The 45326-nt window shown below is 46.4% G+C and carries 38 protein-coding genes and 1 tRNA gene; 17 read left to right on the top strand and 22 right to left on the bottom strand.

Annotated features, from left to right (window positions below):
• Nucleotides 1-345: hypothetical protein (locus ABDZ76_RS16245; RefSeq protein WP_343807930.1), on the top strand; the 345-nt coding region annotated here is incomplete at its 5' end.
• A 282-nt stretch (nucleotides 346-627) separates the two neighbouring features.
• Here the strand turns inward: ABDZ76_RS16245 and ABDZ76_RS16240 are convergent.
• Together ABDZ76_RS16240 and ABDZ76_RS16235 are read right to left on the bottom strand one after the other, a co-directional pair.
• Complete coding sequence (locus tag ABDZ76_RS16240) at nucleotides 628-3813, bottom strand: autotransporter family protein (protein ID WP_343807927.1); 3186 nt, start codon at nucleotides 3811-3813, stop codon at nucleotides 628-630.
• A gap of 302 nt (nucleotides 3814-4115) precedes the next feature.
• A complete protein-coding gene (locus ABDZ76_RS16235) occupies nucleotides 4116-5090 on the bottom strand; it encodes an SRPBCC family protein (RefSeq protein WP_343807924.1) in 975 nt (324 codons plus the stop codon).
• Between the two features lie 211 nt (nucleotides 5091-5301).
• Here ABDZ76_RS16235 and ABDZ76_RS16230 point away from each other — a divergent pair, with 211 nt between their 5' ends.
• A complete protein-coding gene (locus ABDZ76_RS16230; protein ID WP_343807921.1) occupies nucleotides 5302-6000 on the top strand; it encodes an OmpW/AlkL family protein in 699 nt (232 codons plus the stop codon).
• A gap of 478 nt (nucleotides 6001-6478) precedes the next feature.
• On the opposite strand, the gene ABDZ76_RS16225 is transcribed toward ABDZ76_RS16230, so the two are convergent.
• Nucleotides 6479-9535 (bottom strand): autotransporter family protein, encoded by a 3057-nt coding sequence (locus ABDZ76_RS16225; RefSeq protein WP_343807918.1) that lies wholly within the window; start codon nucleotides 9533-9535, stop codon nucleotides 6479-6481.
• 415 nt (nucleotides 9536-9950) lie between these two features.
• The gene (locus tag ABDZ76_RS16220) at nucleotides 9951-10898 is read right to left on the bottom strand and encodes a helix-turn-helix domain-containing protein (RefSeq protein ID WP_343807915.1); all 948 of its coding nucleotides are present in this window, start codon (nucleotides 10896-10898) and stop codon (nucleotides 9951-9953) included.
• A 565-nt stretch (nucleotides 10899-11463) separates the two neighbouring features.
• Here ABDZ76_RS16220 and ABDZ76_RS16215 point away from each other — a divergent pair.
• Both ABDZ76_RS16215 and ABDZ76_RS16210 read left to right on the top strand, forming a co-directional pair.
• Nucleotides 11464-12525: a GGDEF domain-containing protein gene (locus tag ABDZ76_RS16215; RefSeq protein ID WP_343807912.1), complete on the top strand. Its 1062-nt coding sequence runs from the start codon at nucleotides 11464-11466 to the stop codon at nucleotides 12523-12525.
• 135 nt (nucleotides 12526-12660) lie between these two features.
• Entirely contained in the window at nucleotides 12661-12966 is a 306-nt protein-coding gene (locus ABDZ76_RS16210; RefSeq protein WP_343807909.1) for a hypothetical protein, read from the top strand.
• 501 nt (nucleotides 12967-13467) lie between these two features.
• Here the strand turns inward: ABDZ76_RS16210 and ABDZ76_RS16205 are convergent.
• Both ABDZ76_RS16205 and ABDZ76_RS16200 read right to left on the bottom strand, forming a co-directional pair.
• Nucleotides 13468-14364 (bottom strand): dihydrodipicolinate synthase family protein, encoded by an 897-nt coding sequence (locus ABDZ76_RS16205; RefSeq protein ID WP_343807906.1) that lies wholly within the window; start codon nucleotides 14362-14364, stop codon nucleotides 13468-13470.
• Nucleotides 14365-14443: 79 nt separating this feature from the next.
• The gene (locus ABDZ76_RS16200) at nucleotides 14444-14998 is read right to left on the bottom strand and encodes a GNAT family N-acetyltransferase (RefSeq protein ID WP_343807903.1); all 555 of its coding nucleotides are present in this window, start codon (nucleotides 14996-14998) and stop codon (nucleotides 14444-14446) included.
• A 143-nt stretch (nucleotides 14999-15141) separates the two neighbouring features.
• On the opposite strand from ABDZ76_RS16200, the gene ABDZ76_RS16195 reads away from it, so the two are divergent.
• Nucleotides 15142-15501 carry a VOC family protein gene (locus ABDZ76_RS16195; protein ID WP_343807900.1) on the top strand — a complete coding sequence of 120 codons (360 nt, stop codon included), beginning with the start codon at nucleotides 15142-15144 and terminating at the stop codon, nucleotides 15499-15501.
• 7 nt (nucleotides 15502-15508) lie between these two features.
• Nucleotides 15509-15991, top strand: coding sequence for a GNAT family N-acetyltransferase (locus tag ABDZ76_RS16190; protein ID WP_343807896.1), 483 nt, complete (start codon nucleotides 15509-15511; stop codon nucleotides 15989-15991).
• 50 nt (nucleotides 15992-16041) lie between these two features.
• On the opposite strand, the gene ABDZ76_RS16185 is transcribed toward ABDZ76_RS16190, so the two are convergent.
• Complete coding sequence (locus ABDZ76_RS16185) at nucleotides 16042-17361, bottom strand: MFS transporter (protein WP_343807893.1); 1320 nt, start codon at nucleotides 17359-17361, stop codon at nucleotides 16042-16044.
• A 23-nt stretch (nucleotides 17362-17384) separates the two neighbouring features.
• Nucleotides 17385-18212, bottom strand: coding sequence for a carbon-nitrogen hydrolase family protein (locus ABDZ76_RS16180; protein WP_343807890.1), 828 nt, complete (start codon nucleotides 18210-18212; stop codon nucleotides 17385-17387).
• Between the two features lie 100 nt (nucleotides 18213-18312).
• Here ABDZ76_RS16180 and ABDZ76_RS16175 point away from each other — a divergent pair, with 100 nt between their 5' ends.
• The 4 genes from ABDZ76_RS16175 (at nucleotide 18313) to ABDZ76_RS16160 (ending at nucleotide 20242) form a co-directional block, all read left to right on the top strand.
• The gene (locus ABDZ76_RS16175; protein WP_343807887.1) at nucleotides 18313-19218 is read left to right on the top strand and encodes a LysR substrate-binding domain-containing protein; all 906 of its coding nucleotides are present in this window, start codon (nucleotides 18313-18315) and stop codon (nucleotides 19216-19218) included.
• Nucleotides 19219-19238: 20 nt separating this feature from the next.
• On the top strand, nucleotides 19239-19460 hold the full coding sequence (locus ABDZ76_RS16170) for a DUF6500 family protein (RefSeq protein WP_343807884.1): 222 nt from the start codon (nucleotides 19239-19241) through the stop codon (nucleotides 19458-19460).
• A 40-nt stretch (nucleotides 19461-19500) separates the two neighbouring features.
• On the top strand, nucleotides 19501-19863 hold the full coding sequence (locus ABDZ76_RS16165; RefSeq protein ID WP_343807881.1) for a hypothetical protein: 363 nt from the start codon (nucleotides 19501-19503) through the stop codon (nucleotides 19861-19863).
• A gap of 82 nt (nucleotides 19864-19945) precedes the next feature.
• Nucleotides 19946-20242, top strand: coding sequence for a TFIIB-type zinc ribbon-containing protein (locus tag ABDZ76_RS16160; protein ID WP_343807878.1), 297 nt, complete (start codon nucleotides 19946-19948; stop codon nucleotides 20240-20242).
• A gap of 77 nt (nucleotides 20243-20319) precedes the next feature.
• Here the strand turns inward: ABDZ76_RS16160 and ABDZ76_RS16155 are convergent, their stop codons facing one another.
• Entirely contained in the window at nucleotides 20320-21150 is an 831-nt protein-coding gene (locus ABDZ76_RS16155) for a VOC family protein (RefSeq protein WP_343807938.1), read from the bottom strand.
• Between the two features lie 270 nt (nucleotides 21151-21420).
• Nucleotides 21421-22824, bottom strand: a complete 1404-nt coding sequence (locus tag ABDZ76_RS16150) for an MFS transporter (RefSeq protein ID WP_343807875.1) — start codon at nucleotides 22822-22824, stop codon at nucleotides 21421-21423.
• A 304-nt stretch (nucleotides 22825-23128) separates the two neighbouring features.
• Here ABDZ76_RS16150 and ABDZ76_RS16145 point away from each other — a divergent pair, with 304 nt between their 5' ends.
• Nucleotides 23129-23728, top strand: coding sequence for a TetR/AcrR family transcriptional regulator (locus tag ABDZ76_RS16145; RefSeq protein ID WP_343807872.1), 600 nt, complete (start codon nucleotides 23129-23131; stop codon nucleotides 23726-23728).
• Nucleotides 23729-23832: 104 nt separating this feature from the next.
• A complete protein-coding gene (locus tag ABDZ76_RS16140) occupies nucleotides 23833-24171 on the top strand; it encodes a YnfA family protein (RefSeq protein WP_343807869.1) in 339 nt (112 codons plus the stop codon).
• A 56-nt stretch (nucleotides 24172-24227) separates the two neighbouring features.
• Here ABDZ76_RS16140 and ABDZ76_RS16135 read toward each other — a convergent pair whose 3' ends face one another.
• Together ABDZ76_RS16135 and ABDZ76_RS16130 are read right to left on the bottom strand one after the other, a co-directional pair.
• Nucleotides 24228-24920: an outer membrane protein gene (locus ABDZ76_RS16135; RefSeq protein WP_343807866.1), complete on the bottom strand. Its 693-nt coding sequence runs from the start codon at nucleotides 24918-24920 to the stop codon at nucleotides 24228-24230.
• A gap of 264 nt (nucleotides 24921-25184) precedes the next feature.
• Complete coding sequence (locus tag ABDZ76_RS16130; RefSeq protein ID WP_343807863.1) at nucleotides 25185-26669, bottom strand: inorganic phosphate transporter; 1485 nt, start codon at nucleotides 26667-26669, stop codon at nucleotides 25185-25187.
• 563 nt (nucleotides 26670-27232) lie between these two features.
• Here ABDZ76_RS16130 and ABDZ76_RS16125 point away from each other — a divergent pair.
• Nucleotides 27233-30442 carry an autotransporter outer membrane beta-barrel domain-containing protein gene (locus ABDZ76_RS16125; RefSeq protein ID WP_343807860.1) on the top strand — a complete coding sequence of 1070 codons (3210 nt, stop codon included), beginning with the start codon at nucleotides 27233-27235 and terminating at the stop codon, nucleotides 30440-30442.
• A 134-nt stretch (nucleotides 30443-30576) separates the two neighbouring features.
• Here ABDZ76_RS16125 and ABDZ76_RS16120 read toward each other — a convergent pair.
• The 9 genes from ABDZ76_RS16120 to ABDZ76_RS16080 all read right to left on the bottom strand — a co-directional run bounded on the left by ABDZ76_RS16120 (nucleotide 30577) and on the right by ABDZ76_RS16080 (nucleotide 40650).
• Nucleotides 30577-30662 (bottom strand) — tRNA-Leu (locus tag ABDZ76_RS16120).
• A 196-nt stretch (nucleotides 30663-30858) separates the two neighbouring features.
• Entirely contained in the window at nucleotides 30859-33318 is a 2460-nt protein-coding gene (gene clpA, locus ABDZ76_RS16115; RefSeq protein ID WP_343807857.1) for an ATP-dependent Clp protease ATP-binding subunit ClpA, read from the bottom strand.
• A gap of 6 nt (nucleotides 33319-33324) precedes the next feature.
• Nucleotides 33325-33657 carry an ATP-dependent Clp protease adapter ClpS gene (gene clpS / locus ABDZ76_RS16110; RefSeq protein ID WP_343807935.1) on the bottom strand — a complete coding sequence of 111 codons (333 nt, stop codon included), beginning with the start codon at nucleotides 33655-33657 and terminating at the stop codon, nucleotides 33325-33327.
• A gap of 252 nt (nucleotides 33658-33909) precedes the next feature.
• The gene (locus tag ABDZ76_RS16105) at nucleotides 33910-34302 is read right to left on the bottom strand and encodes an SUF system Fe-S cluster assembly protein (protein WP_184223158.1); all 393 of its coding nucleotides are present in this window, start codon (nucleotides 34300-34302) and stop codon (nucleotides 33910-33912) included.
• Between the two features lie 5 nt (nucleotides 34303-34307).
• Nucleotides 34308-35552 (bottom strand): cysteine desulfurase, encoded by a 1245-nt coding sequence (locus tag ABDZ76_RS16100; protein WP_343807854.1) that lies wholly within the window; start codon nucleotides 35550-35552, stop codon nucleotides 34308-34310.
• Between the two features lie 62 nt (nucleotides 35553-35614).
• Complete coding sequence (gene sufD, locus ABDZ76_RS16095; protein WP_343807851.1) at nucleotides 35615-36886, bottom strand: Fe-S cluster assembly protein SufD; 1272 nt, start codon at nucleotides 36884-36886, stop codon at nucleotides 35615-35617.
• Between the two features lie 14 nt (nucleotides 36887-36900).
• The gene (sufC, locus tag ABDZ76_RS16090) at nucleotides 36901-37656 is read right to left on the bottom strand and encodes a Fe-S cluster assembly ATPase SufC (RefSeq protein WP_184223164.1); all 756 of its coding nucleotides are present in this window, start codon (nucleotides 37654-37656) and stop codon (nucleotides 36901-36903) included.
• 100 nt (nucleotides 37657-37756) lie between these two features.
• Nucleotides 37757-39280 (bottom strand): Fe-S cluster assembly protein SufB, encoded by a 1524-nt coding sequence (gene sufB / locus ABDZ76_RS16085; RefSeq protein WP_343807846.1) that lies wholly within the window; start codon nucleotides 39278-39280, stop codon nucleotides 37757-37759.
• Between the two features lie 188 nt (nucleotides 39281-39468).
• On the bottom strand, nucleotides 39469-40650 hold the full coding sequence (locus ABDZ76_RS16080) for a cysteine desulfurase family protein (RefSeq protein ID WP_343807843.1): 1182 nt from the start codon (nucleotides 40648-40650) through the stop codon (nucleotides 39469-39471).
• A 207-nt stretch (nucleotides 40651-40857) separates the two neighbouring features.
• Between ABDZ76_RS16080 and ABDZ76_RS16075 the strand changes: the two genes are divergently transcribed.
• The 3 genes from ABDZ76_RS16075 to tyrS all read left to right on the top strand — a co-directional run bounded on the left by ABDZ76_RS16075 (nucleotide 40858) and on the right by tyrS (nucleotide 43651).
• Nucleotides 40858-41532: an alpha/beta hydrolase gene (locus ABDZ76_RS16075; protein ID WP_184223170.1), complete on the top strand. Its 675-nt coding sequence runs from the start codon at nucleotides 40858-40860 to the stop codon at nucleotides 41530-41532.
• Between the two features lie 133 nt (nucleotides 41533-41665).
• Nucleotides 41666-42211, top strand: coding sequence for an acyltransferase (locus ABDZ76_RS16070; RefSeq protein WP_343807838.1), 546 nt, complete (start codon nucleotides 41666-41668; stop codon nucleotides 42209-42211).
• Nucleotides 42212-42397: 186 nt separating this feature from the next.
• On the top strand, nucleotides 42398-43651 hold the full coding sequence (tyrS, locus tag ABDZ76_RS16065) for a tyrosine--tRNA ligase (protein ID WP_343807835.1): 1254 nt from the start codon (nucleotides 42398-42400) through the stop codon (nucleotides 43649-43651).
• A gap of 72 nt (nucleotides 43652-43723) precedes the next feature.
• Here the strand turns inward: tyrS and ABDZ76_RS16060 are convergent, their stop codons facing one another.
• Nucleotides 43724-43918, bottom strand: coding sequence for a hypothetical protein (locus ABDZ76_RS16060; RefSeq protein WP_343807832.1), 195 nt, complete (start codon nucleotides 43916-43918; stop codon nucleotides 43724-43726).
• Between the two features lie 487 nt (nucleotides 43919-44405).
• Here ABDZ76_RS16060 and ABDZ76_RS16055 point away from each other — a divergent pair, with 487 nt between their 5' ends.
• Nucleotides 44406-44780 (top strand): hypothetical protein, encoded by a 375-nt coding sequence (locus ABDZ76_RS16055; protein WP_343807829.1) that lies wholly within the window; start codon nucleotides 44406-44408, stop codon nucleotides 44778-44780.
• Nucleotides 44781-45326: the final 546 nt, after the last annotated feature.

Genomic DNA, 45326 nt, shown 5'->3' with positions numbered 1-45326 from the left:
GCTTCCTGCTCTTTAATCATCCCGATTATCTGTTCGTCTGAAAACCGTGAGCGTTTCATTGTCCATCTCCTACCAAGGATTGAACTCTACCAAAATCTGGAGGAGTTTGCGGGGCTCACGTCAATCCCGATTATCTGTTCGTCTGAAAACCGTGAGCGTTTCATTGTCCATCTCCTACCAAGGATTGAACTCTACCAAAATCTGGAGGAGTTTGCGGGGCTCACGTCAGGTTCACTCGTTGAAGACATCAGAAATGCCTTGGACGCAATCAGTCCCACAGAAACTCCCGTAAAGGATAGTGTACCCGACAATAACATATTGATTTTAAAAGAGAGTTCGAGGTAGGGGAACTTTTACCCCAGTCGAGTGCGATACCTGGCTGCGCTACGCTCCGTACCTATGAAAACCATAGAATATAAAGAGTTTTTAAGCAAGATCATCAATCGAGAAAAGAACAATCAGACACAAAAGAAAGCTACGACACTTGTGAGCTCATAATACCCTTGAGACAACTATACTATAAACTAAAATGATCACATACAAATTCTCTGTCTGGAATATGATAATAAAACGAAATAAAAAAAGCCGCCCTTTTGAGGCGGCTTTGATAGGTAGTCGTTTCTAAACTTACCACTTAACTCTCAAACCAACGGTACCTTGATAGTTGTAACTATCACCAAAGTTCTTAAAGCTGGTATTGATCGAGCCTTCACCATAAATGGAGTATTTATCATCATTCCAATTGTATGAGCCACCAAAACCGATGCCCCCCCAGAAGCGTTCACTCTTATTAATGAAGTCAACCGTCGAAACCCGAACTTTAGTGCCGTCCAAGAACTCATTGTAGAGATTGGCAATACCGTAAACCATGCTTCGATTGGTAAGACCCTGCGCATTTTGCCATGAGTTCTGATAATCAACGCTCAGCCCCAAACGTGCACGCAAACTATCTCCCTTTTCGCGAGAAACATCAGCTTTAAACACATCCCTAAAACTATCAAAATCTACATTTGAATATTGTAGCTGCGCTTGTGGTGTAACCGACCATTGATCATCAAGCGTTATACGCTGACCAGTCTCAAGCGAGAGCGCGTAACCAAAGCCATTGTTACCATCTTTCAGCATGCGCTTGGCAGCAGATGAATATAGATCGCTTTTATACCAAGCCAGTTGCCCCTGACCATCGACATAAAAACCATGATCACCATACCAGGTTAATGTACCACCCAAACCATAGCCATCAGTTTTGATATCACCGTCACCATGCTTAGAGCCAATATTCACTTTACCATGGCTATAATGCGCTGTCAGTCCGCCGATTAATTTACCATTCTCAGTTTCGTTCAAAAGCCCGTCTATACCAGCCTGCATTTTGAATGTATTATAATCATAGGTAGCATCTGAAGTAGACGTATTCGGCTGCATTTTATTATGAGTGCCTTCAACACGTCCCCAAACTCCACTCCCTTGCGTAAAGCTCCCTGTCTCTGCAGGTGGCGCATAAGCGTCAACAGCATCTGCACCCTGCGCAAGCACCTTGTTACCAGCATTATCCCAGTAGCGGTTACCTACACGCTGTTGCATGGTCGGCAAAGTATTCAGCCCAAGCAAAAACTGCGGATATACCTCATAAATCGAAGCGCCAGGATTATATTTTGGCTCCGGTTTTTCTGGATCAACGCTCGGATCTTCTTTTTTCAAAGACGAATGAAGATACCAGCTGCCTTTATCGGAAGTTGAATTGTTTTGATGCAAAACATAGGCATAAGCTCCGGCGACAACGGCCTCTTCGCCCTTATGGTTGTAATCGCCTTTTAAATTAAACTTGCCCTCAGATTGCCCCGCAACATCAATAATTTTAATGCCGGTTTTTGTCTGAGCGCCTGTACCGCCAACATTGTTAACTTTAACAATTGTTTCGCCAGCGCTATCGCCACCGATCATCAGTATATCTGTCTCAGAGTTGTCATCACCAAGGACTGTGTTCAGTTCAAGTAAACCGCCAGCACCTTGATAATTGTTTACTGTAAATTTCGTACCAGCTACATCATCATTCTTCTTAGAAAGCGATAATAAGCCTGCATTTAACAAACTACCCTCAATACTGGATGTACCACTAGCATAAATCGCGCCATTTTTATTAATGTGAGCCGCTTCGCCATTCGCGTCCATCAGGATGTGAGCATTGTTGAACCATAAAGCGCCGTGGTTGATTTGAGCCGTTTCAAACCCACCATCAATTTGCTTTCCATTCAGCTCCCACGTGCTTTCACCTTCTTTAATAAAATTTTGAAAGCCAACGATACCTTGCTCGTGCGCTTCATCACCCACACGAGCCATATCAATCTTCGAATTTTCATCCCCATGAAGTACTAGATAATTAAAAATATTCTCATCAGCAAAAGTAGAGGCTTGCTTATTCATCGCCCAACCATTGCGCAATATTAGTGTGCTACCAAAATCACCATCTATAGATAGACTATCGCCAACCGATCTTATCTCACTTGAAAGATCAACCGTAGCCCTATAGCCACCTGATACATATACACCAACACGATTAGAGCTGACATTACCATTAACAATAACAGTATTAGTTATACTCTCTTCAGCATCGCCATTAGAAACAAGAACCGAGTAAATACCATAAGAATGCCCGTGAACATGCCCATTTGTTTGAATGTAAGTAGCTCTTGATGCTGTCTCATCAGCATAATTTATATTATTTATTACACCAATTCCAAAGCCACCCAACGGTGTGAAATCCCATTGAACACCACCGTTTCCAATTAGATTGGAGTTTTTTATATCTATGAAATCGCCCGTAATACCCCATAAAGCATCGTCTTCATATATATAAGAAGGAGACACCATAGCATCAACCATGAAGCCAGAAGGGGAAACCATCCGGCTTCCAGTCATATCCCAATAATATGTATTTTGACCTATAACACTATCGTGGGTAACGATACGAACCACACCGCTGGCTTCCACACCAATCCCATGATTATAGCCATAAATATAATCGTGCGCCTCTATATTTACGCTACCACTATAATCAAGAGCTGGATTATTAATAACAGAAATCCCCTGCCCACTCTCGGAGATAATCTTACCATAAGTTGTAATATTAGTATTGGAGTTTTTAGAGTTTAGATCAACGAGAATACCAGCATAATGAGAGTTAACATCCCCTCGTATCATCAAATCTACATCACTATCATCATTCTTGACATTTGCGTAAATACCATAACCACCATTTATGTTACCCTTGAATTCTGCTTTTACTTTGCCAATGCCGTTATTGCGAATGCGAACTGCTGAATAATCTTTTTGTTCAGCATAACCACCTTGAGTGATATCGCTGTCAGATAGGATATTGATGTCGCCCGCGCCCGTATTTTCTAAAAGCAATCCGTAATCTTTACCGTAAATGGCTTTTCCTTTATCTACAACATGAATGCCTTGCGTAGATTTAAGATCAAAAGCTGCACCAGCGCCGACATTTGCCTCATAGCTACCGGCTAAATCCAAGTGTACAGCCGGAATACCATTTATAATGGTTGAGGTTGTATCACTTCCAGTACAGAGCCAATTCTCAACGTTAGCTGTATCTTGCACACAAGCTGCCAATGATGGATTAGCAGCAATTACTGTCAATAAAGATACTGCGGTAAGGAAGTGATATTTTCCGGCCATGTCGCACCATTTCTCCAAAAAATCCAAGCCCCCTAGAGTAATAAAGTTTAGGGGAAGTATTGGAATACTGAAAAATACCTTACCCTCTATAATTGAAAATGCATTAATAAATTGCACGCAAAGAACCCTATTAAACAATTATAAAAAAATATTAATCAAATATAAAAACATATTTATTATTTAAAATCTGAATTTTTATTGAGAGAAAATGTAGAATTTAAAATATTAATCTATAGTCCGGCAAGAAAAACAAATTTAAATAATTCTGCTATCCGCCTAGCATTCATTCGCGCCTCGTTAAAAAGGCAACAAAAAATCGGGAAAACACGACCAAGTAGAAAATTTTCTCTTGCCGTTATTTTATCAAATATAAAACCAAATATATGTTTTTCGTTACTACTTTAATATGTAGTGCATATTCACACTTGAGCAGCTTTTTCAGAGCGCTCTTTAATCACGTTAAGCACGATTGTGTGAAAATCGTTGAGGAATATCTGTCCCCACCAGTCACAATAGATATTGATCGGAGTTGCAATACGATACTGGGTTTTTAATGTTAAACGCGTACGGTTTTCATCAATTGGATCCAGTAAATATTCGCCATAGTCCAAGCCTAAATAATCACTATTTACACTGATATGTGCTTCTACTGCCTTCGGAATTGATGTTTCACTAAAATGAAAATTCCAACGCAAATAGCGATTTTCCTGCCACTCAGTGATCACTTCTTCAAATTTGATACCTTTGCCCCATTTAAGATGACGCACAGCACCGACTCCAGTGCCTGTTATCCGCGCATCTTCCGGCTTTGGCACACCGACAACACTATGACTAAAAGTCATGCCTAACTCGTCAAGGCGAATGTCCGGAATTTCCAAGGTATTATTCCAGATCACATGCGCAGGTGCATTAATTTCAATAATGGTCGTAATGGAATTGAAATGATCCTGATATTCCATCTGGTTTTCCAGTGGAAGTGCCAGAAATGGCAACACGATCACAAACGTAACACTACGCTTTGCCTGATAGTTGCGTAATAACCGCATGGTGACATAAACACCAAGCGCAGTTCCGGCAAAAAGGAATGGTGCAGCCATTGCCACACAAATACCAGCCTCACCAAACACAACCACCGAAAGCAGAATGAAACCAAGCATGCTCAGCATGGCCACTTTCATATGATGTCGAATGCTTCCCGTCCCCTGCGGATCAAGCAAAATGACAAGCAAGCTTGTAATAGCCATCGGCATAAGGATCAGGCCCGTGATGAAGGCCATCGCATTGCCTTCACTGATTAGCCAGATAAGTACGTACAGAATCACCGCATATAGCGTGGTCGCTACAATACTAAGCCAGAAACGATCAGACGAAGGTGCATTATGATGTTCAGACATAATGCTTCTTAGACCAGCTAGATCAAACAGAGCAACCACAAAGGGACTTTAGTTGCCCTTTAACCCGCATGTTATAGTGTTAGTTTTATCACACATCATTGCTCATAAATCATAAGATTACAGTTTGCAGGGCTCGTTTGATCATAATCAATGGAAGCTCAATTCCTCAGTGTCAGTTTGTCAGCACGCTTGGCTACTAAGGAAATCAAACATGGCAACTTCATTAACAACACGCCGCATCACCGCTCTTCTCACCACTTCATTGGTTACAGTTTTTGCAGCTAATTCTGCATTGGCAGCCGATGCAATTATTGCACCTGAAGCGCCTCAGGCTTTTGAGCCGGCTCCAACAACACTCTCACCATGGCAGATCCGCGTGCGTGCATTGGGCGTCATCCCGCATAATTCAGGCTATGTTGACCAAATCCACAATTCAGGCTTGAAATATTCGAATACTGTCGTGCCTGAACTTGATATTTCTTATTATTTTACTGAAAACTTTGCTGCCGAACTCATCCTTGGCACCACTTACTCCAAAATTAGCGGTAAACGCGCGATAGACGGTCTGGATGTAGGCAAGGTCTGGATGCTGCCACCCACCTTAACCATGCAATATCATTTCACCAATTTTGGAGCTTTCAAGCCTTATGTAGGCGCTGGTGTGAACTATACCTTCTTCTATAATCAGAAAGAACATAGCGCTGATTACCTGAAAGTTAAAAATACATTTGGTGGTGCACTCCAGATCGGTTTTGACTATATGATCGACGATCATTGGGGCTTTAACTTTGATGTTAAAAAACTCTATTTACGTCCTAAGTTCGATGTCACTGTTGCTGGACAAGAAATGACCGGTAAAGCCAAACTTGATCCATGGCTGATCGGTACAGGTATTACATACCGTTTCTAATATAAGAAAATAAAATTTTGATGCGATAGAAAAAACTATCGGGCGAGATGTTAATTTTAAAAATACATCTTGCCGCCACGACTTAACGTGGCCATCAATAATTTTAATTATAGATTTTTAAAATTATTATTTATCATTAGAGGCCGATATTACACATTCATAAGCGAATATTTACTTTGCTTAAAATTTACACGCATCAGAATTTTCATCACTATTCGTTATGTGGTAAACTATGAAACAGTATACGGGTTTTAATCACCATCATCGTGGTTTGCGTCGCTGCTATTGCATATTCCATTATCAATCGAATGGTGTAACAAATCACCTGTAACCTGACTTCGTGCAAAGAATGGGGTCAGGTAACATCGCTAACCTTCACGGAAATAAAAGCACATCTCCTCCGCTCATTACTGAGCGAAGGAGAAGACTTCTGCATCCCCGGCGGGGGCGCTGCTGGATGCAGAAATAAGTGTAAAACTTACCACTGCACCTTCAGACCCAAGCGACCGCTAAAGCTGTCACTCTTGATGCCGTTATGACCAAGGCTGCGATTATAATCACCACTTGCGAAAAGCGAGACTTTTTCAGACAGCTGACCCGAAAGACCTAAGCCGATCTGCCCCCATGTTCCACCCAGATCGCTCTCCAGTGTCACACGGTTTTGTCCCTGCAAATTAGCAAAACTAGTTTTTGCTGATCCGCCCACTGTGTGCCAGACATTCATCCGCATCCAAGCAGAATATTGGCTACCGCTCTCGCCTTGCCATTCATAACTCAGTTTGGCGCCGACACGACCATAGACTGTATCCGTATCGTGGAAGTAAATACGGCCGTATTTATCCGATGTATTATCCAGTGAAACATGCTGATAAATAAGTTGAGCTTGCGGCTCGACTGCCCATCCATCATTAAAGGCATGACGGTAACCACCCTCCAAGGAGGAATTGAAACCCCAGCCAGATGTTTGCATGCCTACATTTTGCACTGAGCGACTATGCACTCGATCATAACGGGTAGCTTGTAAAACCACATCACTATACCAGCCGGATTGATCGATATGTGTCCAGTAACCACCAAAGCTATAACCATTCATGGTCAGCTTACCGGCATTACCACCATAAACACGATCAACCTCCGCTTCAGCGCGGCCAATACCGGCAAAAAGACCAGCAACATCAACACTGCCATCAGATGTTTCATTTAAATAGAGATCAATACCTGCCTGAAAACCGCCCAGCTTATAATCATAAGATGCGCCGTCGCGATAAAAATTTCTCAACTGGGTTTCCGGCTTGGAAGCTGATGAACCTGCGCTGCCATCCTCCCCAAAGGCGCGGAACCAAAATGCAGGTGCATTTGTGCTCAACCGATCGCGTCTGTCATTGTACGTTCCAAGCATTGCCAAGCCAAAGCGATTGGCTAAAACAGGTGCAACCATATTAAGCGGCACTTCTACACGATAGTCAGGTAAATCCGGATCCGGTTCTGGTTCGGGTTTCGGATCTGGATCCGGCTTAGGGTCTGGATCCGGTTCTGGCTCAGGTAATGGATTATAAACAGAGCGCAGATACCAATGACCGTCAAAATTACCTGCGCGGTCTCCGGCATAAAGGGTGTAATCATAAGCGCCGGCAGCAATACGCCCCTCTTGCACGAAGGCATCACTATCAGCCAGAGCTGCGTCAACAACCATAATGCCGTTACCAACAGTCAAGGCACCCAAACCACCGGCATTATTCACGACCACACGACTTGTACCTGCAACTGCACCTTCAAAAATCAATCTGTCAGTGAGCGACTGATCATCACCAAGCTTACTATTAAGCACAAACAGCGTGTCATCGGAGATAAAATTATCTTTCACCGTCAATGTATTGAAACTATCATTTTCAGCTTTAGAAAAACTGATTACGCCGGCTGAATTTAGATTATTCAAGACAGAGGAGCCTGTGATTTCCCAGCTGCTGGTCTCATCGAGGTTCAAATACTCCAGGCCTAAACCTGCATCACTGATACGCGCGGCACCTTTTAGAAAACTGCCATTGCTGAGATTGAAATCAACCGTTCCGCTGTTAACGAGAATATCGCCCTCAAGCAATGAGCCTTGAGCATTCACTGTTACAGTGCCCACCGGCATCGGAATAATGGTGCTGCCGCTTTGATAAATATACTCACGGCTTTCGAATAATAAAGCATCCGGCCCCACACCACTCACATGCGTGTCTTGCAGGTTAAATGTGTTAGTTGCACCACCTCCCACCAATAAAGCGGCACTATTTGAGACCTCAATAATGGAGCCTTTCACATTGGCAGTATTTACATGTTTGGTCGTCGGCGTTACATTTTCAGGTGTATTGTAACCAACTAGATAAAGACTGGCCGCATTTTTACCCGATGTATTAATGCTCGTATCAGCAATTTCCAGCACAGAACCAAAAGTAGCTGCCGCACCGTGTGCCTGATCTCCGGTTGTAGTAATAGATGTACCTTCAGAAAGCTTGATCTTGCCCGTACCATGGCTTCGAGCGCCCATTGCGCCTTTGCCATTGGTGTTGATGATCAGGCCTTTGGCATCAATTGTGGAGTTTGTCGTCGCAACCAAACCATAGGCACTTTCGCCTTCAGTGGTGATTTTAGTACCGGTCATGGTCACATGCGAAGGCGCCCAACCATTCACCCCGCCATTACTTGAGCCGACACCATGACCGCCAAGACCATAGGTGTGAATAGAACCGCCGTTAATTTCCGAGCGGACATGGATATTTTCAATACCACTGGCATTGGTGCCATGCGTAACAATGTCGACATTGTTTACACGTAGTTTCACCTGACGTGTATCGCTTGAATTATTGGCAGCATGAATACCATTCGCATAGTCGCCTTGTGTTTCAATGCGGCCATTTGAAAGTGTCACGTCACTATATTGGTTCGCATTAACGCCATAGCTCTTTGAATTAATAACAAAATTGCTGGCATTCAATTTACCGCTAATGACATAAATTCCAGTGCCACTGCGTGACGTAATAGTCGTATTATCGATAATCGTAGAGGCGCGGGCAGAGCTATTCTTGCCATTGAGGTTCACACCGACACTATCAGCTTCGATGCTGCTGTTGATGATACTTAGAATCCCCTCACCCTGCATGAGAATACCATTGCCACGCTCGCCTTCACTTTTGATCGTGACATTTTCCAAGTGAAGTTTGCTGCCATCACCAGTTAAACGAACCGTCGTGGCGCCGTCCCCTTTTGAGATAATGGACGCGCCTTTACCGGTAGTACCGATAATTTTCACATCAGAAGGTGCTTGTCCGAGGTAGTCCTCAATATAGAGTGCCGACGCAGCACGGCCTTCACTTAAGAAGTCAATTTCAGAATTGGTAACAGAGAATTTGCCATTACTGACCCAGACGGCAGCCGAGCGAGGGCCGTAAATATCACTGGTGCTATGGGCATGTGCCACATCATTATCAATGATCAGCTCCTGACCACGCTCAACACGAATTTGCTCGGCACGCACCATAGGAACAGTCATCAACAAAGCCAGCGCTGACACGCTGAGTAGGCATATGGAGCGATGACGGCTAATGCCTGAACGATGATTGCAAGATTTTTGATGCAACATAAATAAGCGATCCTTACTGGAAGACCGCCCGCACCCAAAATTTCAGCTTGGGAAATGCCAAAATTTTCTAACAAAAAACAAGACTAAACTCGATCACCCTCTTTGGTGAGCAAGGCTCTAATTTTGTTTTCACATATACAATCTCAAGTGCACCGGGCGGTCACCTGAATTAACTTCAGCTGACCCTAAAGTGCCCCTTGTTACGTGAATTGTAGAAAAATCCGCCCAAATGTAGAATGGTTCAATTATTCGTATTTTCAGATGAAATATTTTTTCTATTTCCATCATTTTGGAAAGGAACCAGCATCACTCCCTAAGACAACTTCTATTCGGCGGAACGACGGAATAAGGCTGGTGTTGTTCCTGCAAGGCGACGAAAAACAGACGCAAAATGCGCCTGATCGGAAAAGCCGCAAGCAATGCCCACCTCAGCCAGCGGCCATTGTGTTTCCATTAAAAGCCGTTTTGCCTTATCAACCCGCAACCGCATGATATATTGATGCGGTGTCATATGCGTTGCTGAACGAAAACGCTGATAAAATGTCGTTCGCCCCATTGCGCATAAATCTGCCAATTCGTTAATCTGAATTTCTTGTCCCAGATGTTCGATAATATATTCATCCACACGACGTAATTGACGTGATGACAAGCTTCCCATATGAGCCGGATCAATCGGACTGATTGACGTAGCCGAATATTTCACCAAAAGATCCGCACTTAATGCACGCGCAAGATAATTTATTTTCATTTTAGAAAGGCTGGCAGGCTCACCGAGCGATTGCTTGATCGAGCGGAGCAACCAACTTAAACTTGCACTCTGCTCACCAAATGCCGGTAAAAGGGAAACTCGATCAGCATTCATATCGAAGAGCTCATTGGCCACCTCATAAAGCAAATCCGGCCGCAAATAGACATGAACGGCCTCAGTTTCATTGCCAATGTGGCAATCAACAGATGTCAGCGGTTCAGCAAGCGTAATGGAGTATGCAGGAAGCACAGCCAATTGCTCGCGTCCTGAAATCGTACGATGCACATGGGTATCCTGTAAACCCATGCTGATCCAGAAAAACGGCACAGAATGATGATTGCTATCGTGCGGGTGTTCTAAAGTATGAGCGGCAAATAATTCCTGCCACCCATGACGATGGCTGCTGCAAATTGTTTCCACTTCCTTTGATGCAAAAAGCGATGTCTCCTGCCCTATAATCGCGGCTTTAGAATTTTGCGCAAACGCGGCCGTGCTCACGGCAGATTGCTCTGTATGTTCGTTCATTGTTGCACACTTACCAAATCCGGTTCCCGTTCTTCACACGGAACCAAATGACTGAAATATGCAGCGCCCTGTCGTGATATAGTCTTTGCAGGTGCACGAAACAACTAGTGCGCACTCTTGCCACAATGGCATTGCATTCAATCGCATTTCAAAAAAATAAAAAACGACTCTCTCAAAAGTCGTCAAAGCATTTGTCGGAACTTTAGTATCAGCTAATTCAATTACCCGCTTTGATTGAAATCAAAACCGACTATCCGCACCGGAAATCACGCGCCAAAACCACATAAGTGAACGTGAAAAGACTAATATAAACAAGAAAATACCACATTATTATGGAGTAATGCGTTTTACTAAGTTGACTATATTCCAGAATATTTTCATTTTGCTGTCATACAGAAATGCGATTTGCATGCCGTCAATAATAAGGCGAAATATGGAACTCGACTTTATAACACTTTATATAATTATATTATTAAATTCTGTCGGGTTTGCTCTGGTTTGGCTTATCATTTCCGGATCATACAAGTCTTTGCATCATGCTGCGCGTTATTGGTTTATGGCGCTGATGATGACCTGCGCTGGTGCCCCGCTGCTCGTTATAGGTGAAAACTCACTCGGCTGGACCTATGCCGGAAATGTTTTAATTATCAGTGGTTTCGGCTTATTATGGCAAGGCGTACGAGTTTTTTACAATCAAAAACCGCTTTGGGTTATACAAGGTCTTTTGGTCAGTCTTGTTGCAGTGGCGCTTATCTTGTTTGGTTCAAGACAAGCAGCCAATAACCTTATCATCGCCACGGGACAATTATTTACTGTCAGCTTCACCGTTTGGACATTATTGACAAATGGGCAGCGTCACGCAGGTACATGGGTAGCCAGTGGTGCCTTCGGCGTACTTGTTCTAGGTCAAAGTGCTGAGGCAATTACCAATATCCTGCAACTGCTGAACTTTCTTGATGCAGAGACTTATTATCAATATGCGGCATGGTTTTTGGTTGCAGCTATTATCGGCACCAGCATTGCCAATTTAGGTTTTTTGCTGATGGCAGTTGATCAGCTGAAAAGCGAATTACAGGTACTGGCTATGCGTGATGAGCTAACCAGCCTGCCCAATCTACGCGCCCTCAATGAGAGGCTGCCATTAATTGAAAAACGTGCCAAGCGTTTGCAGCGTCCTGTCACCGTTTTAATGATGGATCTTGATAAGTTCAAAACCATCAATGACAATTACGGACATTTCGCCGGTGATCATGCCCTTAAACATCTGGCGCAAATTTTGCAGCAGAGCATTACCCATCAAGGTGTCCATGAAACCGGCTTTCTCGCACGTATTGGTGGTGACGAATTTTGCATTCTTATTCCTGATGCTGATCTTAAAACAGCCACTAACGTTGCGGAAAACTTGGCACGAACGGTTGCTGATACTCCTTTTAACTGGAAGCACAACCGGTTAACATTGGCCGCCAGTATTGGCCTCACACATTGGTCACCGTCACAAGGCACTTCATTAAGTGAGAGCCTGTCTGATGCGGATAGTTATCTTCTGCAAACAAAACGCAATAGCCAACACCAGCAAAAACCATTTAAAATCACGACATACCAAAGCCCTCCAGCTAAACTGGCATGATAAAACCAACCAAATATGACACGCTAAAATAAAAGATTATGTCGCGATAAAGCGATCTTCCATTGACGACTCAAAGCTGGTCGCATGGAATAGCTGCACAACATAAACCCACCAGCTCAATCGGAGGCCACGCCAATGAAGAAAGCTATTTTTCTCTGCACTGCCGCATTTTTACTCAGCGGAATAGGTGTTTCACACCAAGCTCAAGCTGCGGTCAGCGCATCCAAACAACGGGCAGCAGAGGTAAAAGCCATCGTCGATACGGTTGCAAAAAAACTACCAAAACACCCGATCCATTCGGTGATGTATATCCGCGCCAATAATTTTGAAGTGCTGGCCGGCACATGCTCTCTGCGTGCGCATATTTTAACTTCCAAAACGGTTTCTGCCGGTAAAGCAGACAAAATTAAAGTGCGCCTTAATCGTGAACGATGCCAATAAGATGCCGATTAAGGCGTATCATCACAAACAAAATATCTGCTTTTCCGCCATCATTTCATTAATATTCGGTGCCGCAACAGCCGTGATTTTTTATTATATCACACTGTTTGGCATCGGAAATGATGGTTATCTGATTATATATTGCATTTTCACAGCCCCGATTGCGCTTATTTTCGGCCTATGGGGCTTACTTTATCACCGTAGTTCGCTCGCCACCTTGGGGCTATTACTATGCATTTCGCCGCTAGTCGGCCTGAAACTTATTTGAAACAAACCAGCTATTTTGTATTTCTGCTTTTAAACTACACAAATATTATACAAAAATCATACATTCTCGCTCCATAGAAGCCGCGTAAGCTTAGCGGATATCAGTGTCCTGATAAGCTTTGCCTCAAACGACTTCAGGAGCAAATATGAGCGACAGAACCTATGCCTGCATGGCGCTTATTATGACAATCATCATCGCATTGATTGTCATACGCCCATTCTGAAACTTGAGTTTTATTGAAAAAATCCATCTGGATAGCTTTGCAATACGCGAATGACCATCTCACGATCCTCCGCGTTCAGAGCAAGTAAAGGCTTTGGCAGCTCTGCGTCCACAATTTCAAAATGGTTGAGCATTTCATAGGTAACACGCAGGCTCGAATATTTCTTGAAAATTGTCCAGATGGGCTCCAATTGCTCATTTAAAGCCTTTGCTTTGGCAATATCACCAGACTGTGCCGCCTTCGTTATTGCCCCGCAAATTTGCGGAAAAATACCAGCCAGCACACTATACCATGTGTCAGCTCCGGCAATCAGCGCATCGGCACAAATCCAATCACCACTATAGCCAATAGCAAATTCCGCAGGCACAGCTGCGCGTTGTCTCTGCAAATGGGTTTGTAAATTTCCATTGGCATGCGACGGATTTTTAATGCCGATAATGCCTGGCACTTGCGCCAGACGAGCAACCAGTTCCGGCGAAAATGTAAAATGCGTTGTTGACGGATTGTCATAGATACACAAAGGTAAACCACTTTGCGCAGCAACAGTGGTAAAATGCTCAAACACCTCATCATCCGTCAAAGGCGTATAAGAAACCGCCGATAACAAGCCGGCTGATACGCCAAGCGCCTTGGCTGTTGTGGCATAATTGACTGCATCATCAGTGCGCATAGCGCTAATGCCGACAACGAATGGTACACGTCCGTTATTCTGCGCCTGCGCCACTTCGATTGCCTGGTTACGCACTTCCTTGCTCAAATACATATAAGTGCCTGTACTGCCCAACAACCCGATCGATTGTACATTGGCTGTAATCAAGCGCTCAGTTAAGTGAGCCAAAGCCTCAGAGTTTAAAACTCCTTGAGCATTAACGGGGGTAATCGGGAACGCAGATAGACCGTGCAGCATCAAAAACATCCTTTAACAGGCATAGGTAAATCTTTATGCCGGAGCATAAATGGGCGCGCAACAATCTTTTCTTTAAACATTAAAACCGGTGGATCAGATGAATATCATCCGGCTCCAATTCATAAAGTGTCCGATCTGGTTTTGCAGTTGGCACTCCACCCTGCCGCATATAAAAGTCAACTGTGCGGCGTGTCGATGTTGCTGAAATATAAAAGCCTGCCGCACCCTGCTCTTTTGCGATATTCAAACAAAGCGCATAGAGTTTCGATGCAAGCTTCTGACCACGCCAATCATGGCTGACATGTAGAAATGGCAGTTGGCGCAAGTCAGGATAATCCTGCACAGGACGTGCATCCATCACTCCGACAGCAATCAGTTTATCTTGGTGGAATGCACCAAGAAACACACCACCATGATCAAAACAATCAAGCAAAATTGGTGTGTAAAGCTCCGGCTCGCCCTCCGGCCAATCGCGTGTATCATAAAATTCAGGCCGCGATTGTAACTTGCCATCGGCAAAATAATAAACATCTTCGACGATCTCGCGTCGCTCAATTTGCCAGACATTTTCCACTTCATGCCGCTCAAGACGACGAATAGTGATATCACCCATTGTATTTTCTAAACCACGCACTTTATGCAATCATTTCTTCGCTTTTTATAAGCTAAATAGAATTTAACAAGCCATCAGCTTTTATTGTACTCTATTCACAAAACACTTAATGCAGATATTCTCTTCCAACAGAGTTGGGTCGTCTGCGCAGACAGGTTTTTCACATGATCATCGACGGTAAAGTCTCAGCTATCCTTATTCATGTTGCCGATGTCACTGAGGGCATTGAGTGGTATGCGAAAGCCTTTCCTGCTGCCAGACGTATCTATCTCGATGATTTCGATTTTGAATATCTCTTACTTGGCAATATCTGCCTTGAAATTGTGCCCGCCGATGAGAAGGTACAATCCGGACAGACTGGCTCGGTTGTCTACTGGGAGTGCACCGATTTTCAACAAGCGCTGAACCATTTTCAAACACTCGGCGCTAGGCTTTATCGCGGGCCGCTAGCCATTCAAGACAATCTCAAAATGTGCCAGGTCATGGACCCTTGGGGCAATTGCATTGGTTTGCGTGGGGTATAAAGCTATTATGTCGGAAAATGAAAGCGTGACGATCTCTGTCGAGATTGCACCGGAAAACTTAAAACCTCACCTCCATACGCTGCTGATGACCTATCTGGATGAACTCAGCGCCTATGATGAGATGGATGACGATTACCCCTATTTTGATGAATATTGGCGTGGTGGCGCACGCTGGCCTTATGTCATTATGGCAGGCGGTGAAATTGCAGGCTTTGCACTGGTGAATGACTGGTCGGCATCACAACATGGCACAGAATTTGCCGTAGCTGAATTTTATATCCGGCCAGCGTTTCGCCGCGATGCAATCGGTCAGCATGTTTTCAAACAATTACTTGAAAACCATCACGGTCAATGGGAATTGAGCGTCATGGATACCAATGAAAAAGCCTATCGGTTTTGGCAAAATGCTTTGCAAAACAATGATGTTGAAGACTTACAAAGCATCAGCCAAGATGGCGCTACGATTTATCGTTTTAAAAACACGAGATAAAAAAAAGCCACATAGCTTGCTATGTGGCTTTTAATTTTAAACGCGAAAACCTAGTTCACGTCCTCATCATGGATGAGGCTTTCCCTTGATGTTTCCGGCATAAACAGAATTGCCACCAGCACCGCAACCGAAATTGCCGCCATATAATAGGCTGGTGCAAATTTGTTGCCGGTCTGCATAATCAGCCAAACACCGATGAATGGGGCTGTACCGCCAAAAATCGTATAGGCCATATTGTAGCTGATAGCGGAAGCGCTGAAACGTGTGCGGGTCGGGAAAAGTTCAAGCAGGGCAATACCCACAGGCCCCCAGAACAAGCCACAACCAACTGCCAGCATACTTTGACCGATGATTGCCGATGCAAGCGAACCTTGTGATGCCACCATATAGGCAGGAATACAAATCGCGGCATTCATCAACACGCCAATAATCAGCAGCGGTTTACGGCCATATGTATCGGAAAGTTTACCGCCCAAAATCATAAACACAAAGGCAACGAACAGGGCAACCGAGTTGGAAATCAATGCCGAATTCTGATCAAGTTTGATGGTTGTTGTCAGGTAAGAGACAAAGTAACCCGACAGCGTATAGAAACCAAGGCTCGAGAATGCTGCCAAAGCAAAGGAGAACAGCATCTGTTGCTTCTGGTTTTGCACCGCATCACGAATTGGCGTTGAAGCCACACGCTTGGCGGCTTGCGTTGCTTTAAAGGCTGGTGATTCATCAACTTTGTTACGGATGTAGAGTCCAACCAAAGCCAATGGCGCGCCAATCAAAAACGGAATACGCCAGCCCCAACCAGCATAATCTTCCGCAGTCAGGATATTGGTCAGCAGCAACACAAAAAGTGCCGCGACAATTGGCGGAATATTGGCGAAGGAATAGGTGAAAGCCACATAGAGGCCGCGTTTTTCAGCCGGCGCATGTTCCGCCACAAATGAGTTGGAACCAACAGTTTCACCAGCGGCAGAAAGCCCTTGGATCAAACGGCAAACCACCAGCAGGATTGGCGCCATGATGCCGATCTGATCATAGGTTGGCAGCAAGCCGATGGCCAGCGTTGCACCACCCATCATCAAGATCACCAGCGACAGCACCTGACGACGGCCGATACGGTCACCAAGACTACCAAATACAAAGCCGCCAAGCGGACGCATCAAAAAGCCAACCGCATAAACGGCGAAGGTTGCAAGCAGTGCCGCTACCGGATCAGTGTTCGGAAAAAACAACTTGGCAATAATACCCGCTGAGTAAGCGTAGATGACGAAATCATACCATTCGACAAACTGACCGATGGCAGCCGATCCCAAAACGCGGCGCATGGCCTGACTTTTGGTGGCGTCTGAAATTTCTGCTGAATGTGCAGACATAGTTTACTCCCCTTCCTTAAACTTTATACGCCGACCGGCTGGCAAATTCTGTAACGGCGATGCTCAAGGCAAGGCAAAATATCACGCACGGTTTTAATACGTGCATGATCCAATGTCGCTATAGCCAATCCTTCGCCCGCAGGCACCACAGAAACCGCAACCCCATTCGGATCAATTGCCATGCTCAAGCCCACAGAAAGCGGTGCAGGCTGACAGGAACCAACCACATAGCAAGTATTTTCAATGGCGCGCGCTTTGAGCAGGGTTTCCCAATGAAACTCTTTCAATGGCCCTGCCACCCAACCGGAAGCCACCAACAGCGCATCTGCGCCCTGCTCAGCCAGCAAGCGGGAAATTTCCGGAAAGCGGATGTCGTAGCAATTCAACAAGCCGAATTTAAAGCCACCCAGCGTGAAAGAAACAAGTTCGCCGAAATCAGGCTGTAATGGTGCTGGCTCGTTTTTGCTCGATTCCTGATAAAGAAACGCATCATAAAGATGCAGCTTTTGATATTGTCCAAGCCATTCACCATTGGCATCAATGGCCAGCATCATGTTTTTGGCAAGCTTGGTTTTACCCGCTGCATATGCACCAACCACCAGCGCAATGCCTTTTTCTTTGGCAATCCGCAGCATGGCTTTTTCAAAAATATCGCCATGGCTTTGTGCGGCTTCTGCCATTTGTTCAGCTGTCGCGGTATAATCGAACATCATTGCTTCAGGAAAAACCACCAGCTCCGCACCACATGCTGCGGCCTCACCTGCCAGTCGTTCAACCTTTGCAATATTATCATCAATATTCGCTGATCCTGCCGCCTGAGCGGTGGCAACAATCATTGTCGTCTTTGTCATAAGGCATATACCCCCAATTATTCCAGATGATTTGACATAGCGACTATTATGTTGTCCAAGATCAATTACGGCATAATTGATAACAAAAAGGCATCAATGAATGAAACTTTCGGATCTGACGCGACTGCGCTACTTTCTGTCAGTGGCGGAGCATTTAAGTTTTCGTAAAGCGGCAGAAACACTTAACATTGCCCAGCCTGCCATCAGCCGCTCGGTTAAACAGTTGGAAGAAGAGCTGGGGCTCACTCTTTTTGACCGCACAACACGTCGTGTCACCCTGACAAAAGCCGGTAAAATTCTTGCAGCAGACACCCAACAAGCCATAACACTGCTAGAAAAATCCATCCGCCACGCTCAACAGCTCTCATCCGGCAAGGCTGGAGAAATCATTGTCGGTTATTCTGCCCAAACCGCTTACGGGCCAATGGCAGATATGATCATCAGTTTTCGCAATCACTACCAAGACGCAGTGATGAGCCTTTATCAAATGTCATCGCATGAACAGATTGAAGCGATTGAAAGCGGTAAGATTGATATCGGTTTTATGCTTTCAGCAGCTTGCCGTGCACCTTTAAGCTATATGAGCGTTTATCAGGAGCGGTTCATTCTGCTGGTGTCACGGTTTCATCCCTTGGCAACGCGTGTAAGTGTTTCATTGCGTGAACTGAAAGACCTGCCCTTTGTGATGGGCACGCAAAAGCGCTGGGAAACATTCCGCTCACTGATCAACAATGTCTGTCTGCAATCAGGTTTTTTACCTGTTATTGGTGATGAAGCCGATGATGTGCCGGTGTTATTGCAACTGATTGCCATGCAAAGAGGCATTACACTTTACGGCGCTGCGATTGCCAAAACCCTGCCACAAGATGTTGTCGCCATTCCGCTGGAAGATACGCATTGTAATTTCAATATTGGCATTGCTTGGGACAGACAACGCGAAACACCATTGATGCACGACTTTATTCGGTTTATTGAGGCCAACTCTCCCGCTCTGAACAACCAATAATTTAACGACAGGAATTTTCAATGCGTATGAGTTTGAACAAAAAGATTATTGAAGTCTGCAATCAAAAAATTGCAAGCAAAGGCGATAAAGTCGGCCTTTCTTTCTATGCATTCTTTGCCAATAAAAATGACGATCCTGAACTGCTGACGGAAGCAGCAGAATGGTGGATCAGAACCCATAAACTCGACCACTTTGAAAAAGCTGTCAAAATCAAAGCCATGGTTGAACGTGAAATGGCATAAGCCGCAAGTTATTTTACAGATGGAAGGATGCATTCAGCCAATGGCTTTAACCGTCACAAGACTGTTTATTATCAGCCTCTTTCTGGTTTTACTCCCACGAGCGGCATGGAGTGCCAATTGGGAGATCTGTGATCTCACAGTTAAAGTAAAAAAACCATCAAGCGATGAACACCTGCTCTTTACCGAGATAGTCACTGTGAAGGCAAAAGCACAGGCAGAGTGCCCGCAAGCGGGCGAAGCTCTTAACTTCGATCCTGAAACGGAAGACTATCAATCTATGATACCACGTAAAAACTGGCCAAAACCAAGGAAAACCGCATCAGTTCGCTATCGGTATCTCGACGGCATATGCAAAAATAGCGGCCCTTGCCGTATCAAGCATTATTCGCTCATTAAAAAATAATATGAATTTTTCTCAACAATCTTGAAAAACCATAATTTGCATACCAGTTGCATAGGGTAGCAAATTAGGAGTTTTGGAAATAATGCTCTGTCCTATTGATAATACTGAACTGGTCATGTCCGAGCGTCAGGGAATTGAAATTGACTATTGCCCTAAATGCCGTGGCGTCTGGCTGGATCGCGGTGAGCTTGATAAAATCATTGAACGCTCAGTACCCGCAGAAGAGCCAAGAACCGTCAGCCAGCATGATCAGCGCTCCGGTGATCGTCAATATGACGGGCGCGGCCATGATGATCGTTACAGACGCGATGATGATGATTACGAACACAAAAAATATCGTAAAAAGAAGTCGCTACTCGGTGAGTTATTCGACTTCTAATCATTGCAACAACGGCAACTAATGGTTTTAAAAGTCCCGTTTATTCAACGGGACTTTTTTTACTAGCCTAAAAAATCTTAAATTTTGCTGGTGGTAACCACATTGCCCCACGGATCTTCAAATGTGCGCGATGGCAAACCGCGCTCATCTTCTAGGGCCACAAAAGACAATCCGGTGCGATCCAAATCGCGCTTTTCCGCACGGTTACTTTGCCAGGAATTGGCTGCGATATGGTGATGATAACCACCAGTTGACAAGAAAACAGCCTTATCGCCATAAGATTGCACGGTATCGAAACCAAGTTCCTGATGCCAGAATGTTTCTGCCTGCTGCGCGTTGCCAACGCGTAAATGCACATGTCCGACAACAGTGTTTTGCGGTGCGGTGAGCCATTCACCCCCTGCTTGCTTGCCCGCATCCAGCAGATTGCCGACATCAAGCGCTTCAGTCCCCATCACCACGCGTGAACCATTCCACTGCCAGCCCTCATGCGGACGATCGGCATAAATCTCAATGCCGTTTCCCTCAGGGTCGGTCAGATAAATAGCTTCACTGACATTATGGTCGGAGGCGCCGGCAACAGGTATTTGTTTATCAATGGCGTGGCGCGCCCAATGTGCCAGATCGCCACGCGATGGCAGCAAAAAGGCGGTGTGATAAAGACCGGCACTGCGCGGATCATCCGGCTTGGCAGAAGAAAACTGCTCAATCTCAAGCAATTCGCGATCACCTGCTCCCAGCACAATCGTTCGGTTGCGCCGTCCCATCTCCTGCAAGCCAACAATAGTTCGATAATAATGTGCCAGTTCTTCTGCATTGCGCGATTTCAAGCCAACACGCGCCACACGCACCGGCGTTGTCATAGCAAAAGGTAGAGGTGACACGGCTGGCGACTGTTTCAGTTCCATGGTCGTTTTCTCCTGCGACAGATCACCGGCAAACCCAGTACGCGTTGCAGTCAGAATAGTGGCTGTGGTGGCTGTACCGCCAGCGACAAAGGAGCGTCTGTTAAGCACGTTAAGATCTCTCATCATTCTCAGCATAATTGCTTTTTCTGATACAGAGATCGGCCTTATTGATTGTTCAAACAAGAGACAAAATAGCAAACAGCCTGTTCACTAAAAGAAGCCAATATAAAAGCGGCAGCCACAAAATGCAGCTGCCACTCTTTCATATTGCTATTTCTTAACAGCAATACCAGCCGAGAAAATGCCGATAACTGTGAGCAACGCAATGCCAAATGTCACATAACGCGCAGCATCAATGGCGGCATCATTGCCTGCGGCCATCAAGGTGCCCGCCAAAGCTGATGTCACCGAAAAAGCAATGAGCTGAATAATGGTGATCGAGGCGGCAGCCTTGCCACCCTCAGCCGGATCACTGGTGCTGCTCATTGCAGCAACGCCGAGCAGCGGCCAGGCAAGGCCAATACCAACACCGGCAATCGCCAGCACCACGACCCATGAGATAATCACAAATATATCGTTGCTATCTGCCTGCAACAGAAGGCCAAAGCCAAGCAGGCCTGCGCTCAATAACAAAGGCCCCAGCCGCATAGCACGACGCTGACCGCTTTCACTTTTCACAGAAACTACAAAAAGTTGCGCAATCACCCATGCAAGGGACAAAACAGCACCTAGCAAACCGGCTAAAAGCGGGCTTAAACCAGCCAATTGCTGACCAAACAGCGGGATAAAGTTTTCCAGCATTACACCGGCACTTAAAGCCGCCACGGTCAAATAAACCCATTTCAGCGTATTACCACGCCGATAGGTCATATGCGGCAGAATAGTATTGTTAGTGCGACGCTCTACCAGCACAAAAAGATAAAGCAGTACGAGACCAATGCCGACCGAAATCAATGTCGGCACACCGATTGGAACAACAGCACTAAGGCTGATGGCAATTGTTGCAAGGATGAGCGGAATAAGTGATGCCACCGGCACCGGTGAACGGTGACCCGAACCCGTTGTGCCAGCAAAGGCACGCTGCGCAATCAAGGCGAAGATCATAGCGGTAATCGCGAGCACACCATAAGACCATCGCCATAATCCGAATTCAGCGAAGACGCCTCCAAGGGACGGGCCGAACAAGGTTCCAAATCCCCACATAGCAGAAACAACACCTGTCGCCCTCGCCCAATGACGTTCAGGCAAAGCAGCGCGGATGACCGCATAACCAAGTCCAGCCAGCAAGCCGCCGCCAACGCCCTGCACCACACGTCCAACCAGCAAAAGCTCCATTGAAGGGCTAAGGGCATTAACGCCTGCGCCAATCGCAAATATTATAAAAGCCATCACATAGGCAAAGGCAGGCCCTTTCCATTGCAACGTTCGGCTGACAAAAAGCGAAGCAACAATTGCAGCAATAACAAAGGCCGTTGTGACCCAGGCGTAATATTGCTGACCGCCAATATCGGCGACAATAGAAGGCAGCAAAGCAGCGGTGAAATAAAGGTTCATGGCATAGAGCAACACACCGCTGGCCATCACTAAGACAATTGCCAAATGACGGCCGGACAATAAGTCAGACCATTTATCTGCTGTTATCTCACTGTGATCCGGCATAGTCGAATCATGCATTGGAAATCTCCGATTAGATAGTTTTGGGGAACGAAGTCAGTCGAGCTTCTTTGCGACATACAAAGACGAACCAAACAGAATGAGAGAAATTGCGGCTCGAGTGCCGCAGCACTTGGGTAACCGCGCCCTGCACAGGGATTGGGAGGAACTTGCGCATATATATCTCACTCAAAAATCATGATGATTTCACGTTTTAAGCACTGGACTGCTGCGTGAAAGAATCGTAGTTTGAGTGATCATTCTATTTATTTTTGACGCAATATCAATATAAATAGAGTGATCACTCTATAAATTGGAGAATGATATGGCGCGCAAGCTGGACCCCGAGCAGCACGAAGCGAAAAGACAGGAAATTTTGGCAGCTGCCCACAATTGCTTTCTGGAGCATGGTTTGCAGGGTGCATCTATCTCTATGATATGCAAAGAGGCCAGCATGAGCCCTGGCCACCTCTACCACTATTTCGCCAGCAAAGACGCCATCATCGAAGCCATGACCGATGAATATCTGACAAGCCTGCACGCCTATTTTAACGCGCATTCAGAAAGCGATGACACGGCCACTGTTCTTCTCTCCGAGCTATGGAGCATGAAAAGCTGGACCGAGGTTGAGCACTGCCGCATCACTTTTGAGTTATTCGCAGAAGCCGCCAGAAACGAAAACGTGCGTCAAATCATGATTGCCAATACCGACAAGGTCAGACAGCTGCTGATCGCAACCCTGCGAGCTGGACAAGCGCGCGGCGATGTTGATGCAAGCTTTGACCCGGAGCATACCAGCACTGTGCTGATCTCGCTGATTTATGCAGCTCCGATGATCCCGCTGATTACACCGCAAAATAATTTTGAAACAAGCCGCGGCCTTATCACCATGATGATCCGCAAGTTTTTAAAACCGGCAGCATAGATGCATAAGATAAAGCATGACCCTGCCCGCTTATTTTAATGCCTCGTATTTCGACATCGCACAAACTTCAACCTTGAATACACCAGCCGATAGATGTGAGCCCCATGCCCGTTTTCAATGCACTTTCGCTTTACATACTGGCAGCCCTTGCTGAGATTGCCGGTTGCTACGCATTCTGGGCGTGGCTGCGCCTTCATAAAAGCCCGTTATGGATCATTCCAGGCGTTGTTTCACTGGTATTTTTCGCATGGCTTTTAACCCACATTGATCTGGATTTTGCAGGCCGCGCATATGCTGCCTATGGCGGCATTTATATTATTGCCTCCATTTTTTGGCTTTGGGTGGTCGAGCAGCAAATGCCGAGCCGCTGGGATATTATCGGCGGCCTGCTCTGCCTTGGTGGCATGATGACCATTTTACTCGGGCAACTATCCAAAATTTAAGCACAAAAAAGCCGCCTGAAATTCAGGCGGCTTTCTTATTGTTTGATTTATAAAAATCAGAACTTGTAAGCTACACCAAGACGCACTTCGTTAACCTTGAACTTGTTGCGCATATCAAATTCCTCACCGGCAACTGCACCAGAGAAATTTTTACGACCATAGTCTGTGTAGCGATATTCAAGGCGCATGATCACATTGTCAGTGGCCGCATAATCAAAACCACCACCAACAGTCCAACCAGTGCGGGTCTTGCTGTGCGAAGATGTTATACCATCTTCAGTGAGGCTATTTTTAATATTACCAAATGCGACACCACCAGCCAGATAAGGCATGAAGCGATCATAAGCGATACCAACGCGGGCACGTACTGCGCCTGACGTACGTAGCTTACTTTCAAAGCTATAATCACCGGCATCATCAGTAAAACGCCCACTCTTCTTCAGGCCATTAAAGGTTACATCACCGTCAATACCCAAGATGAAGTTGCTGCCGGTATCAAAGTTATAGCCCGCATAAAGACCACCAAGGAAGCCGTCCGGCTTCACTTTATCAGAACCATCTGAATTATAAAATTTCGATGTAGCCCAGCCGTAACCGACCTGACCACCAATATAACCGCCAGCCCAGCTGAATACAGGTGCAAGAGCTACAGGAGCTGGTTCCTGATATACAATCGCGTCTGCTGCATTTGCACTGCCTGCCGCAAAAAATACAACTGTCGATGCAAGTAAAATTGACTTGATATTCATATCGATCCCCTATCTCTGCCCGATCTTTTCAGCGCAGATCTATCCGTTCGTTTCTGATATAAATATAAGCCGTTTCAAAAATATGTCTGTAGCAAAATAGACACAGAGATCATCAACCTGATTCCGAAATCAGGTCACAGTTTATTAACCATGTCAATTTCAAATTCAAGTATTTGTAATTTCATCGGTTTTATTTTTTAAGTGCAAATAAAAAGCCCGCCACACAAAAATGTGAGCGGGCTTTTTTGATGAAAAAAGATGTTTTTATTTAACCAGAATGCTCAATCCGACATAAAGCAGTGCTGAAACAACGCCCGTCGCAGGCAGTGTAATCACCCATGCAGCACCAATTGTCAGCACATGCGAACGACGTACCAACTTACGGCGGCGACGCTCTTCCGGTGCAATTCTGTCTTCATCTGGAATATCCAGATGGGCTTTGCGTAAGCGGCGCTCAGCATCCCACTCACGGAAGAAGCCAACACCAAAAATCGCACCAACAGCAATATGGGTGGAGCTCACAGGTAACCCAAGCCAACTAGCGACAATTACGGTAACGGCTGCGGACAAAGCAACGCAGTAAGCCCGCATTGGGTTAAGCTTTGTAATCTGACTGCCAACCATGCGGATAAGCTTTGGCCCGAACAGGAAAAGACCAACCGAAATACCAAGCGCACCAATGAGCATAACCCAGAAAGGAATAGTCACTTCAGTGGCAAACATGCCGGTATGCGAAACCTGCACAATGGCTGCCAATGGGCCGACAGCATTAGCCACATCATTAGCGCCATGAGCAAAGCTCAAAAGTGCCGCAGACACCACAAGCGGAATACCAAACAAAACCTTGATCGATTTATTACGGTTTTCCAAACCTTCAGACTGACGACGAATGACCGGAACCATAATAAAGCCAATTACCACGCCAATGCCAAAACCTGCCGCCAAAGCCGATTGAATTGATAATGGATAAATATTTTTCATGCCTTTCAGCACGAGATAGGTGGCAAATGTACCTGCCATAAAACCAACAAGCACCGGCACCCATCTGCGTGCTGCCGCAATTTTATCCGGCTGATAAACGATGCGCGCTTTAATAAACCACAAGAAACCGGCAGCTATAATACCGCCAAGTACGGGAGAAATGACCCAGCTTGCAGCAATAGCACCAATCGTACCCCAGCTAATCGCACTCATGCCAGCTGCGGCAATCCCAGCCCCCATCACACCGCCAACAACGGAATGCGTGGTGGAAACAGGCGCGCCAATCCAAGTGGCTAAATTAACCCAGATGGCAGAAGATAAAAGTGCAGCAACCATAGCCCAGACAAAAGATTCCGGCGTCCCCATGGATTCTGGTGCAATAATTCCGGTTGCAATGGTCGAGACAACATCGGCACCACCAATAAATGCACCTGCACTTTCAAACACGGCAGCAATAGCAATGGCACCACCCATGGTCAGTGCATTCGCACCAACAGCTGGTCCCATATTATTGGCAACATCATTAGCTCCGATATTCAGCGCCATATAAGCACCGAAAATCGCCACAACGACGATAAACAAGCTATTGCTGGTTTGGCCTAAGGAAACGAGGGCGATCAAACCGGCCAGAACGATAAAGATAAAGCCTAAACCCGGCGCAACCATAGGGCGCGCAGTGTAGCTGGCGGCGCGTTCCAATGTGGAAAAACGTCCAAGGTCGCGATCTAGCGTATCAAGATGATCCGCTTCGAAGTCATTGCCAGACATAGTGTCTCCGCAGTTTCGAAAGTTGCGATGCAAAAATTAAAAAACTTTGCAGCAGGCAACAATCAATTGATGAGGGATGAGAATGAACATAGTGACTGATTTATCCGATCCAATTCACTTGCATCATTGAGGCAAATGATTTGGAAAAAACACCACGAAATTACGATGAGTGTCGAAACAAGGACTAAGATTAAACACGATATGAAATGTGTTTTTAACCACCTTACTTCGTCACCGACAAAACAGATATATCCTGCTCACCATCTTAATGTTTACCACCTCACCTCAGATCAGCCAACAACCACGAACTAAGGCTATCGGTTTTCCGTGAGGCGATTCTCAATCGGCGTTATAGCAGGTAACATGAAAAACACGCATTATTTTCGTAAATCTGACACAGGTTTGTCATGAATTATGAGTTCACTTTTATATTAATACGAAACCAGTAAATCATAGCCACACATTCATTTTTTAGACGTAAATACTAAAAATATATATTTACAATTCGCATCAATAAGACAAGATACATGCAAAGCTGATATCCTTGATGAGGAATAGACGTTATGCAAGTAAACACAATTTCGGATAAGCAGAAAAATATTATTCAAAATAATATTAAGCTACTCTCACTCTCGTCGATTGTTTTTATTTTAAGCACGCCTGCTGTTTATGCTCAAACCATCACCCAGCCTGTCAATATCAATGGCGGATCGCAAAGTTTTGATGGAGAACATTTAAACATTAACGCCACTGGCGTACCTGCAATTCAGGTGAAAAACGGTACTCTTTCTATTACTAATTCCGACTTTATTCTGCACAGCGACAAAGAAGCTTTAAAAGTCAGCGGCAGTTCCAATGTTACCATTATCGGTGCGTCTGGTAAAAATGCCACCCTCACTTCCAGCGCCGTCAACGGCAATACAGTCAACTTACTGAATACCGCGAACCTGACTTTGGATGGCGTTACCATTCATGGGGTTGGCAGCGGCGCAAGTGGCAAAGGCGCAACCGCTTTAGTAGCACACGGCAACTACAATAGCATGAGCGCAGAGCTCACACTGTTAAACAGCGAAATTATTGCCACCAATGTGCGTGCTATATCCGCTCGTGATGTCACTTTAAAAGCGGACAACTTTAAAATTGTCACCGGCAAAGATGCTGACGCGTCCAAAACACATCTTTACGGTCTTCATGCGGAAAACAAAAATTTTATAAATCTCTCAAATGGATCCATTGAAACATGGACCAATTATAGTAACGGCCTCAATGTAGTCATGGATTATGATGACAGCACCATTGAGCGTTTGACTGTCAACAATGTTAAGATCATCACCCATGGCGGCAATGCGGTTGGCAGTGAAAACATCAATACAAGAACCTCCATCACCGGTAGTGATATTCTGACCCACGGTACTGGCGGGCACGGCGTTGCTGCAAGCAATGGCGGCGTTGCCAGCTGGGCACCTTCTCATGTAACTGTCAAAGATACAAACATCAGCACCAATGGTCGTCAGGCTTATGGTTTTGTTGCCACAACCCTGTCCAAAATTTATGGCAGAGGCGTTACAATCAACACAACAGGCGAAAGCGGTGTTGGTGTCTATAGTCAGGGCTCCGGCCGGATCAATGTCAGTGATAACAGCTCGATCACGACATCTGGTAAAGGCGCACATGCTGCTGCTGTAATGTTAGGCTCTGAAATCAATATCAGCGACAGTGACATTACTACGAGTGGCGCAGGCGCTGCCGGTCTTTATATGGCAGGCTATAATTATACGGATCGTGGACTGCCTACTCCGACAACTCCAATCATCATCACCCGAAAACCGCTCAGTAATATTGATGATCACAATGATGATCCAAACCAATACCCAAGCACGGAAGAAAGCTTGGCAATTGACGAGAACAATGAGCGCGCTGGTATATCGCATAGCAACACGGCCAGCCTGACCAATGTGAATATGAATGTTGCTAATGGGGCAGCACTTCATATTAAAGGCTCTGAAAGCAATAAGGTGACGATCAAAGGCTCCACCATTAATGGTGATGCCAGCGCCAGTGCTTCATTCTTAACAACAGAAATCTACAATGACGTACACAAAGTTGGCGATGTCCTGCTTGATGTTTCCTCATCGCAACTTTTTGGCAATGCCAATGTTCAAAGCGGCAGCGTCAACCTCAACCTGTCAGATAAATCTTCATGGGTCGGCGCCACCGAAATCACGAGCGGTGAAGAATTAAATCTGAAACTCGACAAAACAAGCGCATGGCTCATTACCGCCAACTCCACAATCAATCATCTGGAGAATAAAGGTGCGGTCGGTTTTTTCCCGTCCAAGTCCAACTTTAAAACCCTCACTCTCACTCAAGCTGATTATAGCACCAGTGGCGGATTATTCACCGTTAATACAGTGCTTGGTGATGATAGCTCTAAAACTGACAAAATAATCTTTGAGGGTTCTGTCAGCGGCAACAATCATTTAGCAGTTCACAACGTGGGTGGTCTGGGAGCCGAAACCGACAGAGGCATTAAGGTCATTACTGTCGGCGCACCTTCCAGCGGAAGTTTTTCTCTCATTAGCCGCTATAAACATAAAGGCGAATATGCAGCCGTTGCGGGTGCCTATCGCTACAAATTATATCAAGGCTATGAGGGCGAACCTTCAAACCAAAATTGGTATCTTCGTTCAGATATGGATTACGATGACGAAGACGGCGATGGTGACGGCGGTTTTCAACCAGGCGTACCTGTATATGAAGCCTATCCGCAATTTTTGTTGGGCTTAAATAATCTGCCGACTTTGCAACAACGTACAGGCAACCGTTATTGGAGCCATGCTGGCTCAAACCAAATCGCTCAAGGCGCTGATATCGCTGAGACTTACGCTCCCGCACAAGAAAGCGGTTCCCTCACTCAAAATAATGGAATTTGGGGACGCATTGAAGGCGCACATTCGAAGATCAAACCAAACTTCTCGCAGTCCCGTGCCAATTACGACTACAATAGCTATAAGGTGCAAGCGGGCATTGATGGTTTATTCCATGAGAGTGAGCAAGGAAAACTGATTGGCGGCTTGACGCTGAATTACACTCATGGCCTCGCCAGTATCTGGTCTCGCAATGACGACGATCTTGGTCGGGGACGGATCAAGTCCGACGGCTATGGCTTTGGCGGCACGCTGACATGGTATGATGATAATGGTTTTTATGCCGACAATCAGGCACAACTGACGTGGTACAGAAGTGATCTGAGCTATCAAGGTGACAAGGAATCACTGCATGATGGCAAGAATAATGGTTTCGGCTTTGCGCTTTCATCAGAAATCGGCAAGCGTTTTGCCATTGATGACCATTGGTCACTGACACCGCAGGCACAATTGCAATATTCGCATGTGGATTTCAGCAGCTTTACCGATGTATTTGAAGCAGAGATTTCACGCGAAAAAGCTGCGAGCCTGCAAGCCCGTCTTGGCCTTAGCCTTGATTATCAAAATGCTTGGCAGAATGCACAAGGCACCACCAATCGCAGCTCGGTTTATGCGATTGCCAATCTTTACAATGAGTTCCTCAATGGTACCGAAGTGGATGTCTCGACTGTACGTTTTGCCAATAAAAGCGAACGTCTATGGGGTGGCATCGGTTTCGGTGGCTCATATAACTGGAATGACGATCAATATTCGGTTTATGGCGAAGGTTCGCTCAATAGCAGCCTGAGGCATTTTGGCGATAGCTACAGTTATAAAGGCACTCTTGGCTTCCGAGTAAAATGGTAAAACCACACAAAAAAAAGACCGCCCTTCGGGGCGGTTTTTTTTGATGCTATTTGCTAAAAACTCTTCATCGCAAGACAAGCATATTCGCGCAATTAAGCGGTCGAATAAGAACAAAAAAATAAATGATAAGAAGGTGGTGCGGACGGCGGGACTTGAACCCGCAAGCTCTATGAGCGGCAGATTTTAAATCTGCTGTGTATACCGATTTCACCACGTCCGCGGATGATGCGATTCATATGTCACAAATCCGGCTCCAAGTTCAAGAGCTTTCTTCGGTTTTTCCTTTAGATACCACAATTAATCAAAGAGATAGCTGCAGTTTCTGACCGGTTGACGAGGCAGTTTCATAAAACATACCAAAACGGCCACAAAACACTGTGGCCGTTTGTTTTTATAAGTAAAAGCTTAAATAAAAATCATCCGCGCGGAATCTTCGGAACCGCACTTTTTGATTTTTTCACCGGCTTTTCATCGTCCGATGTCGCAGCAACCTTTTCCTTAGGCTTCGCCATCGGCTTTTTCGCTTTGGCAGCAGGCTTCTTCGGTGTGACAACTTCCTTAACTGGCTTTGCCGCACGGTCTGCCACTGTTTCCAGCTTCAGCACCTCGTTGCCCTGCTCATCCGACGTCACATCCAATTTGACCGTGCCGCCGTTTTTAAGCTTGCCAAACAACACCTCATCCGCCAGCGGCTTCTTGACATATTCCTGAATAACACGCCCCAGCGGACGCGCGCCCATCCGTTCATCATAGCCTTTATCGGCAAGCCAACGGACAGCCGCATCACTCAGTTCAATTGTTACGCCACGTTCAGCCAGTTGTGCTTCCAATTGCAGCACAAACTTCTGCACCACCTGATGAATAACAACAGAAGGGAGCGGGCCAAACGGAATGATCGCATCCAAACGGTTGCGGAATTCCGGCGTGAAGAGACGGTTGATTGCCTCCAGATCATCGCCTTCACGACGGCCGGAGCCAAAGCCGATTGCCGCTTTTGCCATATCAGCCGCACCGGCATTGGTGGTCATGATCAAGATCACATTACGGAAATCGATCTTCTTACCATTATGGTCGGTCAGTGTGCCGTGATCCATCACCTGCAACAAAATGTTGAAGAGATCAGGATGGGCTTTTTCAATTTCATCAAGCAGCAGCACGCAATGCGGATGCTGATCAACGCCATCGGTGAGCAAACCGCCCTGATCAAAACCAACATAGCCCGGAGGCGCACCAATCAGACGTGAAACCGTATGGCGCTCCATATATTCGGACATATCAAAGCGCAGCAGTTCGACACCCAATGAGGCCGCCAGCTGGCGTGCAACTTCTGTCTTCCCAACCCCTGTCGGGCCAGAGAAGAGATAAGAGCCGATTGGCTTATCCGGCTCACGCAAACCAGCACGCGCCAGCTTAATCGCAGCCGACAGCGCATCAATGGCCAGATCCTGCCCATAGACAATGCGTTTAAGCTCGGCTTGCAAATTGGCAAGCACGGCCTGATCGTCTTTCGAGACAGTTTTGGGCGGAATGCGAGCCATGGTCGCAATTGTTGCCTCAATCTCGCTCAAGCCGATTGTTTTCTTACGCTTATCCTGCGGCAACAGCATCTGGCTGGCACCGGTTTCATCAATCACGTCAATCGCTTTATCCGGCAATTTACGATCCGAAATATAGCGCGCGGAAAGTTCGACCGCCGATTTGATCGCCTCATCCGTATATTTCACTTTATGGAAATCTTCGAAATAAGGACGCAGACCATTCATGATTTCAATCGCATCAGGAATGGTTGGCTCAACCACATCGATTTTCTGAAAACGACGCACAAGTGCACGGTCTTTTTCAAAAAACTGGCGGAACTCTTTATAGGTCGTTGAACCCATGCAACGGATAGCACCGGAAGAAAGGGCCGGCTTCAACAGGTTGGAGGCATCCATTGCACCGCCTGATGTTGCTCCTGCCCCGATAACCGTGTGAATTTCGTCGATAAACAGGATCGCACCCGGATAGTCTTCGAGCTCCTTAACAACCTGTTTCAGACGCTCTTCGAAATCACCACGATAACGGGTGCCGGCCAGCAGGCTGCCCATATCGAGCGAAAAGATCGTCGCATCAAGCAGCACTTCCGGCACATCGCCATCAACAATACGCTTGGCCAAGCCTTCGGCAATCGCTGTTTTACCAACGCCCGGATCACCGACATAGAGCGGATTATTCTTTGAACGACGGCAGAGCACTTGTATCGTGCGGTCAATCTCGCTTTGACGGCCGATCAGGCGGTCAATACGGCCAGATTTTGCTTTTTCATTCAAGTTAACGCAATAAGCGGTCAGTGCATCCGGCTTTTTCTTTTGCGCTTCATCCGCTTCGCTATGATTGGCTGAATTATCTTCAGAGCTTGCCTCTACACCACGCGGAATGCGCACTTCACTGCTTTCCGGCGCTTTAGAAATGCCGTGCGAGATGAAATTCACCGCATCATAGCGGGTCATTTGCTGCTCTTGCAGAAAATAAGCTGCATGGCTTTCGCGTTCGGCAAAGATTGCCACCAAAACATTGGCGCCAGTCACTTCCTCACGATTGGAGGACTGCACATGAATAACCGCGCGCTGAATAACGCGCTGGAAGGCGGCTGTCGGCTTTGAATCTTCATCATAGCCGGTAACCAGATTATCCAACTCGCGGTCGATATAATCTGTGACAACACGTTTTAAATGTTCAAGGTCAACACTGCATGCGCGCATAACGGCGCCTGCGTCCTGATCGTCAATCAACGCCAGCAGTAAATGCTCCAGCGTTGCATATTCGTGGTGCCGTTCGTTGGCAATGGTCAGGGCCTGATGCAGTGCCCTCTCAAGACTGGTAGAAAACGATGGCATATGACCTCACTTTTTCTCCATCACGCATTGCAGCGGATGCTGGTTTTGGCGAGAGAATTCCATGACCTGATTAACTTTAGTCTCAGCAACCTCATAAGTATAAACGCCACACTCGCCCACACCATGATTATGAACATGCAACATGATGCGGGTGGCATCATCAATCGACTTCTGGAAAAAACGCTGCAATACATGCACAACGAATTCCATCGGCGTATAATCATCATTCAAAATAAGAACGCGGTAAAGGTTAGGCTTTTTTATGACTGTTTTGGTGCGTGTAATAACAGCTGTTCCATGACCGGTACCGCCATGGTCGTCCTCTTCATGATTTTGCATTACGATATTAATAGAGTTCATTTTGTCGAAAACCACTTAAAGCTCCAGCTGCATCTGATGATACATATGTAGAGAATTTTTTAAAGATTTTAAGCCCTCTGACAGAAGTTACAACCGCCAAGATTATAAAACCGTCATCAATTTTGTCAGGCCACATTCATGCACAGATAAATGCAAAATCAGCATGCCCGTCTTCAACGAACATGCTGATTTAAATTTTCACAGCGACTGATCTTATTTGATTAAACCGGCTTAATACCAGCCAACCGCCACTTGCGCTTCTTCAGACATACGATCCGGTGTCCATGGCGGATCAAAGGTCATGGTCACTTCGACATGCGAAACGCCCTCAACCGTGCCAACCGCATTTTCCACCCAGCCCGGCATTTCGCCAGCCACCGGACAGCCCGGCGCGGTCAGTGTCATTTCGATTTTGACCGTATAATCATCTTCGATATCGATCTTGTAGATCAGGCCGAGCTCATAAATATCAGCCGGAATTTCCGGATCATAAACGGTTTTGACGGCCGCAATAATATCATCGGTCAGACGAAGCAGCACATCTTCAGGAATGGCTGAAGATGTATGGAAAGGAGAGCTTTTTTCCGCCTCATCCTGCGGCTTGTTATCGGTCTCTTGTGTCATCATTCTTATCCGAAAAATTTCTTGGCTTTTTCAAGCGCTTCAGCAAGCACGTCAATTTCAGCAAATGTATTATACATCGCAAAGGATGCACGGCATGTAGAGGTAACACCGAAACGCTTCAAGAGCGGCTGCGCACAATGGGTGCCCGCACGCACGGCAACGCCCGCACGATCAATCACCATCGACACATCATGAGCATGAATATCGCCTAGCATGAAGGAAATAATCGCACCCTTATCAGGCGCCTGCCCGATAATCCGCAAACCTTCAATCTGCTGCAAACGCTCTTGCGCATAATCACGCAATCTTTCTTCATGGCTCCAGATCGCATGGCGGCCGATGCCTTCCATATATTCGAGTGCTGCACCCAAACCAATGGCCTGAACAATCGGCGGTGTACCGGCCTCAAAGCGATGTGGCGGATGATTATAGGTCACATTTTCCAATGTAACATCTTCAATCATTTCACCGCCGCCCTGAAACGGTCGCATCTTTTCCAATATTTCTTTACGGCCATAAAGAACACCGATACCAGACGGGCCGTAAACCTTATGACCGGTGAACACATACCAGTCGCAACCCAGATCCTGCATGTCCACATGCATGTGAACAGCACTTTGGCTGCCATCCACCAACACCGGAATGCCGCGTTCATGTGCAATACGCACAATCTCTTTCATCGGTGTGACAGTGCCCAAGGCATTGGACATATGGGTAATGGCTACCAGTTTGGTTTTGTCGGTCAGCGTTTTTTCAAATTCTTCAATATGAAAAACACCCTGATCATCTACCGGCGCAAATACCAGTTTTGCACCCTGACGCTCACGAATAAAATGCCATGGCACAATATTGGAGTGATGCTCCATAATCGAAAGAACGATTTCATCGCCCTCGCCGATATGCGGCATCCCATAACCATAAGCGACCGTATTGATCGCTTCAGTGGCATTTTTAGTAAAAACAATCTCGTCGGTTGAATTGGCATTGAGAAAACGGCGCACCGTTTCGCGTGCCTTTTCATAAGCATCGGTTGTGGCATTAGAAAGGAAATGCAAGCCCCGATGCACATTGGCATATTCGTGGGAATAGGCTTCTGTGACCGCATCAATCACGCTTTTAGGCTTTTGCGCGGAAGCACCATTGTCCAGATAAACAAGCGGTTTTCCGTGCACTTGCCGTGACAAAATCGGAAAATCAGCACGAATAGCTTCAACATCATAAGCCGATGCAGGCGTCATAATTTTGTTCATGATTATTCCTTTTGCCTACGGCAATCATACCCGGGCAGACAGAGCCGCCCGGGCTTGATTAATCAGGCATGTGCCACAAGCCAATCGGAAAGGATTGTTTCCAATGCTTCCACCAATGGCTCATTTTCCAGCTCTTCGATGATTTCAGCAATAAATGCCTTAACCAGCAAACCGCGTGCAGCTGCTTCCGGAATGCCGCGTGCCATCAGATAGAAGAGATGGTCATTGTGGATTTCTGTAACGGTCGCACCATGGCCACAAGCAACGTCATCAGCAAAGATTTCCAGCTCCGGCTTGGCATCAAACTCAGCACCATCAGAGAGCAACAATGTGTTGCAAGCCATACGGGCATCAGTTTTCTGTGCAATCTGGGCAACTTTAATCATGCCCTGAAACACACCACGCGCTTCGCCGGTCACCACGTTACGCACGATTTCAACCGACCGGGTGTTTTCCACCAGATGGCCGACAGTCATGGTGACGTCCGTGTGGCTCTTATCGCTGAGCAGGTTCAAGGTGCGCATTTCAAAGTCGGAATCTTCGCCGATAACATCGACATGAATTTCCTGACGCACCAGATGACCGCCCGCATTGACAATATAAAGTGTCAGCTTGGCATTGGCACCCAATGTTGCATTGAACTGCGAAAGCTGTGTGGATTCTTCGTCAAATTCACGAACAATCACCCAGATAATATCCGCACCATCATCAACAGTTACATGGCTGACTGATGAAGACAGCGTTTCTGCTGTACCACCAATCTGGCGCTCAATGATCGTGGCTTTGGTGTTTTTGCCGAATTTCGCCGGAAAACGCACATGGCTCTGGCCACCAAGCTGCACATTCTGCAACTCAAGCGGTGCTTCAAGCTCGGTATCGTCAGCCATTGTCAGCGCCCAGCCATCAGACACATAAGCCGCATTGATCTGGCCTACAGTATCATCAAAGCCTTTGGTCTGCATGGTTTCAGCAACCGAACCATCCTGCAACAGATCGCGCACAGCGGTCACAGTCACATTGCTCACCTGTTTGGCAGCCTGCGCAACGCCGTTGATAACAGCAAACTGACTTGAACCGGCAACTAAAACAGGACGCGTTTTGGCATCTGAACTACTCACAAACGGTGCAGTACTCTTAAACAGAGTACGCAAATCCGTATAGTGCCAGCTTTCGATGCGGCGCGATGGCAAGCCATTGGTCTTCAGTTCTTCCAGTGCATTATCACGCGCAGCCAGAACTTCCGGTGTGCCGGCAAGCACGCCAAGGCGCTCGCCAAACATATCAATCAGGGCACTTTCAGCAGGCGTTTTCGGCCTGGTGGTCTGAATATTCATAACCTGCGCCCCCTTCAAGCAACTTCGCCGATGGTGTCAGCGTAACCGTTGTCTTCCAGATATTTTGCCAGATCTTTTTCGCCTGATTTAATAATCTGGCCTTTGTAGAGAACGTGAACTGAATCCGGCACGATATAGTCAAGCAAACGCTGATAGTGGGTGATAACAATCACAGCACGATCAGGCGAACGCAGCGCATTCACGCCATCAGAAACGATCTTCAGCGCATCAATATCAAGGCCTGAATCCGTTTCATCAAGAACGCAAAGACCCGGCTGCAACAATTTCATTTGCAAGATTTCAGCGCGCTTCTTTTCACCGCCCGAAAAACCAACATTGAGCGGACGCTTGAGCATGTCCATGTCAATGCTGAGGGTAGCAGCAGCTTCTTTAACCAGCTTGATGAATTCCGGAATTTTCAGCTCAGGCTCACCGCGTGCTTTACGCTGTGAGTTCATGGCAACTTTCAGGAATTCCATAGTGGCAACGCCTGGGATTTCCATCGGATACTGGAATGCCAGGAAGATACCGGCGGCAGCACGTTCTGCAGGATCCATTTCGAGAATGGATTCACCGTTCAAGAGAATATCGCCTGATGTGACTTCATAATCAGGACGGCCTGCCAGAATGTAAGACAAGGTGGACTTACCGGAACCGTTTGGCCCCATGATCGCAGCAACTTCACCGTTTTTAACGGTCAGGTTCAAACCGCGGATAATTTCTGTATCTGTGCCAGCGATATTGGCGTGCAGGTTTTTGATCTCAATCATACTATTAAACCTTATAATCGTGCTGGTACTCTGCCAGCTGAAACTTCAGCGTGGTAAACCACGCAAAGATTAGCCCCGTATCGGGTAAAAGCTTCGTCGTTTAACCGACGCTGCCTTCAAGCGAGATACCAATCAACTTCTGTGCCTCAACGGCAAATTCCATCGGCAGTTCCTGAATAACTTCTTTAACGAAGCCGTTGACGATCAGAGCAATCGCCTCTTCTTCCGGAATACCGCGCTGCATCACATAAAACAGCTGATCATCGGAAATCTTCGATGTCGTTGCTTCATGTTCAAACTGAGCTGTGGAATTTTTCGCCTCGATGTAAGGCACGGTATGAGCACCGCAATCATTACCGATCAGCAAACTGTCACACTGGGTGAAGTTACGGGCATTTTCCGCCTTACGATGGGCAGAAACCTGACCACGATAGGTATTGCTGGAATTACCGGCAGAAATACCCTTCGAAATGATGCGGCTGGAAGTGTTTTTGCCAAGATGTATCATCTTGGTACCGCTATCGATCTGCTGATAACCATTGGAAACAGCAATCGAATAGAACTCACCACGGGAATTATCGCCGCGCAAAATGCAGGACGGATATTTCCATGTTACAGCTGAACCGGTTTCCACCTGTGTCCACGAAATTTTCGAGTTCTTACCGCGGCAATCACCACGCTTGGTCACGAAGTTATAAATACCGCCCTTGCCGTCCTTATCGCCTGGATACCAGTTCTGAACGGTGGAGTATTTAATTTCAGCGTCGTCAAGCGCTACCAGCTCAACAACAGCTGCGTGCAGCTGGTTTTCGTCACGCTGCGGTGCGGTGCAACCTTCCAGATAGGAAACATAGCCGCCTTCTTCCACAACGATCAGCGTGCGTTCAAACTGACCGGTATCTTTTTCGTTGATACGGAAATAGGTCGACAATTCCATCGGGCAGCGTACGCCCTTCGGCACGTAAACAAACGAACCGTCGGTGAAAACAGCCGAGTTCAATGTGGCGTAGTAATTGTCTGAAACCGGCACAACGCTGGCCAGATATTTCTTCACCAATTCAGGATGTTCGCGGATTGCTTCGGAAATGGAACAGAAGATTACACCGGCCTTCGCCAGTTCTTCTTTAAAGGTGGTGACCACTGAAACAGAATCAAACACCGCATCCACAGCCACACGGCCGGAAGCATAGATATTGTCTGACGGATTTTCATCCATCGGGCTTGGTTCACCCATTTTGCGCACACCAGCCAGCAATTCCTGCTCACGCAAAGGAATACCAAGTTTTTCATAGGTGCGCAAAAGTTCCGGATCAACTTCATCCAATGACTTCGGGCCAGTCTGATCTTTTGGCGCTGCGTAATAACGGATATCCTGAAAATCAATTTTCGGATAATCCACACGCGCCCAATCAGGCTCTTCCATGGTCAGCCAACGTTCATAAGCCTTCAGACGCCATTCCAGCATCCATTCCGGCTCATCTTTCTTGGCGGAAATGAAACGGATAATATCTTCGTTCAGGCCTTTAGGCGCTTTATCCATCTGGATAATGGTCTCAAAGCCGTATTTATACTGGTCCACATCAAGATTGCGGACCTGATCGATCGTTTCCTGCACGGCAGGCATCGGCGTTCTCCATCCTCGTCAGGTTCAAGGCCCGACAGTTGCAAACGTCAAAGACAGTCATTTCTTACCGTCTTTATATAGTGCGCGACTGGCGCTTTTGTAACCTGTATCGCCTGATATCTAAAATACCCGGCTTTACCTGAATTAAACCGGATCAAATCCGGTTATTACTGACAACAAAAGCGCGTTTACGCACTGATGTTGTTTTTCTCATTCACACGTTGCTGTCTACTAACAATTTCGTGTAAAACCTGCATGAACTTGTCGATGTCGGCGCTCTCTGTATCAGGTGATAATGATACTCTGATAGCACCGGTTCCGTGTTCATAACCCATCGCCACAATCACATGGCTCGGGCCAACTTTGCCGGACGAACAGGCAGAGCCTGCCGATACGGCAATGCCGCCTAAATCAAAGGCGATCTGTACTGTTTCCGCTTTCATATTTTCCAGCGAAAAGAATGACGTGTTTGGCAGACGTTCAACATCTGCGCCATAAATCAGCGTAGAAGGTGCAACTTCCAGAATGCGGCGTTCCATGTCGTCGCGCAAAGCAGAAGACCAGCCACCATTTAAAATACGCTGATGTGCCTGATGCGCAGCCGCACCAAAACCGGCAATCAATTGCAGTGCTTCTGTTCCGGCGCGATGGCCTTTTTCCTGACCGCCGCCACGAATGAGCGCTTTCGGCATCAACAAATCAGAAACGGCAACAATCGCCCCCACCCCTTTTGCCCCACCGATTTTGTGCGAGGAAAGGATGAAGTAATCACCGCAATTATTTGTAATATCTAGCGGAATTCGTCCCGCAGCCTGTACGCAATCCACCACCAGAATGCCGCCGGCACTTTTAACAATGCCCGCTACTTCTGCAATCGGCTGAATCACACCGGTTTCATTATTGGCATATTGCACAGCCACAAGCGGCAAACCTTCAGCGCTATCATGCGCTGACAAATTTTCGCGTAAAGATTCCAGATCCAGCAGGCCAGTTTTATGAACCGGCAATGTCACGATATTTTCAGGCGCAAACTGCCCGCCCGCCAACATACAAGGATGTTCGGTCGCGCTGACATAAAGCTTCGACATACGCACCGGTGCACGTCCCATCATATAGGCCGGGCTTAAAAGCATCGATGCGGCTTCGGTGGCACCTGAGGTAAAGAAAACGTGATCGGCGCGTGCATTGGTGAGTGCTGCCACCTGACGACGTGCCGTTTCCATCATAGCCTTGGTGGCGCGCCCCTCACCATGAACCGAAGAAGGATTTCCGGTCACATCGAGTGCTGCAATGATTATATCGCGCGCTTCACTCAAAAGCGGAGCGCTGGCATTATAATCAAGATAGAGCCTTTTCTTGCTCCCGCCCACAGGCTATTCTCCTAATTCTGCATCATTTAGGCGCTCAAAGCGCAATTTTCTTGAAATTTCAACCAAGAAAAGCCTATGAAGCCTATATAGAACAATGAAACGGTTCAGTTTTGAAACGTTCTAAAGTGGTTTTAGGTGTCATTCATCCTTGCGTCAAGGAAAACTATACCTAAATCCTCCGATATTGCGGTTAACAGCGGAGTATATATGCCTGAAGTCATTTTCAACGGACCTGCAGGTCGTCTCGAAGGTCGTTATCAGCCTTCTTCTGAAAAAAATGCGCCTATTGCTATCATTCTGCATCCGCATCCCCAATTTGGCGGAACGATGAACAACAAGATCGTTTACGATCTGTTTTACATGTTCCAGCAGCGCAATTTCACCACTTTGCGCTTCAACTTCCGTGGAATCGGCAGAAGTCAGGGTGAGTTTGACCATGGTCCGGGTGAACTGTCCGATGCAGCCAGCGCGCTGGACTGGGTACAATCACTGCACCCTGATTCCAAAAACTGCTGGGTAGCCGGTTATTCTTTCGGTTCATGGATCGGCATGCAACTTCTGATGCGCCGCCCGGAAATCGAAGGTTTTATCTCGGTCGCTCCACAGCCGAATATTTATGATTTTGCGTTCTTGGCGCCTTGCCCGTCATCAGGCCTCATCATTCATGGTGAGAATGACAAGGTCTCGCAGCCAAAAGATGTGCAGGTGCTGGTTGACAAGCTCAAAACCCAAAAAGGCATCACCATCACGCAAAAAACCATGGAAGGTGCCAACCACTTCTTCACCGGCCACGGTGATGAACTGATTGCAGAATGTTCCGAATATCTCGACCGTCGCCTTGCAGGTGAACTGGTTGAACCACGTATGAAGCGTCTGCGTTAATCGCTTTTGCTTTCAAACGTAAGAAATCCGGCACTCACCTGCCGGATTTTTTTAAATCTGAAATTCTGCTAGGTTGGCAGGACCAGCCATCAAGCCCGTCAAAACCATCACGACCTTGAGAGACTTGTCAGCCATGCTTCGTTTTCTCGCAGCCCTTTCCGATATTTATCGCGTTGCCACAATGAGCGGCGCTGATTACGCTCGCAGACGCGGTGTCAAAGTTGGCAAAAACTGCGATATTCATACATTTAAATGGGGCTCAGAACCGTTTCTCATCGAAATCGGCGACAATGTCGTGATCTCTTATAATGTGCTGATGGTCACGCATGATGAATCAACGGCTTTGGTCAGAGACGAAAACGGCCGCCGCTACCATATTGCGCCGATCACTATCGGCAATAATGTTTTCATCGGTGCAGGTGCCATTATTCTGCCTGGCGTCACCGTTGGCAATAATGTCGTGATTGGTGCCGGAAGTGTGGTGACCAAAAGCATTGGTGATAATGTCGTGGTTGCTGGCAATCCGGCAAAGTTTATGCAGACATTTGACAGTTTCCATCAAAAAACACTGTCAAAATCATCTGCTCAAGATTTTCCCAAGTCTGACAGCCACCAAAATTGGGCGCTGAAAATTGCCGATCGCACACCGCGACGCATTATCAGCACAGACCAATCATAATTCCGGCTGAATACTGTTTAAAATCAAACGCTCTGTGCTTTCAGCGGCAATCTTTATCAATCCATCTGCCTAATTGATATTTAGCCGCAGGAGCTTTCTTTTTGTTTTCAAAATTTTATGTTAAGGGCAGAGCATAAACAATGAGTAAGTATTCTATACTTCGCAAAAAATAGTCAGGAAAAGGGTATGTCCGGCTTCAAGTCCGATTTTCTTCGCACGCTCTCTGAGCGCGGTTTTATTCATCAGGTCTCCGACGAAAGCGGCCTTGATGAGTTATTCACCAAGGAAATCGTCACGGGTTATATCGGCTTTGACCCAACCGCATCCAGTCTGCATGCGGGCGGCCTTATTCAGATCATGATGCTGCATTGGATGCAGAAAACCGGCCATCGCCCTGTGGCGCTGATGGGTGGTGGTACAGGCATGATCGGTGATCCGTCTTTTAAAGACGAAGCACGTAAGCTGATGACCGAAGAAACCATTGCTGAAAATATTGCAGGCATCAAAAAAGTATTCGCCAATTATCTGACCTTTGGTGATGGCCCGACCGATGCTCTGATGGTCAACAATGCTGACTGGCTGCGCGGTCTCAATTATCTTGAATTCCTGCGCGATGTCGGCCGCCATTTCTCCGTCAACCGTATGCTGTCATTTGATTCTGTCAAACAGCGCCTTGACCGCGAGCAATCACTGTCATTCCTCGAGTTCAACTACATGATCTTGCAGGCTTATGACTATGTCGAGCTCAATAAGCGTTATGGTATGCGCCTGCAAATGGGCGGTTCTGATCAATGGGGCAATATCATCAACGGTATCGACCTTGGTCACCGTATGGATACGCCACAGCTTTACGCACTCACCTCGCCGCTTTTGACCACCTCGTCAGGTGCCAAAATGGGTAAATCGCTCTCCGGTGCGGTTTGGCTCAATGCGGATATGCTGAGTGCCTATGATTTCTGGCAATATTGGCGTAATACCGAAGATGCGGATGTCGAGCGTTTCTTAAAACTCTACACCACGCTGCCTTTGGATGAAATTGCCAAACTTGCAGAACTCGGCGGCTCGGAAATCAACGAAGCCAAGAAGATTTTTGCAACCGAAGTAACTGCAATGCTGCACGGCCGTGAAGCGGCTGAAGAAGCGGCAGAAACCGCTCGCAAAACCTTTGAAGATGGTGGAATTTCCGACAATCTGCCAACTGTCGGCGTTCATCGTGCAACATTGCATGAAGGCATCGGCCTGCTTGCGATGATGTCGCTGGCCGGTCTCGTCAACACCAATGGTGAAGGTCGCCGCCATGTTGAAGGTGGTGCTGTGCGCCTTAATGACGTTGTCATCAGTGATCCGCGTATGATGGTCAATGCCGAACATCTGAACGATCAGGGCGTTATCAAGCTCTCGCTTGGCCGTAAAAAACATATTCTGATCCGCCCGGCGTAAAGCTACACGGACCAAGATACAAAAAAGGCGGCTCTTTATGAGCCGCCTTTTTTATAGGAAACTCAAAAAAACTTAATCAATAACAGCTGCCGCAACAAAGCTGGTCAGAGCAGCAATCACTGAAAGTGCGACAGAGCCAACTTTAGCAGTGAGTGAAGCCACCTCGCCTGAATTTTTGCGGCTGGTACTGTTGAGATAAAACAGAGCGCATCCAATGATCACAATTGAAAAAACAATTGCTGAAACCCACTGAGCAAGTTCTGACATAAGAGGTGTTCACTTCTGTTGCTGGTCGAAAATGGCCAATTATTATCACATATGTGTGACACTACTATAAATTTACCTAATATATAATCACCAAAATCAATGATTGCACGATAAAGCAACAAAAAAGGCCGGGGCGAAACGCACCGACCTTCCTCAAGTCATTTTGCCAGTGCCAGTACATCCGTGGTCAAAGGCTTCAAATGACGATGACATCTGCGAGCGGCTGACGCGTCCAGCGCTCTTAAAGTTACAAACTCTAAAGCAATGTCTGGAGAGAGATATAGCAGCGCAATATGTCTTAAATAAGACAATAAATTTACAAGTAACCAAACACCAAATTAGATCAACTGGCCTTAATCATTTCGATCATTTTCACTCACGCTGTCGCACAATTACCAAGCAGCGCCACCCGCATCCATATTTGTTGCAATTGTTGGCCGGATAAAAAAATGCTTTAAAATCAATGTCTTAATCAAAAGGTGTACCAGTGAAAACAATTACCTATACATTTTCAACTATTGCAATCTTAGCCATGGCGCCTTCTTTAGCGCTCGCCTGCACGACACAAAGAACACCGCATTTTGAGAACGATGAGGTCAAAGTATGGACATCCCATATTTGTCCAAAGGAAGAACTCCCTTTTCATGCGCATCAAAACCCACGCGTTTTAATATCGGAGTCAGATGGCGAAATAGACGTACAATATAAAGATGGTAGAAAATCAAAAATTATCTTGAAGAAAAATATTCCGCTCTATGTCGATGCGAAACAAGGCGCGATGTCACACAATGATTTAAATATCGGAAAAGAACCAATGGATGTCACCGTCATTGAGCTTAAAATCGCGCCCAATAACCGGTAAAATCGATACGTCACTTGAATAACTATTTATGGGGCAGTCACTGTATCTGCCCCATAACCACTACATATTCTGGGAGTCATGAGGCAGGAGTAACCAGCCACAATTCGCGTATAAAGGGGGCGTTTACGACCCGCTTGCCTCTTTCTTTTTCTTCTTATCTTGATCGTAATGCCACTTGATGGCGAAGAACATGCAAACACCAAGCACGACAAGTTTGAAAATCACGAAGATTATTGGAACCCAATCCATTTTTGAGTCTTTCCACGCTACACTCTAACAGAGGCTGCATTAGCACACCCTTGTAAGAGAAAAAATGCAAAAGACGCGCACAATCAAGTGATATCGCTAATTTAGCGCATAAGAATACACATAGCTTCAACATCTCATCAGAACGAGCATGACTAACAGATCATCATCAGTATTGACGTGAGCCCCGCAAACTCCTCCAGATTTTGGTAGAGTTCAATCCTTGGTAGGAGATGGACAATGAAACGCTCACGGTTTTCAGACGAACAGATAATCGGGATGATTAAAGAGCAGGAAGCT

The organism is Paenochrobactrum glaciei (assembly GCF_039522165.1).
Lineage (GTDB): Bacteria > Pseudomonadota > Alphaproteobacteria > Rhizobiales > Rhizobiaceae > Paenochrobactrum > Paenochrobactrum glaciei.
Note: the sequence above shows the minus strand (reverse complement) of the source record. Positions and strands in the feature narration are given on the sequence as shown.

Excerpts from the sequence above, each read along its gene's own strand:
- ABDZ76_RS16235 (WP_343807924.1), bottom strand. The coding sequence starts at position 5,090 with ATGTCTGAACATCATAATGCACCTTCGTCTGATCGTTTCTGGCTTAGT.
- ABDZ76_RS16230 (WP_343807921.1), top strand. The coding sequence starts at position 5,302 with ATGGCAACTTCATTAACAACACGCCGCATCACCGCTCTTCTCACCACT.
- ABDZ76_RS16225 (WP_343807918.1), bottom strand. The coding sequence starts at position 9,535 with ATGACTGTTCCTATGGTGCGTGCCGAGCAAATTCGTGTTGAGCGTGGT.
- ABDZ76_RS16220 (WP_343807915.1), bottom strand. The coding sequence starts at position 10,898 with ATGAACGAACATACAGAGCAATCTGCCGTGAGCACGGCCGCGTTTGCG.
- ABDZ76_RS16215 (WP_343807912.1), top strand. The coding sequence starts at position 11,464 with ATGATGACCTGCGCTGGTGCCCCGCTGCTCGTTATAGGTGAAAACTCA.
- ABDZ76_RS16210 (WP_343807909.1), top strand. The coding sequence starts at position 12,661 with ATGAAGAAAGCTATTTTTCTCTGCACTGCCGCATTTTTACTCAGCGGA.
- ABDZ76_RS16205 (WP_343807906.1), bottom strand. The coding sequence starts at position 14,364 with ATGCTGCACGGTCTATCTGCGTTCCCGATTACCCCCGTTAATGCTCAA.
- ABDZ76_RS16195 (WP_343807900.1), top strand. The coding sequence starts at position 15,142 with ATGATCATCGACGGTAAAGTCTCAGCTATCCTTATTCATGTTGCCGAT.
- ABDZ76_RS16190 (WP_343807896.1), top strand. The coding sequence starts at position 15,509 with ATGTCGGAAAATGAAAGCGTGACGATCTCTGTCGAGATTGCACCGGAA.
- ABDZ76_RS16185 (WP_343807893.1), bottom strand. The coding sequence starts at position 17,361 with ATGTCTGCACATTCAGCAGAAATTTCAGACGCCACCAAAAGTCAGGCC.
- ABDZ76_RS16180 (WP_343807890.1), bottom strand. The coding sequence starts at position 18,212 with ATGACAAAGACGACAATGATTGTTGCCACCGCTCAGGCGGCAGGATCA.
- ABDZ76_RS16175 (WP_343807887.1), top strand. The coding sequence starts at position 18,313 with ATGAAACTTTCGGATCTGACGCGACTGCGCTACTTTCTGTCAGTGGCG.
- ABDZ76_RS16170 (WP_343807884.1), top strand. The coding sequence starts at position 19,239 with ATGCGTATGAGTTTGAACAAAAAGATTATTGAAGTCTGCAATCAAAAA.
- ABDZ76_RS16165 (WP_343807881.1), top strand. The coding sequence starts at position 19,501 with ATGGCTTTAACCGTCACAAGACTGTTTATTATCAGCCTCTTTCTGGTT.
- ABDZ76_RS16160 (WP_343807878.1), top strand. The coding sequence starts at position 19,946 with ATGCTCTGTCCTATTGATAATACTGAACTGGTCATGTCCGAGCGTCAG.
- ABDZ76_RS16155 (WP_343807938.1), bottom strand. The coding sequence starts at position 21,150 with ATGGAACTGAAACAGTCGCCAGCCGTGTCACCTCTACCTTTTGCTATG.
- ABDZ76_RS16150 (WP_343807875.1), bottom strand. The coding sequence starts at position 22,824 with ATGCATGATTCGACTATGCCGGATCACAGTGAGATAACAGCAGATAAA.
- ABDZ76_RS16145 (WP_343807872.1), top strand. The coding sequence starts at position 23,129 with ATGGCGCGCAAGCTGGACCCCGAGCAGCACGAAGCGAAAAGACAGGAA.
- ABDZ76_RS16140 (WP_343807869.1), top strand. The coding sequence starts at position 23,833 with ATGCCCGTTTTCAATGCACTTTCGCTTTACATACTGGCAGCCCTTGCT.
- ABDZ76_RS16135 (WP_343807866.1), bottom strand. The coding sequence starts at position 24,920 with ATGAATATCAAGTCAATTTTACTTGCATCGACAGTTGTATTTTTTGCG.
- ABDZ76_RS16130 (WP_343807863.1), bottom strand. The coding sequence starts at position 26,669 with ATGTCTGGCAATGACTTCGAAGCGGATCATCTTGATACGCTAGATCGC.
- ABDZ76_RS16125 (WP_343807860.1), top strand. The coding sequence starts at position 27,233 with ATGCAAGTAAACACAATTTCGGATAAGCAGAAAAATATTATTCAAAAT.
- clpA (WP_343807857.1), bottom strand. The coding sequence starts at position 33,318 with ATGCCATCGTTTTCTACCAGTCTTGAGAGGGCACTGCATCAGGCCCTG.
- clpS (WP_343807935.1), bottom strand. The coding sequence starts at position 33,657 with ATGCAAAATCATGAAGAGGACGACCATGGCGGTACCGGTCATGGAACA.
- ABDZ76_RS16105 (WP_184223158.1), bottom strand. The coding sequence starts at position 34,302 with ATGACACAAGAGACCGATAACAAGCCGCAGGATGAGGCGGAAAAAAGC.
- ABDZ76_RS16100 (WP_343807854.1), bottom strand. The coding sequence starts at position 35,552 with ATGAACAAAATTATGACGCCTGCATCGGCTTATGATGTTGAAGCTATT.
- sufD (WP_343807851.1), bottom strand. The coding sequence starts at position 36,886 with ATGAATATTCAGACCACCAGGCCGAAAACGCCTGCTGAAAGTGCCCTG.
- sufC (WP_184223164.1), bottom strand. The coding sequence starts at position 37,656 with ATGATTGAGATCAAAAACCTGCACGCCAATATCGCTGGCACAGATACA.
- sufB (WP_343807846.1), bottom strand. The coding sequence starts at position 39,280 with ATGCCTGCCGTGCAGGAAACGATCGATCAGGTCCGCAATCTTGATGTG.
- ABDZ76_RS16075 (WP_184223170.1), top strand. The coding sequence starts at position 40,858 with ATGCCTGAAGTCATTTTCAACGGACCTGCAGGTCGTCTCGAAGGTCGT.
- ABDZ76_RS16070 (WP_343807838.1), top strand. The coding sequence starts at position 41,666 with ATGCTTCGTTTTCTCGCAGCCCTTTCCGATATTTATCGCGTTGCCACA.
- tyrS (WP_343807835.1), top strand. The coding sequence starts at position 42,398 with ATGTCCGGCTTCAAGTCCGATTTTCTTCGCACGCTCTCTGAGCGCGGT.
- ABDZ76_RS16060 (WP_343807832.1), bottom strand. The coding sequence starts at position 43,918 with ATGTCAGAACTTGCTCAGTGGGTTTCAGCAATTGTTTTTTCAATTGTG.